This is a genomic window from Arthrobacter sp. Dra40 (assembly GCF_059091905.1).
This window is the reverse complement of the sequence record NZ_JBNHHB010000021.1, coordinates 1-57,671: the sequence shown is the minus strand read 5'-3', so window position 1 is coordinate 57,671 and position 57,671 is coordinate 1. Positions and strand designations below refer to the sequence as shown.

At 66.6% G+C, this 57,671-nt stretch carries 48 protein-coding genes and 1 riboswitch (1 of these 49 running past the window's edge); of the genes, 10 read left to right on the top strand and 38 right to left on the bottom strand.

Annotated elements, in window-relative coordinates:
- Positions 1 to 1,163, bottom strand: the 5' portion of a protein-coding gene (gene leuA / locus AC5RWT_RS12050; protein WP_494043743.1) for a 2-isopropylmalate synthase. 592 nt of this gene lie to the left of the window's left edge; 1,163 of the gene's 1,755 nt are visible here — the first part of the coding sequence; it begins with the start codon at positions 1,161 to 1,163; its stop codon lies beyond the left edge, outside the window.
- 210 nt (positions 1,164 to 1,373) lie between these two features.
- On the opposite strand from leuA, the gene AC5RWT_RS12045 reads away from it, so the two are divergent.
- Positions 1,374 to 3,314 carry a M13 family metallopeptidase gene (locus tag AC5RWT_RS12045; RefSeq protein WP_494080416.1) on the top strand — a complete coding sequence of 647 codons (1,941 nt, stop codon included), beginning with the start codon at positions 1,374 to 1,376 and terminating at the stop codon, positions 3,312 to 3,314.
- A 4-nt stretch (positions 3,315 to 3,318) separates the two neighbouring features.
- Here the strand turns inward: AC5RWT_RS12045 and AC5RWT_RS12040 are convergent, their stop codons facing one another.
- The 5 genes from AC5RWT_RS12040 to AC5RWT_RS12020 form a co-directional block, all read right to left on the bottom strand.
- Positions 3,319 to 4,860 (bottom strand): LCP family protein, encoded by a 1,542-nt coding sequence (locus AC5RWT_RS12040; RefSeq protein ID WP_494080415.1) that lies wholly within the window; start codon positions 4,858 to 4,860, stop codon positions 3,319 to 3,321.
- Positions 4,861 to 5,073: 213 nt separating this feature from the next.
- The gene (era, locus tag AC5RWT_RS12035) at positions 5,074 to 6,021 is read right to left on the bottom strand and encodes a GTPase Era (RefSeq protein WP_494044183.1); all 948 of its coding nucleotides are present in this window, start codon (positions 6,019 to 6,021) and stop codon (positions 5,074 to 5,076) included.
- Positions 6,022 to 6,059: 38 nt separating this feature from the next.
- Complete coding sequence (locus AC5RWT_RS12030; protein ID WP_494080414.1) at positions 6,060 to 7,397, bottom strand: hemolysin family protein; 1,338 nt, start codon at positions 7,395 to 7,397, stop codon at positions 6,060 to 6,062.
- Positions 7,398 to 7,407: 10 nt separating this feature from the next.
- Positions 7,408 to 7,881 (bottom strand): rRNA maturation RNase YbeY, encoded by a 474-nt coding sequence (ybeY, locus tag AC5RWT_RS12025; protein ID WP_127512625.1) that lies wholly within the window; start codon positions 7,879 to 7,881, stop codon positions 7,408 to 7,410.
- A complete protein-coding gene (locus AC5RWT_RS12020; protein ID WP_494080423.1) occupies positions 7,878 to 8,954 on the bottom strand; it encodes a PhoH family protein in 1,077 nt (358 codons plus the stop codon). Before AC5RWT_RS12020 ends, ybeY begins: the two co-directional genes overlap by 4 nt.
- Before the next feature lie 379 nt (positions 8,955 to 9,333).
- On the opposite strand from AC5RWT_RS12020, the gene AC5RWT_RS12015 reads away from it, so the two are divergent.
- Positions 9,334 to 10,242: a GerMN domain-containing protein gene (locus AC5RWT_RS12015; protein WP_494043739.1), complete on the top strand. Its 909-nt coding sequence runs from the start codon at positions 9,334 to 9,336 to the stop codon at positions 10,240 to 10,242.
- Positions 10,243 to 10,297: 55 nt separating this feature from the next.
- On the opposite strand, the gene AC5RWT_RS12010 is transcribed toward AC5RWT_RS12015, so the two are convergent.
- From AC5RWT_RS12010 to hrcA, 3 genes are all read right to left on the bottom strand, one after another.
- Complete coding sequence (locus AC5RWT_RS12010) at positions 10,298 to 11,146, bottom strand: 16S rRNA (uracil(1498)-N(3))-methyltransferase (RefSeq protein WP_494080413.1); 849 nt, start codon at positions 11,144 to 11,146, stop codon at positions 10,298 to 10,300.
- 2 nt (positions 11,147 to 11,148) lie between these two features.
- Positions 11,149 to 12,279 carry a molecular chaperone DnaJ gene (dnaJ, locus tag AC5RWT_RS12005; protein WP_494044181.1) on the bottom strand — a complete coding sequence of 377 codons (1,131 nt, stop codon included), beginning with the start codon at positions 12,277 to 12,279 and terminating at the stop codon, positions 11,149 to 11,151.
- A 68-nt stretch (positions 12,280 to 12,347) separates the two neighbouring features.
- Positions 12,348 to 13,367, bottom strand: coding sequence for a heat-inducible transcriptional repressor HrcA (gene hrcA, locus AC5RWT_RS12000; protein WP_494043737.1), 1,020 nt, complete (start codon positions 13,365 to 13,367; stop codon positions 12,348 to 12,350).
- A gap of 148 nt (positions 13,368 to 13,515) precedes the next feature.
- Here hrcA and AC5RWT_RS11995 point away from each other — a divergent pair, with 148 nt between their 5' ends.
- Both AC5RWT_RS11995 and AC5RWT_RS11990 read left to right on the top strand, forming a co-directional pair.
- The gene (locus AC5RWT_RS11995) at positions 13,516 to 14,358 is read left to right on the top strand and encodes a DUF3097 domain-containing protein (RefSeq protein ID WP_494043736.1); all 843 of its coding nucleotides are present in this window, start codon (positions 13,516 to 13,518) and stop codon (positions 14,356 to 14,358) included.
- Between the two features lie 107 nt (positions 14,359 to 14,465).
- Positions 14,466 to 14,888, top strand: coding sequence for a DUF4870 domain-containing protein (locus tag AC5RWT_RS11990; protein WP_494043735.1), 423 nt, complete (start codon positions 14,466 to 14,468; stop codon positions 14,886 to 14,888).
- A gap of 53 nt (positions 14,889 to 14,941) precedes the next feature.
- On the opposite strand, the gene AC5RWT_RS11985 is transcribed toward AC5RWT_RS11990, so the two are convergent.
- Both AC5RWT_RS11985 and AC5RWT_RS11980 read right to left on the bottom strand, forming a co-directional pair.
- Positions 14,942 to 15,319 (bottom strand): DUF1622 domain-containing protein, encoded by a 378-nt coding sequence (locus AC5RWT_RS11985; protein WP_494043734.1) that lies wholly within the window; start codon positions 15,317 to 15,319, stop codon positions 14,942 to 14,944.
- Between the two features lie 213 nt (positions 15,320 to 15,532).
- Entirely contained in the window at positions 15,533 to 16,033 is a 501-nt protein-coding gene (locus AC5RWT_RS11980; RefSeq protein WP_494043733.1) for a DUF4188 domain-containing protein, read from the bottom strand.
- Positions 16,034 to 16,100: 67 nt separating this feature from the next.
- Here AC5RWT_RS11980 and AC5RWT_RS11975 point away from each other — a divergent pair, with 67 nt between their 5' ends.
- Positions 16,101 to 16,670 (top strand): TetR/AcrR family transcriptional regulator, encoded by a 570-nt coding sequence (locus AC5RWT_RS11975; protein WP_494043732.1) that lies wholly within the window; start codon positions 16,101 to 16,103, stop codon positions 16,668 to 16,670.
- Between the two features lie 6 nt (positions 16,671 to 16,676).
- Here the strand turns inward: AC5RWT_RS11975 and hemW are convergent, their stop codons facing one another.
- Positions 16,677 to 17,906 carry a radical SAM family heme chaperone HemW gene (gene hemW / locus AC5RWT_RS11970; RefSeq protein ID WP_494043731.1) on the bottom strand — a complete coding sequence of 410 codons (1,230 nt, stop codon included), beginning with the start codon at positions 17,904 to 17,906 and terminating at the stop codon, positions 16,677 to 16,679.
- 41 nt (positions 17,907 to 17,947) lie between these two features.
- Entirely contained in the window at positions 17,948 to 19,801 is a 1,854-nt protein-coding gene (gene lepA, locus AC5RWT_RS11965; RefSeq protein WP_494043730.1) for a translation elongation factor 4, read from the bottom strand.
- A 167-nt stretch (positions 19,802 to 19,968) separates the two neighbouring features.
- Here lepA and AC5RWT_RS11960 point away from each other — a divergent pair, with 167 nt between their 5' ends.
- Both AC5RWT_RS11960 and rpsT read left to right on the top strand, forming a co-directional pair.
- The gene (locus AC5RWT_RS11960) at positions 19,969 to 20,559 is read left to right on the top strand and encodes a type II toxin-antitoxin system PemK/MazF family toxin (protein ID WP_494080412.1); all 591 of its coding nucleotides are present in this window, start codon (positions 19,969 to 19,971) and stop codon (positions 20,557 to 20,559) included.
- A 186-nt stretch (positions 20,560 to 20,745) separates the two neighbouring features.
- On the top strand, positions 20,746 to 21,006 hold the full coding sequence (gene rpsT / locus AC5RWT_RS11955; RefSeq protein WP_127512637.1) for a 30S ribosomal protein S20: 261 nt from the start codon (positions 20,746 to 20,748) through the stop codon (positions 21,004 to 21,006).
- Between the two features lie 748 nt (positions 21,007 to 21,754).
- Here the strand turns inward: rpsT and holA are convergent.
- The 5 genes from holA to AC5RWT_RS11930 all read right to left on the bottom strand — a co-directional run bounded on the left by holA (position 21,755) and on the right by AC5RWT_RS11930 (position 28,299).
- Entirely contained in the window at positions 21,755 to 22,762 is a 1,008-nt protein-coding gene (holA, locus tag AC5RWT_RS11950; RefSeq protein ID WP_494080411.1) for a DNA polymerase III subunit delta, read from the bottom strand.
- A gap of 68 nt (positions 22,763 to 22,830) precedes the next feature.
- Positions 22,831 to 25,074, bottom strand: a complete 2,244-nt coding sequence (locus AC5RWT_RS11945; RefSeq protein ID WP_494080410.1) for a ComEC/Rec2 family competence protein — start codon at positions 25,072 to 25,074, stop codon at positions 22,831 to 22,833.
- A 608-nt stretch (positions 25,075 to 25,682) separates the two neighbouring features.
- Positions 25,683 to 26,549: a ComEA family DNA-binding protein gene (locus tag AC5RWT_RS11940; RefSeq protein ID WP_494080409.1), complete on the bottom strand. Its 867-nt coding sequence runs from the start codon at positions 26,547 to 26,549 to the stop codon at positions 25,683 to 25,685.
- A gap of 301 nt (positions 26,550 to 26,850) precedes the next feature.
- Entirely contained in the window at positions 26,851 to 27,354 is a 504-nt protein-coding gene (locus AC5RWT_RS11935) for a hypothetical protein (protein ID WP_494080408.1), read from the bottom strand.
- Between the two features lie 354 nt (positions 27,355 to 27,708).
- Entirely contained in the window at positions 27,709 to 28,299 is a 591-nt protein-coding gene (locus AC5RWT_RS11930) for a hypothetical protein (protein ID WP_494080407.1), read from the bottom strand.
- A gap of 792 nt (positions 28,300 to 29,091) precedes the next feature.
- Here AC5RWT_RS11930 and AC5RWT_RS11925 point away from each other — a divergent pair.
- A complete protein-coding gene (locus AC5RWT_RS11925) occupies positions 29,092 to 29,508 on the top strand; it encodes a hypothetical protein (protein ID WP_494080406.1) in 417 nt (138 codons plus the stop codon).
- Between the two features lie 69 nt (positions 29,509 to 29,577).
- Here AC5RWT_RS11925 and AC5RWT_RS11920 read toward each other — a convergent pair whose 3' ends face one another.
- The 10 genes from AC5RWT_RS11920 to glpK all read right to left on the bottom strand — a co-directional run bounded on the left by AC5RWT_RS11920 (position 29,578) and on the right by glpK (position 41,968).
- Complete coding sequence (locus AC5RWT_RS11920; protein WP_494080405.1) at positions 29,578 to 31,266, bottom strand: alpha-amylase family protein; 1,689 nt, start codon at positions 31,264 to 31,266, stop codon at positions 29,578 to 29,580.
- 43 nt (positions 31,267 to 31,309) lie between these two features.
- The gene (locus AC5RWT_RS11915) at positions 31,310 to 32,266 is read right to left on the bottom strand and encodes a TIGR03885 family FMN-dependent LLM class oxidoreductase (protein WP_494080404.1); all 957 of its coding nucleotides are present in this window, start codon (positions 32,264 to 32,266) and stop codon (positions 31,310 to 31,312) included.
- A 332-nt stretch (positions 32,267 to 32,598) separates the two neighbouring features.
- Positions 32,599 to 33,651, bottom strand: coding sequence for a CU044_5270 family protein (locus AC5RWT_RS11910; protein WP_494080403.1), 1,053 nt, complete (start codon positions 33,649 to 33,651; stop codon positions 32,599 to 32,601).
- On the bottom strand, positions 33,617 to 34,213 hold the full coding sequence (locus AC5RWT_RS11905; RefSeq protein WP_494080402.1) for an RNA polymerase sigma factor: 597 nt from the start codon (positions 34,211 to 34,213) through the stop codon (positions 33,617 to 33,619). Before AC5RWT_RS11905 ends, AC5RWT_RS11910 begins: the two co-directional genes overlap by 35 nt.
- Positions 34,214 to 34,769: 556 nt before the next feature.
- Complete coding sequence (locus AC5RWT_RS11900; protein ID WP_494080401.1) at positions 34,770 to 35,123, bottom strand: hypothetical protein; 354 nt, start codon at positions 35,121 to 35,123, stop codon at positions 34,770 to 34,772.
- A gap of 449 nt (positions 35,124 to 35,572) precedes the next feature.
- Positions 35,573 to 36,298: a universal stress protein gene (locus AC5RWT_RS11895; RefSeq protein WP_494080400.1), complete on the bottom strand. Its 726-nt coding sequence runs from the start codon at positions 36,296 to 36,298 to the stop codon at positions 35,573 to 35,575.
- 17 nt (positions 36,299 to 36,315) lie between these two features.
- Positions 36,316 to 36,388: riboswitch (Fluoride riboswitch) on the bottom strand.
- A 116-nt stretch (positions 36,389 to 36,504) separates the two neighbouring features.
- The gene (locus AC5RWT_RS11890; protein WP_494080399.1) at positions 36,505 to 36,729 is read right to left on the bottom strand and encodes a hypothetical protein; all 225 of its coding nucleotides are present in this window, start codon (positions 36,727 to 36,729) and stop codon (positions 36,505 to 36,507) included.
- Positions 36,730 to 36,832: 103 nt separating this feature from the next.
- Positions 36,833 to 37,783, bottom strand: a complete 951-nt coding sequence (locus AC5RWT_RS11885) for a DegV family protein (RefSeq protein WP_494080398.1) — start codon at positions 37,781 to 37,783, stop codon at positions 36,833 to 36,835.
- A gap of 15 nt (positions 37,784 to 37,798) precedes the next feature.
- A complete protein-coding gene (gene leuS, locus AC5RWT_RS11880) occupies positions 37,799 to 40,288 on the bottom strand; it encodes a leucine--tRNA ligase (RefSeq protein ID WP_494080397.1) in 2,490 nt (829 codons plus the stop codon).
- A 165-nt stretch (positions 40,289 to 40,453) separates the two neighbouring features.
- On the bottom strand, positions 40,454 to 41,968 hold the full coding sequence (glpK, locus tag AC5RWT_RS11875; protein ID WP_494080396.1) for a glycerol kinase GlpK: 1,515 nt from the start codon (positions 41,966 to 41,968) through the stop codon (positions 40,454 to 40,456).
- Between the two features lie 191 nt (positions 41,969 to 42,159).
- On the opposite strand from glpK, the gene AC5RWT_RS11870 reads away from it, so the two are divergent.
- Entirely contained in the window at positions 42,160 to 43,038 is an 879-nt protein-coding gene (locus AC5RWT_RS11870) for an alpha/beta fold hydrolase (RefSeq protein ID WP_494080395.1), read from the top strand.
- The gene (locus AC5RWT_RS11865) at positions 43,035 to 44,117 is read left to right on the top strand and encodes a glycosyltransferase family 4 protein (protein WP_494080394.1); all 1,083 of its coding nucleotides are present in this window, start codon (positions 43,035 to 43,037) and stop codon (positions 44,115 to 44,117) included. Before AC5RWT_RS11870 ends, AC5RWT_RS11865 begins: the two co-directional genes overlap by 4 nt.
- Before the next feature lie 86 nt (positions 44,118 to 44,203).
- Here the strand turns inward: AC5RWT_RS11865 and AC5RWT_RS11860 are convergent, their stop codons facing one another.
- The 10 genes from AC5RWT_RS11860 to AC5RWT_RS11815 all read right to left on the bottom strand — a co-directional run.
- Positions 44,204 to 46,138 carry an HNH endonuclease signature motif containing protein gene (locus tag AC5RWT_RS11860; protein ID WP_494080393.1) on the bottom strand — a complete coding sequence of 645 codons (1,935 nt, stop codon included), beginning with the start codon at positions 46,136 to 46,138 and terminating at the stop codon, positions 44,204 to 44,206.
- A gap of 106 nt (positions 46,139 to 46,244) precedes the next feature.
- Positions 46,245 to 48,335, bottom strand: coding sequence for a primosomal protein N' (locus tag AC5RWT_RS11855; RefSeq protein WP_494080392.1), 2,091 nt, complete (start codon positions 48,333 to 48,335; stop codon positions 46,245 to 46,247).
- Between the two features lie 5 nt (positions 48,336 to 48,340).
- Positions 48,341 to 49,546, bottom strand: coding sequence for a methionine adenosyltransferase (gene metK / locus AC5RWT_RS11850; RefSeq protein ID WP_494080391.1), 1,206 nt, complete (start codon positions 49,544 to 49,546; stop codon positions 48,341 to 48,343).
- Between the two features lie 209 nt (positions 49,547 to 49,755).
- Positions 49,756 to 51,069: a bifunctional phosphopantothenoylcysteine decarboxylase/phosphopantothenate synthase gene (locus AC5RWT_RS11845; RefSeq protein WP_494080390.1), complete on the bottom strand. Its 1,314-nt coding sequence runs from the start codon at positions 51,067 to 51,069 to the stop codon at positions 49,756 to 49,758.
- A 30-nt stretch (positions 51,070 to 51,099) separates the two neighbouring features.
- Positions 51,100 to 51,363: a DNA-directed RNA polymerase subunit omega gene (gene rpoZ / locus AC5RWT_RS11840; protein ID WP_127512652.1), complete on the bottom strand. Its 264-nt coding sequence runs from the start codon at positions 51,361 to 51,363 to the stop codon at positions 51,100 to 51,102.
- 42 nt (positions 51,364 to 51,405) lie between these two features.
- Positions 51,406 to 51,978, bottom strand: coding sequence for a guanylate kinase (gene gmk / locus AC5RWT_RS11835; protein WP_494080389.1), 573 nt, complete (start codon positions 51,976 to 51,978; stop codon positions 51,406 to 51,408).
- A 12-nt stretch (positions 51,979 to 51,990) separates the two neighbouring features.
- Positions 51,991 to 52,308 (bottom strand): integration host factor, actinobacterial type, encoded by a 318-nt coding sequence (gene mihF / locus AC5RWT_RS11830; protein WP_494043710.1) that lies wholly within the window; start codon positions 52,306 to 52,308, stop codon positions 51,991 to 51,993.
- 234 nt (positions 52,309 to 52,542) lie between these two features.
- Positions 52,543 to 53,418 (bottom strand): orotidine-5'-phosphate decarboxylase, encoded by an 876-nt coding sequence (gene pyrF / locus AC5RWT_RS11825; RefSeq protein ID WP_494080388.1) that lies wholly within the window; start codon positions 53,416 to 53,418, stop codon positions 52,543 to 52,545.
- Positions 53,411 to 56,710, bottom strand: coding sequence for a carbamoyl-phosphate synthase large subunit (gene carB / locus AC5RWT_RS11820; protein ID WP_494080387.1), 3,300 nt, complete (start codon positions 56,708 to 56,710; stop codon positions 53,411 to 53,413). The genes pyrF and carB overlap by 8 nt, the downstream gene beginning before the upstream one ends.
- On the bottom strand, positions 56,710 to 57,671 hold a 962-nt coding region (locus AC5RWT_RS11815), incomplete at its 5' end, for a carbamoyl phosphate synthase small subunit (protein WP_494080386.1). The genes AC5RWT_RS11815 and carB, both read right to left, overlap by 1 nt.

The following is a 57,671-nucleotide window of genomic DNA, read 5'->3' as shown; positions in this document are numbered from 1 at the left end:
CGGCCCAGGTCCTTGGGATCGACCGGCAGGTAAGGAACGGCCCAGACCAGCTCGTCCACCGTCTTGCCCTGGGCTGCTGCGTCCGCTTCCATCGCCTCGAAGCCCTTCTTGATGGCATCTTGGTGGGAGCCGGAGAAGGCGGTGAAAACCAGATCCCCGCCGTACGGGGAGCGCTCGGGCACCGGCAACTGGTTGCAGTATTCAACCGTGCGGCGGACGTCGTCGATGTTGGAGAAGTCGATCATCGGGTCAATGCCCTGGCTGAACATGTTCAGCCCCAGCGTCACCAAGTCCACGTTGCCGGTCCGCTCGCCGTTGCCGAACAGGCAGCCCTCGATCCGGTCGGCGCCGGCCAGGTAACCCAGTTCCGCCGCTGCCACACCGGTCCCGCGGTCGTTGTGCGGGTGCAGCGAGAGGATCACGTGCTCACGGTTGGACAGGTTCCGCGACATCCACTCGATGGAATCGGCGTAGACATTCGGCGTGGCCATCTCCACCGTGGCCGGCAGGTTCAGGATCACGTTGCGGTCCGCCGAGATTTCGAAGACGTCGGTGACGGCGTTGCAGATGCGGGCGGCGAACTCCAGTTCGGTTCCGGTGTAGGACTCGGGCGAGTACTCGTAAGTGATCTCGGTGCCCTTCAGGCCCTCTTCGTACTTGCGGCAGAGCCGGGCACCCTGCAGCGCGATGTCAACGATGCCGTCCTGGTCTTCGCGGAACACCACGCGGCGCTGCAGCACGGAGGTGGAGTTGTACAAGTGAACGATGGCGCGGCCGGCGCCGGCAATCGACTCGTAGGTGCGCTCGATCAAGTGTTCGCGGGACTGCGTGAGCACCTGGATGGTCACGTCGTCGGGGATCCGGTCGCCTTCGATCAGCTGGCGGACAAAGTCGAAGTCGGTCTGCGACGCAGACGGGAAGCCGACCTCGATCTCCTTGAAGCCCATGCCCACCAGCAGGTCGAACATCTTGTGCTTGCGTTCGGGGCTCATCGGGTCGATCAGCGCCTGGTTGCCGTCGCGCAGGTCCACGGCGCACCAGCGCGGGGCCTTGGTCATCACTTTGTCCGGCCAGGTGCGGTCGGGCAGTTCTACGGTGATCTGGTCCTGGAACGGAATGTACTTATGGATGGGCATTCCGGAGGGCTTTTGTGCGTTTCGCATTTTGTGGGTGGCCTTTTCTCATGAGAGCTAATTGAAGAATCTTGGCCGGGCAACACAAACTCCGCAGCGAGGGTTCGGCCTGTCAAACAGAAGTTCGCGTGGCCTCGCCGCGGCAGCTAAGAAGGAGCATTCCTGCGCGCACAATTTCACACTAGCACGGTGCGTAGGATGTGAGGGAAACCCTGACGCAACTATGAAATGAGGCGCCGCATGAGCCGCTCCGGAATCGTATTGTCCAACGTCGACCCGGCCGTCCGCCCGCAGGACGACCTCTTCCGGCACGTCAACGGCACGTGGCTCGCGGAGACCGCCATCCCGGACGACCGGGCGTTGGAAGGCTCCTTCACCGCCCTGCGCGACGCCTCCGAAGAGGCCGTGCACGCCATCATCGAGGACGCTGCCCGGCACCCCGACCCGGCCAGTCCGGCAGGCAAGATCGGCGTGCTCTATGCCGGGTTCATGGACACCCAAACGGTCGAAGCCAAGGGCTTCTCCCCGCTCGCCGAGCAATTTTCCGCCATCGCGAAAATCTCCGACCGGGACGGCCTGCGCGAGGTCATCGGCGCGTTCAGCCGCAGCGGCGCGGCCTATCCGCTGGCCTTCTTCGTCAACAACGACGCCGGCGACCCCACCCGCTACGTGATCTACCTGTACCAGGCGGGGCTGGGCCTGCCGGACGAGGCGTACTACCGGGAAGACGAATTCGGCCCCATCCGGGAGGCCTACCGTGGCTACGCCCGAAAGATGCTGGAACTGGCCGGCTTTGATCCGGCACAGGCTGACGCGGCACTGGACCTGGAGCACAAGCTGGCGGCCGGCCATCTGGACAAGGTCTCCTGCCGCGACCCGCAGCAGACCTACAATCTGCGGACCGATGAGCAGGTGGCGGCTATGGCCGGCTGGATGCCGGAATGGCTGGCGGCTCTGGGGCCGGAGGCGGCCGGCGCCGCCGACATGGTGGTGTGCCAGCCGGACTTCCTGCGCACGCTGGACGGACTGCTGGAGAACGAGCCGCTGGAGGCCTGGCAGGCGTGGCTGCGGCTCCAACTGCTGACGACGGCGGCGCCTTACCTCCACGACGAAGCGGTCCAGACCCACTTCGGCTTCTACGGCCGCACCCTGAGCGGCACCCCGGAGCTGAAGGAGCGGTGGAAGCGCGGGGTGGCCCTGGTTGAAGGCGCCCTCGGTGAAGCCATCGGCGAAGAATACGTGGCCCGGCATTTCCCGCCGACGCACAAGGCACGGATGGAGGAACTGGTCGCCAATCTGCTGGCTGCGTACCGGGAAAGCATCTCCGACCTGCAGTGGATGACCCAGGCCACGATCGGGAAGGCCCTGGAGAAGCTGGCAGGCTTCCGGACCAAGATCGGCTATCCGGAGAAGTGGATCGACTATTCCAGCTTCGTGCCGGCGGACGACGTCTGGGCCAATGTGCAGGCCTCCAATGAGTTTGAGGTCCGCCGGAACCTGGCCAAACTGGGCGGTCCCATCGACGAGGCGGAGTGGCACATGACTCCGCAGACGGTCAACGCCTACTACATGCCGACCATGAACGAAATCGTCTTCCCGGCCGCCATCCTGCAGCCGCCCTTCTTCGACGCCGAAGCCGATGCCGCGGCCAACTACGGTGCCATCGGCGCGGTCATCGGTCACGAAATCGGCCACGGCTTCGACGACAAGGGCTCACAGTATGACGGTACCGGCGCGCTGCGGAACTGGTGGTCGGACGAGGACCGGGCCGCCTTCGAGGGGCTGACCGGCCGATTGGTGGCCCAGTACGCCGCGCTGAGCCCGGCCGAGGCTCCCGGCAACACGGTCAACGGAGAACTCACGCTCGGCGAAAACATCGGCGACCTCGGCGGGCTGGCCATCGCCTACCGCGCCTACCAGTTGAGCCTGCAGGGCGAGGAGGCTCCGGTGGTCGACGGGCTGACCGGCAGCGAGCGGTTTTTCTACTCCTGGGCCGAATGCTGGCGCCAGAAGATCCGCTCGGAGGAGGCGGTGCGCCGGCTGGCGATCGACCCGCATTCGCCGAACGAATTCCGCTGCAACCAGGTGGTGCGCAACCTGGATGCCTTCCACGAAACCTTCGGCACGGCAGAGGGAGACGGGCTCTGGCTCACCCCGGAGGAACGGGTCCGGATCTGGTAGCCGGTTAGAAGGCGCCGGACTGCTGGCAGGTCACCTGATCAGCAGTCTGGCCCTTGAAGCCGCCGGCAACGCCACCGGTCTTCGCCAGCTGTTTACCGCTGGCGAAGTCCTGTCCCACCGAGAGCGAGACGCCGTAGTAGTCGCCGGAGACCAGCACATTGGCTTGGGGAACGTTCAGTTCCTTGGCCAAGGACTGGGCAACCTGTTCGAAGCCGGCGGAGTAATAAAGCTGGGTTGTTGTCCGTTCCGCCTCGCCGGCCACCGGGGTGGCCAACAGGTAGCCCAGTGCGTGCAGCTGCTTGGTCAGTTCCTGGCCGCGGTCCGCCGCGCCGGAGGCATTGACTACCTGGACGGGCTGCACGGCCGGATCGAAGGCGGGCACGTCCTGGCCTGGGGTGGGATCGCTCCCCGGCGTAGTCGCGCCGGCGTCAGCACCGCCGTCGTCGGCCTTCGGCATGGACGTCACGGCACCCGCATCAGAGCTGGAACCGGCCTTGTCGGTGGACTTGGCGTCGGACGAACCGGCGGTGTTGACCTCGGGGGCGGTGACGTCGCCGTCCTCGCGCAGGATCCGGAACAGCTCCTGTGCGGGCTCCTCGTCCAGCACCAGGCGGTTGCCGTCCACCGGGGAAGCCTGGGTGGGCAACGACACGAAGGCGACCTTGCTCAGGTCCACGGCCTTGACCCGGTCCGCCAGGGCCAGCAGCCGGGGAATCTCCGCCAGGCCCTCGTCCACAGTCAGGTTGCTGACCACGGCCTCGGCGATGGAATACAAGCGGGGCACGTTGGTCAGGGTTCCCTCGGACTGGATCTTGCGGGCCATGGAGGCCAGGAAACTCTGCTGCGCCCTGATCCGGCCGCGGTCTCCGCCGTCGCCGAAGGAGTGCCGGGTGCGCAGGAAAGCCAGCGCCTGCTCGCCCTGCACCGAGCTCACGCCCGCCGGCAGCTTCAGCTTCGAGTAGCTGTCGTTGATCGGTTCGTTGACGCACACGTCCACGCCGCCGATGACCGTGGAGAGTTCCTTGACCGCGTTGAAGTCGGCCATCATGAAGTGGTCGATCTCCAGGCCGGTCATCTCGTTCACCGCCGCGACGGTGCAGCCCGGTCCGCCATAGCTGAGGGCGGCGTTGAGCTGGGCGGACTGCTGTTCCGGATAGACCTGCCCGGTCTCCGGATCGGTGCAGCTGGGGATGGTGGTGAGCAGGTCGCGGGGCAGGCTGACCACGGTGACACGTTTGCGGTCCGCCGACAGGTTGGCCAGCATCATCACGTCCGATTTGCCCCAGCCCGCGGACGAGTCGTTCGAGCCGTATTTGCCGTCGGTGCCCTCCCGCGTGTCCGTACCCAGGATGAGGATCTGCACGGGATCCCGGCTCAGGTCCACCGGAAGCCCCGGGCCACCGGTGCCCAGGTTCAACGGCGTCGTGGTGATGCTGTCGCGCAGGCCGACGATTTTGAAGACGACGACGCCGACCCCGGCTGCCAGAGCCAAGGCCAGCACACCGGCCACGATCTTCAGCCATAGCAAGCGGGGTCCGCGACCCATGTGGCGCGGGGTGGAACGCCGCGCTGGTCCGCGCCGCTGCGGGGTTGACCCGGTCGGGCCCTGCGGTTCATCACTGGAGCTGCCGCGATGAGCCACTGGCTTTCCCCTTATATACGGTTGAAACGATTAATGCACGGTTGGCCTGCCCCAAACACAAGCCGCTAAGTATTGTACGGCCTGGAGCCGGGGAAAGTTCCCGGTTTGTACCGCTGCCTAGAAGCCCAGGCGCACCAATTGCTTGGGGTCGCGCTGCCAGTCCTTGGCGATTTTCACATGCAGGTCCAGGTAGACCCTGGTGCCGAGCAGGCCCTCGATCCCCTGGCGTGCCCGGGTGCCGACGTCGCGCAGCCTGGCACCGCCCTTGCCGATGATGATGGCCTTCTGCGACGGACGTTCCACGAACAGGTTGACCCGGACGTCCAGCAGCGGATTGTCGGCGCTGCGCCCTTCGCGCGGAACGATCTCCTCGACCACCACGGCCAGCGAGTGCGGCAACTCGTCGCGCACGCCCTCCAGCGCTGCCTCCCGGATGAGCTCGGCCACCATCACGGCCTCCGGCTCATCCGTGAGTTCGCCGTCCGGGTACAGCGGCGGCGACAGCGGCATCTGCTGGACCAGGACGTCGGCGACGGTCTGCACCTGGTCGCCCTTGGCGGCGGAAACCGGCACGATGGCAGCGAAACCGTCCGCGCCGAAGACCTCGGTACCGAGCCCGGCCACCGACAACAGCTGTTCGGCCAGCGTCTGCTTGTCCACCAGATCGGTCTTGGTCACCAGCGCCACCACGGGCTTGCGGGCCAAGCCCGCCAACTGGTTGGCAATGAACCGGTCGCCGGGGCCTATCTTCTCATTCGCCGGCAGGCAGAAACCGATGGCATCCACTTCCGAGAGCGTGTCGGCCACCAGGTCGTTCAGCCGCTGCCCCAGCAGGGTCCGCGGCCGGTGCAGTCCGGGTGTGTCCACCAGCACCAGCTGGGCGTCCGGCCGGTGCACGATGCCGCGGATCGTATGCCGGGTGGTCTGCGGCTTGGCGGAGGTGATGGCCACTTTCTGGCCGACCAGGGCGTTCGTCAGCGTGGACTTGCCCGCGTTGGGACGGCCTACCAGCGAAACGAACCCCGCGCGATAGTCCTCCGGCCAGCCGCTGGACGGCATGGCCATCGCCTTGTCGGTGCTGTTTTCGGCGTTTTCGGGGTTGGTCATCGTTCCCTCTCCGTCCCGGGCATGCGAGCGGGGTCATCGGCGGCGGCAGCGCCGTCGTCGTCGTTGGCGTATTGGTCTCGGGCCGGCGCGTCATACCAAGCCAGGACGTGGCTGACCCGATTGCGCCGCCCCTCCAGCCGTTCGGCGCGCAGATGCAGGCCCCCCAGCAGCACTTCGCTGCCCACGATCGGCACCCGGCCCAGGCTCTTGGCCAGCAGTCCGCCGACGGTGTCCACCTCTTCATCGTCCAGTTCCAGGCCGAACAGTTCACCGACGTCGTCGATGCTGGTGCGGGCGCTGACGCGGTACCGACCCTCCGGGAGCGCCTCAATCTCGGGGCGCTCCGTGTCGTACTCGTCGACGATCTCGCCGACGATCTCTTCAATCAGGTCTTCCAGCGTGACCAGTCCGGCGGTGCCGCCGTACTCGTCGATCACAATGGCCACGTGCGTGGACTCGCGCTGCATTTCCTGCAGCAGTTCCCCCACCGCCTTGGACTCCGGCACGTAGCGGACTTCGCGGCAGATCTGGTCCACCAGCATGCCGGCACCGTGGTCGGCACGGCCGTGGATCCTGGCCGCGACGTCCTTCAGGTAGAGGATGCCGCGGACCTGGTCTGCGGTGTCCATGATCACCGGGATGCGCGAGTAGCCGGACTGCAGGAACAGCGTCATGGCTTCCTGCAGCGTGGAGCCGGAGTCGATGCTGAGCATGTCCGTGCGCGGCACCATCACCGCCCTGACCTTGGTGTCGCCCAATTCGAAGACCGAATGGATCAGTTCCGCTTCCGTGTCCTCGATCATGTCCGATTCGTTGGCCCGGTCCACCAGTTCGCGGAATTCCTCTTCGGTGAAGAAGGCAGCATCGGCACGGGGCGCATTCGGCGCCACCGCGCTGCCCACACGGACCAGCCACTGCGGCACCGGGCCCAACACCGCGCACAGCAGCCGGACCAGCAAGGCGGTGGAGAGGACCACTGCACTGGCGTGCATCCGGCCCAGTTGCCGCGGCGACACCCCGACCAGCACGAACCCCACCCCGGCCATGGTGGCGGTGGCGAGCAGCCCGGCCAGCCAGATGTTGCCCAGCAGATCATGGAACAGCAGCGCGATGGCCACCGCGGCGGCCATCTCGAACCAGACGCGCCAGAAACGCAACGCGTGCATGTGCGCCGCCGGCGAGGCCAGGATGACGCGCAGACTGCGGCTGCGTCCGGAACGCAGCAAATGTTCGGCGTCGTGGCGCGGCAGGTAGGTGAACGCTGCCTCGGCGGCGGTGAGCGCGCCAGCGAACAACGTGAAAGCCAGCGTCATGCCGGCAAGAATCCAGAGCATCGTCGCGTCTCTACAGCGTGGTTTCGGTGGGGGCGGCCTTGCCCGTGAAGGAGGAAAGCAGCTGGCGCTGGAGGCCGAACATTTCTTCCTTTTCGGCCGGCTCCGCGTGGTCGAAACCGAGCAAATGCAGGATGCCGTGCGTGGTCAGCAGCAGCATTTCATCCAGCAGCCCGTGGCCGGCCTTCTGCGCCTGCTCCTGCGCCACCTGCGGACAGATCACGATGTCGCCGAGCACGCCGGCCGCGCCGGGCTTCATGGCGGTGCCGGGGCGGAGCTCATCCATCGGGAAGGACAGCACGTCGGTGGCGCCGGGTTCGTCCATCCATTCGATGTGCAGCCGTTCCATCGCCTCGGTGTCCACCATGATGATGGACAGCTCGGCTTCCGGATGCACATAGAGCGAATCCAGCACGAACCGAGCCAGCCGGACCAGCTCTTCTTCGTCGGCCGCGACCGTTGATTCGTTATTGACCTCGATGCTCATGCTCCACCCTCCGGGCCGGCCTCCGCTTCCATCTTCCGCCGGGCGGCCGATGCGCGGTGCGGCGTGCGGCCACCCGTGCTGCGTCGGTTCTCGTCCCAGCGGCTGTACGCAGTCACAATGTCGCTGACCAGCCGGTGCCGGACCACGTCCCTGGCATCGAGCTGGGAGAAGCTGACGTCCTCGACACCGACCAGGATTTCGCTGACGATCTTCAGGCCGGAGCTGGTGCCGCCGGGCAGGTCGATCTGCGTGACGTCGCCCGTCACCACCATCTTGGAACCAAAGCCCAGCCGGGTGAGGAACATCTTCATCTGTTCCGGCGTGGTGTTCTGTGCCTCGTCCAGGATGATGAAGGCGTCGTTAAGCGTGCGGCCGCGCATGTAGGCCAGCGGGGCCACCTCGATGGTGCCGGCGGCCATCAGGCGCGGAATCGACTCCGGGTCCATCATGTCGTGCAGTGCGTCGTAGAGCGGGCGCAGATACGGGTCGATCTTGTCGCTAAGCGTGCCCGGGAGGAAGCCCAGCCGCTCCCCTGCCTCGACGGCGGGACGAGTCAGGATGATTCGGTTGACCTCTTTATGCTGCAGGGCCTGGACCGCCTTGGCCATCGCCAGGTAGGTCTTGCCCGTGCCGGCCGGGCCGATACCGAACACCACCGTGTGGTTGTCGATGGCCTCGACGTAGTTCTTCTGGTTGAGCGTCTTGGGCCTGATGTTGCGGCCGCGCGAGGAAAGGATGTTCAGCGTCAGCACTTCGGCCGGCCGCTGCGCCGTCTGTTCGCCGAGCATGCGCAGCAGCTGGGCAACCACCTGCGGCGTGATCCGGGTGTCCTTGGCGGCCAGCGCGCGGATCTCCTCCACCAGGTTCAGCGTGAGTTGGACCGCGTCGGCGGGACCGGAAATGGAGAGCTCGTTACCGCGGACATGGAGGTTCACATCGCTGAACTCGGCCTCGATGACCTGCAGCACCTCATCGTGGGCACCGAGCGCCCTGACCATGTGTTCCGGCGAATCGAAATGGACGGAACGGCTGCTTGATCCCAGCGGATCGACATCCAGGCGTGATTGGGACATAGTCCGGCCGATGTGGCCTTTCATCGCTCCTTCGGTGGGCGCTGCTTGCGGTGCTGCTAACGGTGAGCCGGAAGTATTCCAGCCCTGACGGTACAAGGTACATGCTACGGCACGGGGCACCGCGGAGTCCTCTGCGGGGGTGAAAACGCCCAGATATCGATACTGCATCAATCGTGCATCAGTCCGGTTGAGGGCTGGTTAAAGCAGCCATCAGCCCCCCTGCCATATGCCAAGCTAGTGGGGCAGGAAAGCCGGACGCACCGGATCCTGACCCGCTTTTACCCCGTCGTTCCGGCCCGCCAGAAGGGATCCAGGCATTACCAGCAACCAGCTCCGGCAGCCTTCGGGCCCCGTCCCGGCACGCCGCTTCGGCGCGTGGTTGGCGCTGGTAACCGCGTCCTCGCTGGTGCTGCTCGGCTGCACACCGCATGGCAGTGTTAGCGGCGGGCAGACCTCCATGCCCGTCCCCACGGCTCCCACCGCGGCCAGCAGTCCGCTGGTCTCCAGCGCACCGGTGGAGACCCTGCGCTCCTCCGAACTCTCTCCCGTCTATTGGTTGGGCACCAACGCGGACAACGTGTTCCTGTACCGCGAATACCGCCAAGCGGAGAACCTCGGAGACCCCATTACGACGGCGGTGGCGGCCTTAACCCGCCTCAAGCCCCTGGATCCGGACTACTTCAATGCGCTCAGCCCCGCCAGCAAGGTGGGCGCTTCCATCACCAACGGCTCGGTCATCACACTGGACATCTCCTCCGATGCCTTCGACCGCCGCGTGGATGCCGGCATCGCCGAACGCGCCGTGCAGCAGCTGGTCTACACGGCCACCGCCGCCGCGGCCAACGCCGGACTCAGCAGCTCCGACAACCCGCTCGAAGTGGTGATCCTGGTGGACGGCCACCACGGCTACAAGGCCTTCGGCCATGTGCCGCTGGGCGAGCCGATGGCCCGGGACAGCAGCCTGGCGGCGCCGGTCTGGATCATCGACCCGGCCCAGGGGGCCTCGTCCGAGGGGCGCGTGGAGGTCTTCGGCCGCGGCGTCGCCTTCGAATCACAGTTGCGCTGGCAGGTCTACCGGATTCCGGACGCTGAAGAGGAGGCCGCCGAGGGCAAGCTGGTCAAGGCCGGAACGGTCTCCGTTGACGCGCCGGCCGGAGAAATCGGCGAGTTCAAGTTCAGCCAGAAACTGGACCCGGGCACCTACAAGCTCTACGTCTTCCATGAGGACGTGAGCGGGCAGACCGAAGAACGGCAGAATCCGGACAGCAAGGTCTTCACGATTAAGTAGGCCGCGGCGATCACGTGAGGCGATCACGTAGACCCTTGCCGGACTGCGTGTCGGTCTACCGCCAGCGGCCCAACATTTCGCTCAGCAAGGTCAAGGCGGCCGGTCCTGCCGTGGAGGAGCGCAGGACGTGCGGCCCCAGCCGCACCGCCAGCGCCCCGGCGTCCAGCATGGCGTCCACTTCCGCCTGGCTGATCCCGCCTTCCGGGCCCACGATCATCAGCACCCGCGCCGCGCTGCCGGGGCCGCCGTCGCGGGAGGCACCGACGTCAGGCGAGGCACCGCCGTCGTTGTTTGCCCGGGGTTCCGCACTGTTGGCGGCGCCGGCGCCCAATCCGGCACGTTGCACGGCATCGGCCACGCTGCCCTCGGCGTCTTCGTGCAGCAGCAGCGACAGCTTGCTGGAGCGGATCAAGGCACACAGCCCGGCGCGTTCGACCAGCGGTTCCACGTCCGGCACGCGCGCCCGCCGCGACTGCTTGGCGGCCGCCCGGACCGCCATTTGCCACTTGGCCGCGCCCTTGGCCGCCTTGTCGGCTTTCCAGCGCACGATGCTGCGTTCGGCCTGCCATGGGACCACCGTGTCGACGCCGAGCTCGGTGGCTGCCTCGATGGCCAGTTCGTCGCGGTTGCCCTTGGCCAGCGCCTGCACCAGCACCAGCTCCGGGTTCGGCTCCGGCTCCTGCAGGATCCGCAGGGCGCGGACGGTGAGCACGCCGGATCCGCCGGACACGGCCTCGCCGACCAGCCGGCGGCCGCGGCCGTCGGCAAGATCGACGGGTTCGCCGGGCTCGATCCGCTTGACCGTGACGGCATGGCGCGCCTCGTCCCCCGCCAGCGTGAAGTCATCGCCGGCGGCTACCGCGTCGAGTTCGCCCGGGGCGGTGAAGAACAGGTGGCTGGTCACGCCTAGAGGTTACCGAGCCGGTCGCGCAGCCGGGCGAAGACGCCGGTGCCGGAGGACGCCAGCTTCCCCTCGGTGTATTCCTCGCCGCGGGCCTGCGCCAGCCGGCGGAGCAGGTCTTCCTGTTCCGAGTCCAACTTGGTGGGCGTCTCCACATGCACATGCACCTGCAGGTCGCCGCGGCCGTAGCCGCGCAGATGCGTGACGCCCAGGCCGCGCAGCGTGAGGGTCTCCCCCGCCTGCGTGCCGGGCTTGATGCTCAGTTCGCGTTCGCCGTCGAAGGTATCCAGGGTGACGTCGGTGCCCAGCGCGGCCGCGGTCATCGGCACCGCCAGGCTGACGTGCAGGTCGTCGCCCTCGCGGATGAAGTTCTTGTCCGGGTTCACGCGGATCTCCACGTAGAGGTCGCCCTGGGGACCACCCGCCGGGCCCGCCTCGCCCTGGCCGGCCAGCTGGATCCGCGTTCCGGTTCCCACGCCGGCCGGCAGCTTGATGGTCAGCGAACGGCGGCTGCGGATGCGGCCCTCGCCGTTGCACTCGTTGCAGGGGTCCGGGATGATCGTGCCGAAGCCCTGGCAGCTGCCGCAGGCGGCCGTGGTCATGACTTGGCCCAGGATGGACCGCACGGCGCGCTGGACCTGGCCCGAGCCGCCGCAGATGTCGCAGGTGCGCGGGCTGGTGCCGGGGCGGCAGCAGCTGCCGTCGCAGGTGGGGCAGACCACGGCGGTATCCACCTCGATCTTCTTGTTCACCCCGAAGACTGCGTCCTTGAGATCGATCCGCACGTTGATCAGGGCGTCTTGGCCGCGCCGGGTGCGCGAGGCCGGACCGCCGCCCGCTCCGGCGCCGCCGAAGAAGCTCTCGAAGATGTCCTGGAAGGCGAAGCCGGAACCGGAGAAACCGCCGCCGAACCCGGTGTCATTGCCGTTTTCGTTGCCCGTGGTGTCGTAGACGCGCCGCTTCTGCGGGTCCGAGAGCACCTCGTAGGCGTGGCTGACCTGCTTGAACTCCTCGGCTGCTTCCGGGCCGGGGTTCACGTCCGGGTGCAGCTTGCGGGCCAGCTTGCGGTAGGCCTTCTTGATTTCCTCGGTCGAGGCGTCCTGGCTGACACCGAGGGCGTCGTAGTGGTTGCTCACCTTGTAATACTTCACTTCCTGGAGATCGGGTTCACCGGCGACGACGGCCGGTGCGGACATCGCGCGGCCTAGGGCTGGCCGGCGAGTATCCGTGACAAATAGCGTGCGACGGCGCGCACTGCCGCCATCGTGGTGGGATAGTCCATCCGGGTGGGGCCGAGAATGCCGACCTTGGCGGTGGCACCCGGACCATAGCCGGTGGCAACGACAGAGGTTTCCGCCAATGAGCCGTACGGATTTTCCCGGCCAATGCTCACCGACATGCCGTGCGCGTCCTGGTGCATTTCGGAGAGCAACTGCAGCAGGACCACCTGTTCTTCGAGTGCCTCGAGGATGGGGCCGATGCTCAGTGGGAAGTCCACCGTGGAACGGGCCAGGTTGGCCGTTCCGGCCATCAGGATTCGTTCCTCGCTGGTGGCCGCCGCCAGCTGGGCAAGCGATGCGGACAGTTCGTCGACGATCCCCGCATGCGCGGGCTCCGCCGGCACCGGGGAGGTCTTCAGCCGGTGCGGAACTCCGGCCAGCGGTTTCCCGGACAGCGCGGCCAGGAAGGCATTGCGCAGAGTGGCCAGAGCATCTTCCGCCACGTCCACCGGCAACAAGGCAACATGCTGGTCCACCTTGCCGTTGTCAGCGATCAGCACCACCAGCACCCGACGGGGGGCCAGCAAGACGAACTCGATATGCCGCACCTTGGCAGCGCCCAACTGCGGGTACTGGATCACCGCTACCTGGTTGGTCAGCTGGGACAGCAGTCGGACGGTGCGTTCCATCACGTCGTCCAGGTCGTCGGCGCCGTCCAGCAGTTTCTGGATGGCCCGACGCTCGGGGGCAGAGAGCGGCTTGACGTCCGAGATCCGGTCCACGAACAGTCGGTAGCCCTTGTCCGTGGGAATGCGGCCGGCACTGGTGTGCGGGGCAACGATCAGCCCGTCTTCCTCCAGCGCCGCCATGTCGTTGCGGATCGTGGCCGACGACACGCCCAGGCTGTGCCGGTCGACCAGTGCTTTGGAGCCAACCGGCTCCCGTGAATGCACATAGTCCTCGACAATGGCGCGGAGCACTTCCAGCCTCCGGACCTCGCTCACTGCACTCCTCCTGTCTTCGGCTCACGTTGATGACGGGTTGTTAGCACTCAACACGTCCAAGTGCTAAGTCTAATACGTCGCCCCCGTTGTTAGCATTGTCTTCGCGGCGGTGCCGCGGACGTACTACATGTGTAAGGACTTGAAGCATATGAGCAGCTACGGCTGGGGCCCCCAGGATCTCACCGCCCCCAAGGCCCGGGCCCTGCGCGAAGTGGCCGCCGAGCCGGGACTGGTGCTGGAGGATGCACAGAGCGGCTGGGTCGGCGCCGTGGTCCGGGTGGAAAAGTCCGGCGGCGTGCATCTGGTCTCGCTGGAGGACCGCCGGGGCAAGCTGCGCTCCTTCCCCCTGGGGTTCGGCTTCCTGTTGGAAGGCGAGCCGGTGAACGTGGTGCCGCCGGCGCCCACTGCGAAGGCTCCGGTCCGCCAGCGGACGGCCTCCGGCTCGGTGAAGGTGGAGGGCCAACGAGCCAGGGTGGCGCGTGCCAGCCGGATCTGGGTTGAAGGCAAGCACGATGCCGAACTGGTGGAAAAGGTGTGGGGAGACGACCTGCGGGTGGAGGGCATCGTCGTCGAGCCCCTGCATGGTGTGGACGACCTGGCCGCGGCCGTGGCGGACTTCTCCCCCGGCCCGCAGCGCAGGCTGGGCATCCTGGTGGACCATTTGGTGCCCCATTCCAAGGAGTGGCGGATTGCCGAGGCCGCCATGGCCGTCCCCGCGGCCGCCGGCAACGTGCTGATTGTGGGCCACCCCTACGTTGACGTCTGGCAGGCCATCAAGCCGTCGGTGATCGGCCGGGCGCAGTGGCCGGTGGTTCCGCGCGGCACCGACTGGAAGACCGGCATCCTCGCCGGTCTCGGCTGGCCGCACCGGACCCAGATCGACGTGGCCGACGGCTGGAAACGGCTGCTGGGCAGCGTGAACAGCTATGCGGATCTGGAGCCCAGCCTGCTGGGCCGGGTGGAGGAAGTCATCGATTTCCTCACCGTCTGAGCCGTTTCCCGCGCCCACTGCAGCCGCGGTCTGCACCGGGTCAAAGGTGGAACCGCTAGGCTAGGAACAGCAGTGAGCCATCAGCTGATTTTCCGAAGGTAGGTCCAGTGTCCGAGAACTCTGCTCGCAATCAGCAGCCGGAACGCAAGTCCGCTCCGCGCCCGCAGTACCAGAGCGCGTCGGCTTCCGCCTTGCCGCTGACACCTTCCGAGGACCGGCAGTGGGCAACCATGGCGCACTTCGGCGGGATCCTGGGCTGCTTCCCGTCGCTGGTGATCTACCTGATCTTCAAAGACCGGGGACCGTTTACCGCCCAGGAGTCCAAAGAGGCGCTGAACTTCACCGTCCCGCCCACCGCGGTGGCCATTGTGGCGAACCTGCTGATCCTCATTCCGGCCGTCAGCGGCATCTTTGCCGTCGTCGCCGCCGCCATTTGGGTCTTCCTCACGGTCTATTCCGTGATCGCCGGCATCAGATGCAACCGCGGTCTCCCGTACCGCTACGCCTACAACCTGCGCTTGTTCCGCTAAGCCTGCTGCCGCCCGGGCTGCCGCGGCAGCGGCAGGCTCTCCGCCATCCGCCTTCACTCCTCCTTCGCCACGGCAGACATGCCAGGCGCCGGGGCCGCTCTGCCCTGCCAGGGCCATTTACCAGTGATTTCCAGCTCCAGCGACCAACTGAGGAACGTTCGAATCAGCACGATCGCGGCAAGCACCGCCACGCTTTCCAGCGTCGGACTGACGGCGACGGTACGGATGATGTCGGCGGCCACCAGCAGTTCCAGGCCGAGCAGGATCGACCGCCCCAGAAAGCGGCGGAAGCTCTCGTATACGCCGGGCTCTCTCCGTACCAGCCTCGGGACGGCGATCAGCGCAGCCACTATTGCGCCGGTCACGATGGCGGCGACCCCCGCTGCGTCGATGAGGCGGCCGACTGCCTCTATTACTTCCCCGAACTCCATGGCATCCCCCGACCTTCACGGTCCGTCGCGGCACCGGCCCTACGCGGGTCGCCTTTCAGCTGACCTCCGGCCAAAGCCGATGCCTATGGCCGGTTGCTGAGCGCCGCACCGCTTCGGCGGCATTGCTTCACGGCGTGTTCGGCCTCATTCTCCGCCCCGCGGGGGAATCGGCGCAATGGAGAATGGCCAGGCTGCCGGGGTCAGTATGTACCGCTAGCCCCTCGGCCGCCCTACCGCGTCTGCCTGCAGCCGCTGACGGGCCGTGTTCAGCCCGGCTCCCACCGGTACGTGTCCGGTGGCCGCCGCCAGCCCGAAGACCGGCATGTCGCTATACACGCTTTCCCTGCCGCCAGGCAACGTCTCGTAGGTTTCGTGCCAGACTCCGACGTCGCCGGTGCCGGCGGATTCGCGCATGAACTCTCGCCAGGGCTCAAGGTGCGGCGACGACTGGTCGGCCGCGAACCGCTGCAGATGCTCCGGACTCCTCCAGTAGCTGACCATGATGGTGGTGCGGCCGAACCACTGCTGGTAGCCCAGCAACCCGGCCTCCGGTGTCTTGGCCAGGTGGGCCAGCATCTTGGGCATGGCCGCCCCTACCCGCGCTACCTTCCCGAACTTCCACCACCGGTTGGCGCGCATCCCGATCAGGAAGACCGTTACCGGCCCGCCCCCGGGATCGGCAGTGAAACGTCCCGTATGCACGTGCTCCGACATGAGCTTCTCCATTCGTAACGATGTTATACAACATTGTTACGTAACAGTGTCATGCAATAATGGAGCTATGGCAAGACCCGTACTCCACGATGAGACACTCCGCCGCAAGCTGCTCGACACCGCAGCCTCGCGGATAGCCCGCGACGGCGCCGCCTCCGTATCGCTGCGCAGCATCGCCGCTGCGGCAGGGACGTCGACGACGGCGGTGTATTCGCTCTTCGGGGGCAAGGCGGAACTCTTAACCGCCGTGCTCGACGACGGTTTCGCCTCCTTTGCTGCCTCACAGCAACAGGCCGCCGCCGGCGGCCTCGAAGCCTTGGGCCGGGCCTACCGAACGTGGGCATTGGAGCATCCGGTCCTCTACGGCCTCATGTTCGGCGGGCCGCTGGCCGGCCAGGTGCCATGCCAGCCGACGCCGGGAGCGGCCGAGCCGTCGATCGCGCCGCTGTTTGGCGCAGTAGCCGCCGCGCTGACCGCGGCATCGGATGACGAGATCGCGTCGATGGTCGCCGTCGTCTGGGGCCAAGTCCACGGGCTGGTGTCACTGGAGCTGGCCGGCGTGCCGGCGGCAGGCTGGAGCTGGGATGCGGCCTACGATGCGGCCCTCGGCCAGATCGGCCGCTTGCTGCGACGCTAGGGACGTTCAGTCCTCGAGCAGTCGTCGGACCACGGCATCGGCCAGCAGCCGTCCTTTGAGCGTGAGCCGAATGGTTCCGGCGAAGGCCGCGGCCGGGTCGACGAGGGCATCGGCGATCAGTCCCGCCACGGCTTTCCTGCCGTTGGGTCCCAGATCCTGGGTGCGCAGCCCGTCGATAATGCGGGTCTGCAGCATGACGTGCTCCAGCTGACGGGTGCCCGCGTCGAGCGTTTCACGCCCGGCCGCCGGGGAGACTCCGGTGGCCAGACGCTGGGCATAGGCCGCCGGATGCTTGACGTTCCACCAGCGCACGCCGCCCATATGCGAGTGGGCGCCGGGGCCGGCGCCCCACCAGTCATCGCCGCGCCAGTAGGCGAGGTTGTGCCGGCAGCGGTCGTCCGGCGTGCGGGCCCAATTGCTGACCTCGTACCAGCCGAATCCGGCTGCCGCCAGCCGCGCGTCGGCGATCTCATACTTGGTGGCGTGGTCGTCGTCGTCGATGCCGGGCACCTCGCCGCGGCGGATCTGCGCCGCGAGTTTGGTCCCGTCCTCGACGATCAGGGCGTACGCCGAGATGTGGTCGGGCGCACAGGCGATCGCGGAGTCCAGGCTGGCCTCCCAGTCCGCAATGGTCTCCCCCGGTGTGCCGTAGATCAGGTCCAGGCTGACCTTGAGCCCGGCCTCGCGGGCCCACTGCACGGCCTGCGGCACCCGTTCCGGATCATGCGTGCGGTCCAGCACCTTCAGCACGTGCGGGACGGCCGACTGCATGCCGAAGGAGACGCGGGTGAAACCTGCGTCGGCCAGGATCTTCAGCGATTCCGGCGTGACGGAGTCCGGGTTGGCTTCCGTGGTGATCTCGGCGCCCGGCTCCAGCCCCCACAAGCTTTCGGCCTGGGCCAGCATGGCGGCCAGGTCCGTCGCGGGCAGCAGGGTCGGCGTGCCGCCGCCGAAAAAGACCGTGGCCAGCGGCCGGTCGGGCAGGTTGGAACCGCGCAGTACGCGCGCCGCCAGATCCAATTCGGTGTTGAGGGTGCCCGAGTACTCATCCTGCGATGCCCCGGAACCGAGTTCCTTGGCCGTGTAGGTGTTGAAATCGCAGTAGCCGCAGCGCACCCGGCAGAACGGAATGTGCACATACAGGCAGAAGGCCCGGCCTGCCGCCCCGTCTGCTGCCTGTGCGGGCAGCAGACCGTCGGCCGGGGCCGGGTCCCCTACGGGCAGGACGCTAGGCACTGAGGCGAGCCTCCGCCGTCGTTGTTTTCAGCACTGCAGAACTACTTCTTTGCCTTGTCCTTGGAATCATCCGACGACAGCGCGGCGATGAAGGCCTCCTGCGGGACCTCCACGCGGCCGACCATCTTCATCCGCTTCTTGCCTTCCTTCTGCTTCTCCAGCAGCTTGCGCTTCCGGGAGATGTCGCCGCCGTAGCACTTGGCGAGCACGTCCTTGCGGATGGCGCGGATGTTTTCGCGGGCGATGATCCGGGAGCCGATGGCGGCCTGGATGGGCACCTCGAACTGCTGCCGCGGGATGAGCTCGCGCAGCTTGGAGGTCATCATGACGCCGTAGCTGTAGGCCTTGTCGCGGTGCGTGATGGCGCTGAACGCGTCCACCTGTTCACCCTGCAGCAGGATGTCCACCTTGACTAGATCGGCCACCTGTTCGCCGTCGGCTTTCCAGTCCAGCGAGGCATAGCCGCGGGTGCGCGACTTCAGATTGTCGAAGAAGTCGAAGACAATCTCGGCCAGCGGCAGCCGGTAGCGCAGCTCCACGCGGTCCTCGGAGAGGTAGTCCATGCCCTTCATGTCCCCGCGGCGGGCCTGGCAGAGCTCCATGATGGTGCCGACGAACTCGTTGGGCGCAAGGACGGTGGCGGAGACCATCGGCTCGCGGACCTCGGAAACCTTCCCGTCCGGATATTCGCTCGGGTTGGTGACGGTCAGGGTCTTTTTGTCCTCCAGCGTGACTTCGTAGACCACGTTGGGGGCGGTGGAGATCAGGTCCAGGTTGAATTCGGCCTCGAGCCGCTCACGGGTGATTTCCAGATGCAGCAGTCCCAGGAAGCCGACCCGGAATCCGAACCCGAGGGCCGCGGAGGTTTCCGGTTCGTAGATCAGGGCGGCATCGTTGAGCTTGAGCTTGTCCAGTGCGTCGCGCAGTACCGGATAGTCCGTGCCGTCGATCGGGTAGAGCCCGGAGAAGACCATCGGCTTGGGGTCTGCGTAGCCGCCGAGGGATTCCGCCGCCGGCTTGAGCAGATTGGTGACCGTGTCACCCACCTTGGACTGCCGGACGTCTTTCACGCCGGTGATCAGGTAGCCGACCTCGCCGACGCCGAGACCGTTGGACGGCGTCGGCTCGGGCGAGCTGACGCCGATCTCGAGCAGTTCGTGGCTGGCCCTGGTCGACATCATCTGGATGCGTTCACGCGGCGAGAGCTTGCCGTCGACCACGCGGACGTACGTGACCACGCCGCGGTAGGTGTCGTACACCGAGTCGAAGATCATGGCGCGGGCCGGCGCTTCGGGGTCGCCGACCGGGGCGGGCAGATCGCGCACGATCTTGTCCAGCAGCGCTTCGACGCCGACGCCGGTCTTGCCCGAGACCTTGAGCACGTCCTCGGGGTCGCCACCGATCAAATTGGCCAACTCGGCCGCATACTTTTCCGGCTGCGCCGCCGGCAGGTCGATCTTGTTCAGCACCGGGATGATGGTCAGGTCGTTTTCCATCGCTAGGTAGAGGTTCGCCAGTGTCTGGGCCTCGATACCCTGCGCGGCATCCACCAGCAGGACCGCACCTTCACAGGCGGCCAGCGATCGCGACACTTCATAGGTGAAGTCAACGTGGCCCGGGGTGTCAATCATGTTCAGGGCGTAGCTGGCGCCATCCAGTTCCCAGGGCATGCGGACGGCCTGGGACTTGATGGTGATGCCGCGTTCGCGTTCGATGTCCATCCGGTCCAGATACTGGGCCTTCATGTCGCGCGGCTGCACTACGCCGGTGAGCTGGAGCATCCGGTCGGCAAGAGTGGATTTACCGTGGTCGATGTGGGCGATGATGCAGAAGTTCCTGATGATCGCCGGATCGGTGGCGGCGGGCACCGGTGCGGTGCGGGCCATCGGTGACACAGATGGTTCCTTACTCTCGGACAAGCGGGCTGAGATTGCGGCCGGTACCACCAGCACGCAGTTTTGCTCAACTATAAGTGTCCCACGCCGGTCAGGTATCCGCGCACCTTTACGGCAGTGATGGCAGTCAGTGATCTGCGGCAACCGCGCTTCAGTAGCCTAGAGTCATGGCATTTTCCCCACGGGGTCTCAACCGACTCCTTAGCACCGCCGTCCGGGCCATCCGGTCCTTGTCCGGTTCGGGCAGTTCAGCGCGGCCGCGGGTCACAGCGCCTGGCAGCCGGCCGCAGCCCCGCGGTAGCCGCGGCGGCTTCCGCGGCGGCGCGGCCGGCACTGGCGCAGCGGGCACCGGCACGGGCTCGCGGTATGCCGGCGACTACCTTGGCGCAGGGACCATCAGCTACTCCCCCGAAGCCGATGGCTCCCCCGATCCGGGCGAAATCGTCTGGACGTGGGTGCCCTATCAGGAAGACTATTCGCAGGGGAAGGACCGCCCCGTCCTGGTGATCGGCAACCACCGCGGCCGCCTGCTGGCACTCATGATGACCTCCCGGGACCGGAACAACGACCGCCGCCGTGACGAGGACTACGTGGACATCGGCTCCGGCGCCTGGGACGTCCGCGGCCGTCCTAGCGAGATCAAGCTGGACCGCGTTCTCCAACTTGATCCTGATGCGGTGCGGCGCGAAGGAGCAGTGCTCCCGCGTGCGACATTCGAGAAGGTCGCCCAGAGCATGCGCCGCCGCGGCTGGAAGTGACCGCGTGTCGCAGAAGCGCTGATCGCCCGTCCGGAGTGCGGATCTGCTAACATTTATAGCTGTGTGTCCGCGCAGGTCGACGGGCACCTCGGGCCGGTTGCCATTACGGTGCCCCACGCCGCTCAGTCAATGACCGGACCGAATGCCCTCAAAGACCAAAGTTCCTCAACAACAGAGAGTTATTTCGTGGCCAATATCAAGTCCCAGAAGAAGCGCATTCTCACCAACGAGAAGGCACGCCAGCGCAACAACTCGGTCAAGTCCGAGCTCAAGACCGCCATCCGCGCCGTGACCGGTGCCGTCCAGTCCGCCGATCAGGACGCCGCCAACACCGCTCTGGTGACCGCGAGCCGCAAGCTGGACAAGGCCGTCAGCAAGGGTGTGCTGCACAAGAACAACGCCGCCAACCACAAGTCGGCACTGGCCAAGCAGGTCAACGCGCTCTAAGGCGCATCCGGCCGACAGGCCGAACCAAACCAAGGCCGGAGGCCGTCACCCGCTCAGGGTGGCGGCCTCCGGCCTTTCCAGTTCTTCATCCCGATCGGGTGATCTCTCCCCCGTGGGCAAGCCCTTACTCTGGCCACATGAAACGGACCGCAACCCTCACCGGATTGGCAACAGTTGCCCTCCTGTTGGCAGGTTGCTCAGGCCCGTCGGGAGAAGAAACCCCCACCAGCCCCACGACGATGGCTACCCCGTCAACGACGACGACGCCGAGTGCGCTGAGCGGGTTCCTGTGCTCTCCGGACGAGAACGGCGTCTGGCGGGGAAAAGCCCGTCTCACGAACATCGGTACGGCCACCAATACGTATACAGTCCGCTTCTCTGTTATCCGTACGGGAAGTCAGGAGGTCCTCGGCGTGAAGGAGGAGTCCTTCACCATCGGCCCTGGTGACTCCACCGACGTAGCATTCGCGAGTATCCACACGAGCAATTCCCAGGGCCTCGAATGCGTTGCGCGGGTCACGGCGGAGCCGGCGGAGCCTTCGGCCCCGGCAGGGTCCCCGGAAATGTCCCCAGACAGCAGTTGACCCCGCGTCATGCGAGGCTGGTTGGGCCACATGTCACCCATTGCGGGTGATGCCGGCCAAGGGATGCCGCATCTATATGGGCCAGCGTGAGGCTGGGAGGACCTCCGCTGTCCGGAACCCGAACCGGACCCGGGCAAGGGCCCGTACCGCCGCGGCCGGCCCGCTTAGCGCCGGGCGCTGGTGGCAATCATCGTGACGGCCCGTTCCACCGCGTATTCCGGATCGCGGCCTTCGCCCTTGACCTGGGCGTCGGTCTCGGCCAGCACCTGGATGCAGCGCGCCAAGGCCTCCGATTCCCACAGCCGCGCGTCCCTGCGGGCCTGATCGAACTGCCAGGGGGCCATGCCTAGGTCGCGGGCGTTGGCCGAAGCGCTTTTGACCTTGGCAATCTGGCGCAGCTTCATGGCCAGCACGGCAACGATCGGCACTGGATCCACCCCGGTGGCCAGCGCGTGCCGGAGGGACGCCAGCGCGGCGGCGCCGCGGCCGGAAATGGCCGCATCGGCAACCTTGAACCCGGTTGCCTCCACCCGGCCCCCGTAATACTTTTCCACCGTCTCTTCGGTGACGGCGCTATCGGCGTCGGAAATCAATTGGGAGCAGGCGGCTGCCAGATCGGGCAGCGACGAGCCGACCGCGGACACCAGCGCCTGTGCCGCGGCAGGTTCGATGGCCCGGCGCGCGGTCTTGAACTCCTGCCTGACGAAGTCCAGCTTGTCTGCGTCCTTTTTCATCGCCTGGCAGTCAACCACCGGGGCGCCCGAGGCCTTGACCGCATCCAGAAGTTTCTTGCCGCGGGTCCCGCCGCCGTGGTGCAGGACCAGCCAGACCTCCTCGGCCGGTGACGCCAGATAGGCGAGCGTGTCTGCGAGGAACTCGTCGTTCATCTGGGCCAGCGACGAGGCTTCAATAAGCTTCGCTTCGCCGAACAGGCTGGGGCTGGCCAGCATGGTGAGCCCGCCGGTGGTGTAGGAGGAGGCATCCAACTGGGTCAGCTCAAGCTCCGGATGCTTGCCGCGCAGCAGATTGCGGACACGTTCCTTGGCCCGGTGAGCCAGGTACTCTTCCGGACCGCTGACCAGCACGACGGGGGCAGGCTCGACGTCGCGCCAAGAGACAGTCGCGGCGCTTTTCTTGGCGGCCGAAGCGCGGGATCCGGGGGGCGGGTTCACGTCAGGTTCCTCCTTGTTCAGGTCAAGAGTTTCACGATCCGGGGCGTTTGCCCAAAGCTGTCCGCAGCCTACCGGCCGCGGAGCACGGAGAGCTTCCCGTGGTCAGCATCCAGCAGGACCGTCCCGAGCTGGTCGGTCCGCAATACCTGCACCCCGGCGGCCCGCAGCGCGGACAGTATTTCCGCCGCCGGATGGCCGTAGTCGTTCTCGGCGCCCGCGGAAATCAGGGCTGCGGCAGGCCGCAGGCCGGTAATGAGTGCGGTCCCACCATTGCGGGCACCATGGTGGCTGATTTTCAGGACGTCCACGGTGAAGCCCGTTCCCAGACGCCGCGTCAGCTTGGGTAGTTGCTCCTGCTCAAGATCGCCGGTCAGGAGCATCCTCACCTCTCCCCCGGTGTCCACTCGCAGCTTGATTTCGACGACGAGGCTGGAATCGTTCTCGGAGAGGCCGGCACTATCTTCCGCGGGCCAGTGCACGGTCCAGCCGACCGCTCCGGACGAACCGGTCAGTCCGGCCGCCGCACGTTCCGCGGTCAGCCCGTGGGCTTGGAGCGAGGCGTGGACCGCCTCCGGCAGGGCCTCCTTGGCGCTTGAATACAGGACGCGCTCCGTCCGGCGGCCGGCCAAGACGCCGTCGAGCCCGCCGTAATGGTCCAGATGCATGTGCGTGAGCACCAGGACATCGATCCGCTCCACGCCCAGGCCGTCCAGGCACCGGCCCATCATGTCCGTTTCCGGCCCGGCGTCCACCACGATGGCGCTTCGCTCGCCGGTCCGGACCACCACGCCATCGCCCTGCCCCACGTCGCAGGCCGCAACGTCCCACGACTGCTGCTGTCCATCCGGGACCAGAAGACTGGCCAGCAGACCGGCCGCAGCTCCTGCCAGCAGAGCCGGTACGGCCGTCCAACAGGTCAGCCGTAGAATCAGTCCGCGCGCGCCGGACCCGCCGCGCCCGCGGGGCGGCGCGGTCTCGGGCGGCCCATCCACCCGGCCCTGTTCCCTTCCGGATCTGCTGACTCCCGCTATCCGCCGCACACCCCAGAGGAGTCCCAGACCCGCTGCAGCCGCTCCGGCAGCCCCGACCGGGCCGCCCGCCCACGGCAGGGCCGCCAATGGGAGTTCCGAAAACCACCGCGCCACGCCGGCAACCCACAGGGTCATCCATCCGGCCGCGTGCAGCGCCAACTCACCGACGCCCGGCAGCCACGGCAGCAGGGCGGTCCCAAGCATCCCGGCAATCGTGATGAAGGGAACCACCGGACCGGCCGCCACATTCGCCGGTATCGAGTAGAGCGCCAGTTCCGGCTGCAACTGCACGATCACCGGTGCACAAAACACCTGCGCCGCCATCGGCATCGCCACGGCATGGGCCAGCGGCACCGGCAGGAACCGCTGCAGCCAGCGCGAACAGGCGGGGCCCAGCAGCACCAGCGACAACGTTGCCAGCACCGAGAGCAGGAAGCTGTAGTTGGCGGCCAACCAAGGATCCATGACCAGCAGCACCGACACCGCCAAGGCCAGGAAGGACAGCGACGCCCTCCGTCGACCGCTCAGCACGGCGGCCACCCCGATGGAGCCCATCACCGCTGCACGCAGGACGCTGGGCTCGGGCCGGACGAGCAGCACGAATCCGGCGAGGCTCGCCAGCCCGACAACAGCCTTGGCCCAGCGAGGCAGCCGCACGGCCGAACCGAGCAAGTACACGAACCCCAACACGTACGACACATTTGCGCCGCTCACGGTCAACAGGTGGGTCAGCCCGGTGCGCCGCATGGCGTCTTCCAGGTCGTCGGGCTGGTGTTCCTTGTCGCCCAGCACCATGCCGGGCAGCAGCCCGCGGGCGTCCGGCGGCAGTGGCGCCAGCGCCTGGACGAAGTGCCCGCGGAGACCGGAGACCCAGGCGTCCAGCGGCGGTGCCGTGCGATCCGCGGGCACCGTCGACGCAATCAACAGCGCCTCCACCGCCTGACCTGAGTCGGCCCCGACCACTGTGCCGGACGCCCGGAGCCGCTCGCCGTAGCGGACACCGGACCATTCCGGGCCGCCCAGCACCAGCACAGGAGTATCGGCCTCGAAGCGCGTGCCTGCAGCCGTGGCCTCGACGATGGTCGCCTTCACTTGGAAGCGCGGACCGCCGCCGAATTGCCCCGGGGCCTTCATCTCGGACGCGTCCCCCGTGACCACGAGGCGCGCGGTGATGGTCTCCTCGGCGGCAATGGCCTCTTCGATCGGTCCGGCCAGCCGCTGCGACTGTTGCACGCCCACCACCAGCGCCAGCAGTCCGGTACAGCTGCACAACACCAGCACGACGGCGGTGGCTCCCGTCCCGCCGCCGCCTCGCCTACGCCGGCGGCGTAGCCCGCGTCCGGGCCGATAAGGGAGTGCTCGAGCATGCGGGCGCCGTGACAGTGGACCATGCGCAGGCGACGGCCGGATTGTCGGCAGCGACCTCCCCGCGCTCAGGAGCCTGGTCGGCAGGAGCCTCGCCGGAAGCAGCAGGCGGGCCGACGCGCCGCAGGCTCCACCCAGGAGCAGGGCCGCCGTCGTCAACGCCACGCCGACCGGAGCATGCGGCAACACCAGGGCCGCTGCCCAGCAGCCCACCGCGGTGAGTCCGAGGCGGAGGTCCAACCGCCGCGTTTCTCCCTGCGAAGCCGCAGCCGGGTCCGGCTTGATGTGCTTCAGCAGCAGCTGCTGCAATTCCGAGCGGCGTCTGCCCGCTAGCCGGCTGCGGCCGCGTCCGTCGTTCGCGGCTCCGTGCCCGTCCGGGCCAGCACGGTGCCCATCGCGGGCAGCGCTGTGCCCCGAACCAGAGACACCGCTGTGCCCCGGTCCACCGGTGACAGCGCCGTCCTCCGGTTCTGCAGTGACTGGCCGGCGGGCCGCATCCGCGTACCGCTGCCATCGCGCGCCGCTCACACCGTCACCAGCTCCACCAGCGCCTCAAGCATGACCGGTCCGATGCCCGGCACCGCGTCCAGGTCAGACGGATGCCCATAGGGGCCGTGCTGCTCGCGGAACTCGACGATCCGCCCGGCCAGCACCGGCCCCACGCGCGGCAACTCCGCGAGTTCCTCGGCAGTGGCCGTGTTGATGTTGATCTTGCCAGCGGGACCATCTGCGGCTCCGCCGCCCGTTCCGGGTCCGCCTGCGCCACCGCCGGAGCCACCGCCCGAACTTCCGGTACCCGGCGCCGGCGGCGGCCCGGCGTCGTCGGGTGTGGGCACATAGACCTGCTGCCCATCGGTCAAAGGAGCGGCAAGGTTCAGTGCCTCGAGCTGCGCCTCCTTCCTGGCACCTCCTGCTGCTTCGATCGCCTCGAACACCCTGGCGCCCTCCACCAACCGGACGATTCCCGGCGAAGCGACGGCACCCGCCACGTGGACGATGATGCGTGCCCCGGCGTCGTTACCGTTATCCGCACCGCCGTCGGCGCCGGGGACGGCGCCGTCGCCGCCGCCTGTCCCCGCATCACCTTTGCCGCTGCCAGCGCCGCCCACAAACTCCCCTGCTCCTTCACCGATGGCACCGGCGGGCTCATCTCCGCCGCCGTCGCCGGCGGTTGGCCCCGAGGAAGGGCCGGACTTCAAGGGGATGCCCTCCAAGACCGGAGCTGCCGAACGGTTCAGGTCTGCGGTCGCCACCGAGACGATCCCGTAGCCCAGGCATAACCCGGCCACCACGAAGGCAGCCCCAAGGGCTATGCGGAAGCGCGGTGTTCGCCCCAGCCGCGAGGCAGTGCCATCGCGGGCAGCTGCGGGAAGCCAGCGGTGTCGGCCCATGCGGCAACACTAGGTGCGCGCCGCGGACACCCTCATCCGTCCGTCACGCGTTAGTGGACGGACCGTCCCGCGGCGCGGGCTGTGGAGGAAAAGAACGATCAGCCAGGTGCGGCGTCGGCGGCGCGTGACCGATTCTCGTGCCCGAAGGGTACTGCACGCTGTTACTTCCCGTAGGCGTCGCCTACGGGAGGGGCTTGGATGGGATAATCAACGCATCCGAGTCCCTATGCCGAGGCCCATTACGGCGCCCTTTGATATCCCTGAATCGGTGCCCCTTGCGGAGAACCGTCTTTCGGGTCCTTCAGGAGGAGGCCGCCACGATCTCCAACGTCTTCTGCATGTTCTCCGGGTGTCCGGCAAATTCCACCGAGCCGGTGGACGTTCGCAGTTCCAGGACCTCGGCCGTGGGATAGATTCTGAAGACTGCCTCGGTCAATGTAGGCGTGCGGTTGCTTCCCGTTTCCTTGACGGACAAGACGCGGACGTCTCCTTTGTCCTGCCGGCTGTTTTTCCAGCGGGGCTGAAATGCCAGATTTCCCTGTGATGGGGTCACGAGCCCGAACTGCCACTTTGTTTCGGTCGAAAAGCGCAGAAACCCTTCGAACTGGTAGCGCGCGGCGTACTGCTTGTTGGGCCGTCTTCGCTTCCAAAAGTTGCGCAATCCGACGCCGGTGGCCGTAACAGCCACCGGCACCACTAGCCAAGAATTCCCACTCCGGTAACCCAACCAACCAAAGAAGACCACAACCAGCACGATGGGTATTCCCCGAATCATCAGGGCAATTGGAGCATTACGATTGGCCACCGCTCCAGCTAAGCCCCACGCCCTTGGAAAAAGCCGAATCGGTTGCTTTTCGCCCGGGACGGGCTCGTCTTAGTACCTGTAGACGTGCGGTAGTCTCCGAATCTCTCTTACAGCGAGCGGGATGGCGATAAGGCCCAGTCCGACAACCCCTGCGGCTAGCAGCACATGGTCCCGAGTCGGGTTTTGTAGCGCAACGACGGGCGCAACAACCATTGCAACAGCACCGGCAAAGATCTGGATGGACCACCAGATCCTGCCACGTCGTACCTGCTCTCTGGAGGCTACAAGGAGAGCACGGCATAGTCCGTGAGCCTTCGGCGGGCCGGTCTGGCCGCACGACTACTCGAGGTTCGTCTATGGCAAGTCGCTAGAGCCTGTCCCGTAGACGAGCCGGTCCAAGGACTTGAGGCTCATCTGATCCGCTGCCAGTTCCACTTCACCTCCGCTGATCTGGATACTCACCACCCGCTGGTTCCTTCGGAGCTCCCTTCGCCTCTGCGCAGGCAGCACCCGTTGCTCGGGGGATGACTGGACTTCGAGGATTCGGGGAACTCCGATGGGTTGGTTCGATCCAAAGGGTTCAGATGTTGAAACCTCTCTGAAAACGATGGTTCTTGGTTTGAGCTGCGCTGACCCTGGTGCCCACCGGTCGCGCAGTGACCCGGGCACAGCATTGGGATAGCGGACGAGGCAATCAATGATCCCGTGTTCTTCGATGTCTGTCGTCAGTCGCTTGTGTTTGTCGCGCCTCACGCCCACGAGCAGCAGGGACTCGACGAGGACTACTACCACCAGACTGGAAAGGATCCGGGCACCAAGATCGGCATTCGGCAGCAGGATATTTGCAGGCAGCAAAGCCACTATGGGTACCCACCAAATGGCGTGGTCGGAGATGCGCTCCAATTTGCTCTTCGGAGTGCGTGCCGGTGCTTCTGGCGTGACCATGCTTCATTGTTGTCCCGCCGCCTTTGAATTTACTCGGACAAGAGCCAATCGATGCACGGACAAAAGCCTCTTGGTGGAATCAATCACGCTTCTCGTCCATTGGCTCTCCTTCACTTTCCCCTGGGAATGCCGGTTGCGCGGCCGGGGCCCAAACGTGCGTGGGGAAGACAAGCTCGCCGCCGCCCTCGACCGACTGCCCGACAATTCCGGGGCGCTCCGACCCATTGAGTTACAAGGCGCTTGGCCAGGCGATCTGGCTGGGAACGGGAGAGAGTCGGGCACATCGAAGCGAACCACCAGCGGATCGGGAATATCGTTCCGCTCCAAGATGAGCTCGAGCCGGCCGCCGGCCAGTTCCAGGGATCGGATGCGCAGCTTGTCCGGTTCCACCGGAATGTTCATGGAACGGCGAGCGGCCGCGAGCAACTCGTTCGGATCAAGCTGCTGATCGACCATGCTGTATCGTCACATCCGAACATGGAGCGTCGGGGCGGCCGCCGTCCCGGCGCCACACAATGCACTCAGTTGTGGTTAGCCGCGTTCTTCACCCAGTTTGGGCCCGAATTCCCCTTTCCCGTCGTTCACCGTACGTCGTAATGATGCGCACTCCTGAAGCGAGACGCGAAGGGCGGCTTAGCTCCAGCGGAGCGGCCATGGCAAAGCAGCTGTCCGGCTATTCCCGATATGGAAGGTTATTACTTCGCAACGTCAGGTTCCTCCCCGCCGTCCACACCTGCGGTTAACGTGAGAGAAACGCTTTTGCACAACACTGACAGGGACATGATGCGCACTTTGCTCCAACTAACAGCTGGTGCTGTCATACTGCTGGCGCTGGCTGGCTGCAGCAGCGATCCAAAGTCTGGGATAGCTGCCCTCGAAGCTCCGGCAGGTTCGGCTGACACTCTCACCGGAGGTGCCGACGCCCTCGGCATCGCCCCAGACAGCACACGGCTATTGGTGGAAGAGAGCGACTACGCGTTCTATGTCGCAGCGCCGGACAAGCCCGAGAAGGGGAGCGTGTGCCTGGTCATCCAGACCCCGGAACAAACCGCAGCTACTGGATGTGGCAACATTCCCAACTTGCACCCGTTGGAGCTAGGCACCGGTGGCGTAAGCGCGAAGCTCATTGCGGATAAATACGACGCGAGCAAGGAACTGGGCGAAGGCTGGCGACAACTCCACAAGAACCTGCTGGTACGCGGACTGTAGCAATCCCACACCCTTGCCCGGTCAGGACGTCCGCCGTCGTCCTTCGCCGACGTCGTCCTTGGCTGCAGCTTATGGCAGTCGCCGGTCCTCGGGATGCTGCAGGCGAAGCCACTTGTAGCCGAACCCATCGAGGGGCAGGGTGCACGTGCCGTCCTCGGCGATTTTCACGTCCGCGTCGCCCAGCAGGTCCAGCAGCAGAACGTCCCGGAGCTTTTCCGCGGGCCGGTCCTCAGCGGCCAGGTCCAGAGCGACGGTGACCGGATCGGGCGAGAGGTTGTGCAGCAGGACCATGCTGGACTCCTCCCACGTGCAGCGGTGGGCCAGCACGGATTTCTCCGGTTGCTTGAGGATCTCGAAGTGCCCCCAGCCCAGCTCCGGGCACTCGCGGTAGCGCTTGATCAGGGTGGCCATGAAGTTCCACAGTGAATCCGGATCCCGCTTGGCCTGGGCGGCATTGACGAACTGCGGGCCGAAACCCTCGTCGACTATCGGCGAGATCAGCTGTCCCGGCTCCGCGGTGGAGAAGCCCGCGTTCGGGCCGTCCGTCCACTGCATGGGCGTGCGGACGGCCAGGCGGCCTTCCGCATCCAGGTCCTCCCCCATCCCGATCTCCTCACCGTAATACAGCACCGGGGTGCCCGGAAGGGAAAACAGGAGCGAGTACACCATCCTGATTTGGCGAGGATCCCCACCCAGCATCGGGGGCAGCCGGCGCTTGAGGCCGCGGCCGTAAAGCTGCATCTGTTCCTCGGGCCCGAAGGCCGCGAAGACCTCCTGGCGCTCCTCGTCGGTGAGTTTGTCCAGCGTCAGCTCGTCGTGGTTGCGCACGAAGGTAGCCCACTGGTTGTCCGGGTTGATGGCGGGCCTGCCCTTGAGAGCCTTTGCCAACAGGCCCGCGTCGTGCCGGGCGAGCGAGAGGTACATGTTCTGCATGGCAATGAAGTCGAACATCACATTCAGTTCGTCGCCTTCGCTGCCGCCGAAGAAGGTCAGCTGGTCCTGGTACGGCAGGTTGACCTCGCCCAGCAGGATTCCGTCGCCGCGGCGGCGGCTCAGGTAGCGGCGCAGGTCCCGCAGGAACTCGTGCGGATCCGGCAGCCCGGCCCCGTCCTGCCCCATGGTTTCAAGGAAGAACGGCACCGCGTCCACGCGGAAACCGTCAAGGCCCAGCTCCAGCCAGAATCCCATGGCCTTGGCGATGTGGTTCCTGACTTCGGGGTTGGTCACATTTAGGTCCGGCTGATGCTTGTAGAAGCGGTGCAGATACCACTCCCCCGTCGGCTTGTCCTTGGTCCAGATGGACTGCTCCTGGTCCGGGAACACAACCTCCTTGGAGGTGTCCGGCGGCGGATCGGACCGCCACACGTAGTAGTCCCGGTAGGGACTGTCCTTGGACTGGCGCGCGGACTGGAACCATGGATGCTGGTCCGAGGTGTGGTTGACCACCAGGTCCGCGATGACCCGCATGCCGCGGTCCCGGGCCGTGCGGAGGAACTCCACCAGGTCCCCGTGGTCCCCCAGCCGCCGGTCCACGCCGTAGAAGTCCGTGACGTCGTAGCCGTCGTCGCGCTCGGGGGTGGGATAGAAGGGCATCAGCCAGATGCAGGTGACGCCCAGTTCGGCCAGGTAGTCCACGCGCTGGGCCAAACCGGCGAAGTCTCCGACGCCGTCGCCTTCGGAATCGAAGTACGTCTCCACGTCAAGGCAGTAGACGACGGCCGTCTTCCACCACAGGTCGGAAGTGTCGGTAATCCTCACTGGCTTTTCCTCGCTTTCCGTCCGGACGGTCCAGGGCAGTCTGTCAGCGCAGCTTTGGCAGGACCTCGCCGGCGAACGTCTCGATGAAGGGCCGCTGCTCCTGCCCCACGAAATGCAGGTACAGCTCATCGAAGCCCAGGTTTAGGTACTCCTGCAGCCACTCCACATGCTGGCCCGTGCTGGCCGACACGTTGACCGCCTTCCGCAGCTGGTCCTCGCCGACGTGCTCGCTGACGGCGTCGAAGTGGCCGGCCGTGGCCAAGTCCGCGGCCACGTGCGGGGCGAACGTATTGGAGCGCCACTGGTCCAAGCCGATTTCGACGGCGGCGTCCTCCGACGGCGCCCAGGATAGGTGCACCTGCAGCGCGGCTTTCCCGCGGCCGCCATTGTCCCGGTAGGCGGCGAGGACCTTCCTGAGCTGCTCCGGCACCTGATTGACCGTGATCAGCCCGTCTGCCCAGCGCGCGGCGCGGCGGGCGGTCTCCACGCTGATGGCGGGGGCGATCAGTTCAGGCTTGGGCTCCGGGACCTCCCAAATCCGGGCGTGCTCCACGGTGACCAGTCCGCGGTGGGTGACCTCCTCGCCGTCGTGCAGCCGACGGATCACCTCCACGGACTCCTCCAGCCGCTGCTGGCGCACGTCCTTGGAGGGCCAGGCATCGCCCGTGATGTGCTCGTTGGAGTTCTCGCCACTGCCCGGCGCCATCCAGAACCGCCCCGGAAACATGACGGCCAGGGTGGCGGCGGCGTGCGCGATGATGGCCGGATGGTAGCGCTGGCCGGGAGCGGTGACGACGCCGAAGCGCAGCTTTGTGGTGGCCAGCGCCGCACCGAGCCAGGACCAGGCGAAGCCGGAATGTCCCTGACGCGCGGACCACGGCTCGATGTGGTCCGAGCACATGGCGGCGTCGAAACCGGCTTCCTCCGCAAGCTTGACGTCCTGCAGCAGCTGGGCGGGCGAGATCTGTTCGTGGGATGCATGGAATCCGATGACAGGCACCCCTCAATCCTTACCGTGCCCTCATGAGTTGTCGAGGCACGGGGCGGGCTCCGCACTTGGTTCTGCCCACTTCCGCGAGGCGAAGAGCGGGCAGGATTCATGTCCTCCACCGGGCATGCATTCAGACAGACCTTTCAAACCCAAACCATATTGTCGATTAAGTTGTGGGAAGTGCAGCCACCAGACCGCTCCCCGCAACACCGGCAAAGTCGCCTAGGCAAGACCTTCAGACCTTCAGGAGGGTTTCCGCTATCGACCACCGCTTCCGGGACGGGCAACACGGACTCGGCCGACCACTCTCAGAGGGCCAGGCCGCGCAGTTACTCGAATAGTTACGGCGCTGAACTAACCACCGAGGTTCGGACCGAGGTCCAACCGATCGCTGTTCCGGCTGGGAAGGTATCGCGGGGTGTCAGCGTGACCTCCCGTACTCCGATCAGCAGCCCGGTAGCGGGATCGACAATGATGTCCGTCCGGGTTTCATGGACGGAATCCGCGATCCCGATTGCTATGCCTGCCCTGCCGTCAAGGTTCGCTTGCCTGTCTACGACGGTGACTCCGGGAATAAGCGCGGCCGCTTTGTAGAGTGCTGCGCGAAGGTCCGCCGGCACGACCCCAGTTCTCAGAACCGATGCGATGGACCCTAGCGTCTCCGCTTCGGCCCTGTCTGGATTGTCCAGCCGACGAATTGTGTTCAGGAGGGCCTGGGGATCCCGGGGCAGATTCTTCACGCCTTCGTCCAAGGGCATGCCGGCGAGCAGCCGCTGTGCTTCTCCGTAGAAGCTCCCGCCCGGTGCCCGCAGTAGTTCTCCCGTCCTGATGGGGTCATCGGCTTGAGACATCATATATTTGGTCGCCTCTGCCTTGGCATCCTCGCTGAAGAACGTCGTTGGGATACGGGCTTTGCGGTCCCAGATCCATTCGTCCGTGTGGTCAGCGGGAATGTAGAGATGATCAGAGGTCTTATCCAGCCACTCCACCGTACGGCGGTCTCCTCTCGGCTCCCCCAAAACGATTCCCGAGGCGTATACGGCCGTCGTGTCGATTCTCAGGTATTGGCCAGGCCCGACAATAGGGTCGGCCGTGGTGATGGTTGTGGCTGCGGCGGCGTTCAACACTTCGGCTGCCTCGGCGGTTGCCCCGCCGTGTTTGCCAGGAACGATGACGTCGGCAGCCACGAACGCCCCAACGAGCAGGGCGGCAGCTGCAGAGGCGAGGGCAACCCGGCGCGAGATGTTGCGGGGTCTCCGGGCAATGGCCCGGACGGATGACCCGCTTTCGGTGGCGATGTTTTTCATCAGTTTGTTCCGGCCCCGCGCCAGTGTTGCTGGAGTCGCTGAGCCGACTTCGCTACGCATTTCGCGCAGCAGTTGCAATTCGTCCATGATGGTTCCCCGTTTCTTGAAGTTGGTCTAAGCGCAGAGCATCGCGCAGGACATTGCGTGCACGGTTCAAGCGGGAGCGGACGGTCCCTACCGGAACGTCCATCGCATCGGCAATGCCTTCGTACGTCAGGTCAGCCCAGGCATAAAGCAACAGGGTTTCCCGGTCTATCGCCGGCATACGATTCAGGACGAGGGCAATGCGGCCTGTTGCGGCCATAGCGTCGACTTGAGCGGCGATGCGATCGGAGTTGTCTTCCGCCGCTTCGCGAGAGGCGGATTTGGCCAGGACTCTCAGCGTTCGGGCCTCGGCCCGGTGGTGCCGGCGCAGGAGGTTGGTTGCGATGCCAAAAAGCCAGGGCCGCGCATCTTCCCTGCTGTGGTCGAAGGTTTGCATCTGCTCGAACGCGACCAGGAATGTCTCCGACGTGACGTCGTCTGCCACGAAGTCCCCGGCGCGTCTGGCCGCATAGCGGTAAATGACTGAGGCGTGTTTGTCGTACAACTCCCCGAAAGCTGCGGGGCTGTCCCTGGACCGCCTGATGATGTCGCTGTCTGTGCTCACACTATGTATTGCCCGCTGGCCGCTAAAGGGTTCACGGGAGCTTCCTCTTCTTACCGTTATGGGTGAGTTGCGTTATCCACCCGCTGACCATCCGGGAAACGATCAACTTCGGGCCTTCACGTAGCTATGCACGATGAACGTCCATGAGATCGCGTTCAGAGGAGCTACCGTCGCTGACCATAAAAGATCACAGACCCCCCAACCCTAGTTCCCGCAGTCCGGACACTAAGACGCAAAGACTCGTTCCCAGCGCAATAAGGCAAACCAAGCCAAGTTTCAGGGCGATCATCTTCGCTAGATGCATGACGGCCAGAATCTGGCTCCCTGCGCTAGCGAGACCGGGGAGCCAGAGGACAAAACTCAGAGCCAAATAAAAGATAACAAGGGCGATCGGACCGAAATCGTTACTTGTAGCGTCCGGCGACAGGGATACAAGTGTCGCAGTGACCACCGCGAATACTGCAGAGCTCAGGCCTACACCAAAAGATAGGGCAGCAGCCTTTCGATTCCAACGCATCTCCTATCGAGCACGTCGAAGAGCCTGCCGATCCTGAGACTACTGATCAACAGAGTTCTGTTGCGCTGCACGGCACAACTGCTCTTCACGTTCTTCCGGAGAAAGCTCGTTCCATTTCGCTGACTGGGCCTGAATCTGCGCCTCAGGGAAGCCCATCGCCTTCATTTCTTCGGGGGAAATGATCACACTGTTCTCCGCACCGATCATGTTATTCCGGTCCAGTTCCGCGCCGGGACCGTCAGCATAGTCGGCTGAACATTCGATAAAGGGCTCATAGGCACCGGGCTGTGCGTCATCTGCCCAGGTCCGGCCGGGGAGGGTGCTGATGCCAAGGACCAAACCGGCTGCAAGGAATAGGCCCGTAGTCAACAGGACGGAATATTTCTTGACCATTTTGTTCCCCCATGCATCAATTCCGCTTATTCGAGCGGGACGAATCGATTTGCTTCCAGCCTATCCGGTGCCGGATGTGTTGCCTGACATAACCTGCGGGCGGTGTTCAACGACGGGAAACGGAATGAGATGCAGGCCCACCCGAAATGCGTGGAGCTGACGTCAAGCTCCCGCTTTCGATAAACGGCATCCAATGTTGTGCGCCTTGGGAATGCCAACGAAAATCGGAAAGCACTCCGGTGCCCGGCCCTACTTCCTCTGCAAAGCTGCCGTCCTTTTCTCCGTAGTGCAGCCTGGGGAGCCATACGACTTATGGCTGGACGGCGAGTCCACCGGCCCCGGCCCAGTCTCATATCCTTCGGTCGTGATGCTGGACCGGGCCCGTTCGTAGCGGCCTCCGAATGCGTACTGGTCATGGCTATTGGGGACGCCCTAGCTGGGTACCTGCCCTACTCGAAGGGGCGGGGATCGAGCGGGACTATCAGCACCGGCCGGTGCTGATGATGGGCCAGATGAACGGCCACGGAGCCGACGAGAACTTCCTCGAGGGCGTGGATGACGCCCGGTTCGCGCGTTCCCACCACGATCATGGATGCGCCGATCGATTCTGCAGCATCAGACAAGGCGCGCGCGGGTTCGCCAGCCAAGGTCCGGAATGACCAATCCACCCGGCAGTCTGTCAGAGCCTCGGACAGATAAGCCTGCATCTCTTCGGCGGTCTGTTCCACGTAGCTGAAGTCACCGTCGGAGTCGATAGGCAACAGAACCCGGGACCCATCCGGCAAGGTCTCCTCATAGGTGGAGACGTCTACGTGCACGCATACCAAATCCACTCCAAGGCCGGCCGCCAGGACGGCTGCCCGCTGCACCACGGCCGCTAGTTGCCCCGGTATCACTCCTACTAAGACGGGGCCAGTAACAGGCTGGGGCGCGTCTGACCTATCCACCACAGTCCTCCCCGTCTCCGGCGCACGCACGGCTTGAACCTTCCCGCCGACTGCCGGTGCCCCTGAGTGCACCTCGTTAGAACGCCGAAAATCGACGTATTGGGCCGAGGCGCTGAGTCGCTGCGGGAACAGGAAGCGGAGACAGGCCAAGGCCACCCTACGGTATGTGGGCAGCAAACGGTATGCGGAAGGAGAGATGAAACTCGGGAATCTTGGAGCCTCTGACATGGTTCACCTACCTTTCTCGAAAGGTAGGAACCATCAGCCACACGGCGGTTCGAGCTACGAGCTCCGGCGGGATCCATCACCGTGCTTAAATTCTATCGCCGTTCTGCATGTGGTGGTCCTGAGACGGAAGGAGTATTTCCTCGTGCGGGCGTGAGCCGGAGCTGTGGTCTTGGAACTTCCCCCGGTGCATCTGAGGGGCAAGGCAGTCACATGCCCTTGTCCGAAGTGACCACCAGTAAGCCGATGCCGACCGAGACATAGAGAGTGAACAGGGCGCTCAGGGTCAAGGGCAGCCAGTACCATTTGGAGCGTGGGAGACTGACGATTGACCAGATCAGGACGGCGAGGGTGGCCGGTATCGACCAGAAGTTCTGGTGGAAGAACAGCCACAGGGATACCGCGACTACTGCAGTCGCCGCCAGCGGCCACAAGCTGACCTGCCTGCGCCGTACGTCCGGGTCTGCGACGGGTTCTCCTTCGCTTTCCCCTCGGAATGCCGGCAGCGAGGCCGCGGGCCGTAGAGGATTAGGCCGTTCAGCCCAGGTGCGGCGTCGGCGGCCCGACCACCACGGCGATGACGCCCAGTCCGGTGTGCGCCGCCAGGACCGACGGCACCGGGGTGACCAGGACGTCGTCGCTGAGGTGCTGCTGCAGGGTTTCTGCCATCGCCCGGCTCTCCGATTCGTTGCCGAAGTAGTGCACCGAGACCCGTGGTTCGTAGTCCAGTTCCTCGATCCGGCGCACCACCAGCTGCTGCAACCTGGCCTGAGCGCGCGCGGCGGTCCGCACTTTTTCCAGCGGGATGACCGCGCCGTCGCGGATGCCGAGCAGCGGCTTGATGGACAGCAGCGACCCCAGCACGCCGGAGGCAGCGGAAATCCGACCGCCGCGGCGCAACTGATCCAGGCTGGGCACGTAGAAGTAGACGTCGGAGCAGACCGCGGCGGCCTTGGCTCGCTCGGCCACGGTTTGCCGGTCGAAGCCGCTCTGCGCCGCGATCACCGCGTCGATGACGGCGAAGCCCTGGCCCAGCGCGGCGCTACGCGTGTCCACCACTTCCACGGGAACGCCGACGCCGTCGGCGGCCAGGCCTGCGGCCTCGATGGTGCCGGAGAGCTCGGCCGAGAGGTGGATGGAGACGATCGCTTCGAAGCCCAGCTCCTCGAGCTCACGGTATGTCCGTTCCAAAAGCCCCGGCGACGGGCGCGAGGTCTTGATGTCACGCCCCTCGGCGAGGCCGACCGCGAGGGCGGAAGCGACGTCGTCGACCCCTTCCCCGTAGATCTGGCCGGAGATCATGACCGGCATCGGCACCACCCGCAACCAGTCTGCGGTATCCGGCTGGTTGACCCAGTCCGCGGGCAGTGACGCCGCCGAATCAGTCACGACGGCGACGCGATGGCGCGGCGGCTGGCCCGGCCGGGCAGGCGGCTGCTGGTGCAGCAGTCGCTTGGACCGCTGCACCAGTTGCTCGAGCCAGTTCATGGGCTGCCTGCCTGATCAGGCCGGAACGATGTTGACCAGCTTCGGTGCGCGCACAATCACCTTGCGCACCTCGCGGCCTTCGAGCGTGCGGATGACCTGCGGTGAGGCCAGCGCGAGCTTCTCCAGCTCGTCCTCGCTGACGTCCGCCGCCACCTCCAGCCGGTCGCGCACCTTGCCGGCAACCTGTACCACGGCGGTAACCGTGTCCTGCACCAGCAGCGACTCGTCCACGGCCGGCCAGGCGGCCTTCACCACCGACGGTTCGTGGCCCAGCTGGGCCCACAGGTCTTCCGCCGTGTAGGGGGCGAACAGGCTCAGGATGATGGCCACCGCCTCGGTGGCTTCGCGCACCGCCGGATCGGCGGCGCCGGGTCCGGCGTCGATGGCCTTGCGGGTCGCATTGACCAGTTCCATCAGCTTGGCGATGACCACGTTGAACTTGCCGGCGTCCAGCAGGTCCGCCGCGTCGGCGACGGTGCGGTGGATGACCGAGCGCAGGGCGCGGTCGCCGCCGTCGTACTCCGTGCCCGGCGCCGAGGCGACGTCCTGGCCCAGCCGCCAGGCACGGGCCAGGAACTTGGCCGAGCCGGACGGAGATACGTCGGCCCAGTCCACGTCGTCCTCGGGCGGCGAGGCAAAGATCATGGTCAGCCGGACCGCGTCCACACCGTACTTGTCCAGCTGCTCGCTCAGGTCCACGCCGTTGCCCAGCGACTTGCTCATCGCCTTGCCGCCGTTGAGCACCTGGCCCTGGTTCAGCAGCGCACGGAACGGCTCGTCGAAATCGATCAGGTCCATGTCCTTGAGCACCTTGGTGAAGAACCGGCTGTAGAGCAGGTGCAGGATCGCGTGCTCCACGCCGCCCACGTACTGGTCCACCGGCAGCCAGCGCGCCGCGGCTTCCTTCTCGAACGGGCCCTCGGTGTAGTCGGGAGAGGCAAAGCGCAGGTAGTACCAGGACGAATCCACGAAGGTATCCATGGTGTCCGTATCGCGCCGCGCGGCCTTGCCGCAGTTAGGGCAGTCCGTGTTGACCCAGTCCGCGGCTGCGGCCAGCGGGGAGGTGCCCTTCGGCGACAGCGCCTCGCCGCGCAGGTCGTCGGGCAGCCGCACCGGCAGCTGGTCGTCGGGAACGGGCACTTCGCCGCACTCCTCGCAATGGACGATCGGGATCGGCGCGCCCCAGAACCGCTGGCGGGAGAGCAGCCAGTCGCGCAGCCGGAAGTTCACGGTCTTCTCGCCGGTGCCGGCGGCCTCCACCAGTTCGATGGCGCGGGCGATGGCCTCTGTCTTGGGCAGGCCGTCCAGCTCGCCGGAGTTGATCAGCGTGCCTTCACCGCTGGTGGCAACGCCGGTCACGGCCGGGTCTTCTTCACCGGTATCGACGACGGCGCGCACCGGCAGGTCGAAGGCCTGGGCGAAGTCCAAATCTCGCTGGTCGTGCGCCGGGACGGCCATGATCGCGCCGGTGCCGTAGTCGGCCAGCACGTAGTCCGCGGCCCAGACCGGCAGCTTTTCGCCGTTCAGCGGGTTGACCGCGTAACGGCCCAGGAAAACGCCGGTTTTCTCGCGTTCGGTGGACTGGCGTTCAATGTCCGAGAGCGCCTTGATCTTTTCGCGGTAGTCCATCAGCGCATCGTGCTGCTCCGGCGTGACCAGATCCAGGGCCAGGTGGGCGTCGGCGGCCACCACAAAGAAGGTGGCGCCGTGCAGGGTGTCCGGCCGGGTGGTGAAGACGGTGACGTCCTGCGCCGGGCGTCCGGCGGCTTCCTCGACGGTGAAGCGGACGTGTGCGCCTTCGGACCGGCCGATCCAGTTGCGCTGCATGGCCAGCACGCGCTCCGGCCAATGGCCTTTGAGCTCGTCCATGTCGTCCAGCAGTCGGTCGGCGTACTCGGTGATCTTGAAGTACCACTGGTTCAGGCTCTTCTTGGTCACCGGGGTGCCGCAACGCTCACACGCCCCGTTGACCACCTGTTCGTTGGCCAACACGGTCAGGTCCTTCGGGCACCAGTTGACCGGGGAATTCTTCCGGTAGGCCAGGCCGCGCTCGTAGAACCGCAGGAACAGCCATTGGGTCCAGCGGTAGTACCCGGGATCCGAGGTGTGCAGCCGGCGGGACCAGTCGGCGCTGATGGCGTAGCGTTTGAAGGAGGCCGCCTGGGTATCGATATTGGCGTAGGTCCACTCGCTGGGGTGGGCGTTGCGCTTGATCGCGGCGTTCTCGGCCGGCAGGCCGAAGGAGTCCCAGCCGATCGGGTGCAGGACGTCGTAGCCCTTCAGCCGCCAGTAGCGGGCCACCACATCGCCCATGGCGAAGGCCTCGGCATGGCCCATGTGCAGGTCGCCCGAGGGGTAGGGGAACATGTCCAGCACGTAGCGGCGCTCGCGCGACCCGTCGTCGGCGGGTGCGAAGACATCAAGTTCCTCCCACACGGCCGGCCATTTGGCCTCCATGGCGGAGAAACTGTACTCGTGCTGTTCCGTACCCGGCTGCGTACTCACTGTGCTTGCCTCGTCCTCTTGTCTGTACTGCGCACTGGCCTGACTCCCCTAGACACACAAAAGCCCCTCAACATCGGAGGGGCGGGCCGCTGAAGCAGGGCTTGGGACCCCGCGGCAGCGGCTAGCTAAGGAGCAGTGCGAACATGGCACCACTTTACCGTACGTTCACAGCACATCGTCGTCGATCCAGTCAAAGGTCCGGGTGACCGCCTTCTTCCACAAACGCAGCTTGCGCTCCCGCTCCTCCGCGGGCATCTGCGGCTCGAACACCTTGTCCTGCGCCCAGTTCCCAGCCAGCTGCCCCGTTCCTTCCCAGAACCCGACGGCGAGGCCCGCGGCGTAGGCCGCGCCCAAGGCGGTGGTCTCGGTGACCCGCGGCCGCATCACCGGCACGCCGAGGATGTCCGCCTGGAACTGCATCAGGGCGTCGTTGGCGACCATCCCGCCGTCGACCTTGAGGCTTGTCAGCGGCACCGCGGCATCGGCGTTGATGGCATCCAGCACCTCCCGGGTCTGGAATGCCGTGGCTTCCAGCGCTGCGCGGGCGATATGCGCCTTGGTGACAAACCGGGTCAGGCCCACCAGCGCGCCGCGGGCATCCTGCCGCCAGTAGGGCGCGAAAAGTCCGGAGAACGCGGGCACAAAGTAGCAGCCGCCGGTATCTTTCACGGTGCCGGCCAGCTGCTCGGCCTCCTGCGCGGACGCGACTATGCCGAGGTTGTCCCGCAGCCACTGGATCAGGGAGCCGGCGACGGCGATGGAACCCTCAAGCACATACTGCGGTGCCGACGTTCCCAGCTGGTACCCGACGCTGGTCAGCAGTCCGTGCGAGGACCGGGCGATCTCCCCGCCGGTGTTGACCAGCACGAAGCACCCGGTGCCGTACGTGTTCTTCGCCTCGCCGGGCTTGAACGCGGCCTGCCCGAACGTGGCCGCCTGCTGATCGCCGAGGATCCCCGCCACCGGAACATGGCGGAGCAGCTGGGATCCGTGGACCTCCGCATAGACCTCCGAGGAGGATCGGATCTGCGGCAGCATCGCCTTCGGGATGCCGAAGACCTTGAGGATCTCTTCGTCCCACTGCAGCGTGCGCAGGTCCATGAACAAGGTGCGGGAGGCGTTGGTGACGTCGGTCGCGTGCGTGCCGCCGTCCGGCCCGCCGGTCAGGTTCCAGAGCACCCAGCTGTCGGTGGTGCCGAACAGCAGTTCGCCCGCCTCGGCCCGTTCGCGGGCGCCGTCGACGTTGCGCAGGATCCAGGCCAGCTTGGTGCCGGCGAAGTAGGGCGAGAGCGGCAGGCCGGTCTGCTCGCGGAAGCGGTCGGCACCGCCGTCGGCGGCCAATTCATCGCAAATCTGCTGCGTGCGCACGTCCTGCCAGACAATGGCGTTGTACACCGGCTTGCCCGTGCTCTTCTCCCACACCACCGTGGTTTCGCGCTGGTTGGTGATGCCGACGGCGGCGATGTCGTGCCGGGTCAGACTGGCCCGGGAGAGCGCCGTGCCCACTACTTCGCGGGTGTTGCCCCAGATCTCCAGCGGGTCGTGTTCCACCCAGCCCGGCTGCGGGAAAATCTGCCGGTGCTCCCGCTGGCCGGTGGAGACCGGGGTACCGCTGTGGTCGAAAATGATCGCGCGCGTGGAGGTGGTGCCCTGGTCGATCGCCAGCACGTACTCCGCCATCTAAGCCCCTCCACGGTTTGTCCGGGCAACTGTGCCCGGCTGGTGTTGAACCTAACCGGCGGCACACGGCAGCGTCAATTGCGCATCGCCGCGGGCGCGGGCCGTTCCTACGCGCCGACAAGGCCGGGCTGCGCCTTGCCGCGCCGTCGTATCGGTAAAGTCGAAGGCATGGAATCTGCGGGAAGCCGGACGTGACCACCGTGGCTGGACGCGCTCTCCGGCGCGAGATGCTGCTAGACGGCGCCCGGGTGCGTTATTGGGAGTATCCCGGGCACGACGACGGCGCGCCCACCCTCCTGATGATCCACGGCTTCCGCGGTGATCACCATGGGCTGGAACTGGTGGTTGACCAACTGCCCGGCTACCGCGTGATCGCCCCGGACCTGCCCGGCTTCGGCGAATCCGAACCGCTGGCGTCCGGCAGCCACGACATCGCTGGCTACACCCGGTTCCTGCACAGCCTGGCCGGCGGGCTGGAACTGGGCCCGCAGACCTACATCCTGGGGCACTCATTCGGGTCCATCGTGGTCAGCCACTATCTGGCGGCGCATCCGGGCAGCTTCCGGGCCGCCATCCTGGTCAACCCGATCAGTGAACCCGCGCTGCAGGGACCGAAGGCCATCGCCTCCCGGCTTGCCGGGTTCTACTACTTGGCCGGCGCCAAGCTGCCCGAGCGGCTGGGCCTGGGACTGCTGCGCAACCGGGTCATCGTCCGGGCGATGAGCATCATGATGGCCAAGACCCGGGATCCGCGGTTGCGCTCCTACATCCATGCCCAGCACGACGCCTACTTCAGCGCCTTCGCAAACCGGCGCGTGGTCTTGGAAGCGTTCCGCGCCTCCATCTCCGCCGACGTCGCCCAGGTGGCCGGCCGGCTGGATCTGCCGGTGCTCCTGATCGCCGGGGAACGCGACGACATCGGTTCCGTGCCCAGCCAGCGCAAGCTTGCCGCGGCCATCCCGGGCGCCCGGCTGGAAGTGATCCCCGCCGTCGGGCATTTGATCCACTACGAAACCCCGGCCCCGGCCGCCGCGTACATCCGGGACTTCATCGACGGAATGAGTGCATGAAACTCCTGATTGACGCCCGGTTCACCCGCACCGATCAACTGGACGGCATCAGCCGCTACGGCGCGAGCCTGATCGAAGCCACCGCCCGGCTGGCCGACGTGGGCATGCTCATCAACGACGAGCGCCAGCTGCAGTTTTTGCCGGACGTGCCGTGGACCAAGATCAACAGTCCGCTCTCCCCCGCCGAGCTCTTTGTGGCACGCCGCGTCAACAAGCTGGGCGCCGACGTCGTGGTCTGTCCCATGCAGACCATGGGCAGTTTTGGCCGCAACTACGGCCTCATCCTGACCCTGCACGACCTGATCTACTACTCGCACCCCAAGCCTCCCGGATTCCTGCCCAAGCCGGTGCAGTTGCTCTGGCGGCTCTACCACAAGGCCTACTGGCCGCAGCGCCTGCTGCTGAACCGCGCCGACACCGTGGCCACCATCAGCCACACCACGCAGTCACTGATGGAGCGGCACCGGCTCACCCGCAAGCCCATCCGGATCGTCTCCAACGCCGCCCAGCCGCACGGGGCGCCGCGCGATCCCGCCGGCGGCCGCGACAAGACCCTGCTCTACATGGGCTCGTTCATGCCGTACAAGAACGTGGAAACCATCATCGACGGCATGGCTTTGCTGCCGGACTACCAGCTCCACCTGCTCAGCCCCATCCGCCCGGAACGGCAGGCAGAGCTGGAAGCCCGTGCCGCGGATGCGCGCCGCTTGGTCTTCCACAACGGAATTTCGGACGCCGGCTATCAGCAACTGCTCCAGCGCACCACCGCCCTGGTCACGCTCTCCCGCGACGAAGGCTTCGGCCTGCCGCTGATCGAGGCAATGGCCGCCGGGACCCCGGTGATCGCCAGCGACATCCCCATCTTCCGCGAGGTAGGCGGCGCCGCGGTCACGCTGGTGGATCCGGACCAACCGGCCGACTTCGCCGCCGCGGTGGCAGCATTGGACCAGCCTGGCGCCTTCCGCGCTGCCTCCGAAGCCAGCATCGCGCGGGCTGCCGCGTACGACTGGGACGAATCGGCCAAGCAGTTGGTGGCCGCCGCCGAGGAAGTCATGGAGCGCCGGCGCCGGATGCGGTAGCCGCCCTGAATCGATAGCCGGAACCTGGCCGCCGAGCCTACCGCGAGCTAACGGCTCGCCTCCCCTTCGAACACAGCGTTGCACGCTCAGAACGGTGGCGGTGTGAGGTCCGTGGCGCTTCCGTTGTGGGTGGCATGCGGCGTGGGCGGATAGGCGGCTTGGTGCCTGCGCCACGCGACCTTGAGCTGTTCGTTAACCTCGGTGATTTCACGGCGTTCGAGGATGTCGGCGAGCTCCCCCGGCGGTGTGACCGCTAACGGTTCCGCCGTGGTGGAGTAGGTGATCCCCGCCGCGGTGGTCCAGTCGATGGTGCCAGGGATCGGCTGGCCGACCTTCGCGTAGCCAGCGGTCTTCAGTGCATGGTGAACCTTGCAGAAGCAACACATGCAGTCGACATCAGTCTTCCCGCCCTTCGAATACGCGTGGACATGATCGATTTCGCAGTGTTCGGCCGGCCGGTTGCAGCCGCCCCTGCACGTCCGGTCCCGGGTGCGCAGGAACCGTCGCTGCGCCTTGGTGGGCCGGTACTGTTTGCGGTCGAGTGCGAGCACGGCACCGTTGATCGGATCGGTCAGAATTCGTGTCAAGGACGTCGCATCACCGACCAGCCGGCGGGCTACATCCGGGGCAATGGGACCGTACCCCTCGAGTTCGGCTGGCTCCTCACCGATCCCCAGCAGCGTCAGCGCCGGTACGGTGATGCTGGCATGCGAGCCGATCCTCGGTCCCGGCCTGCCCATCCGCGGCCCCGGTGAAATGCCGGTCAGCAGCAGGTCGGCGAGAACGTCCGCGCGCAACTGGGTGAGCGTGCGTGACTCCTCAGCGCACTGCAACGCAATGGCGGTGGATTGGATCCGGTTGAACGCCGCGACCGCTTCCTCGGCCGGCAGGTACGCATTAAGCCAGGCCATGCCGTCCTCGTCCGGATGCAGTTCAATCCGCCGGTCCCGGCGCGCCTTGGCGTGGCGGACGGAGATCGATTCGGGGTGTTCACGTTCGCGCCGGGTCCGGGCCCGCGCGGCGAACTTGGACCGGGTCATCGCGTCCTCGGTAGCGGCCGGCAGCATCACTGCTTCGAAGCCGGCGCGGGCGTCTTCGGGCAGCGATCCGGCCTGGTCGACCAGGGCTTCGGCGATCCCGGCGCTGGTGTCCCCGGCGGACAGGGCGGCCAGCGTGTTCCGGAAGGTGCCGTGCAGCTTCAGGGCCATCGCGATCTTTTCCTGCGCCGTCCTTCGCGCCAGCCGCAGCGCGCGGGCGGCTTCGTCCACCACCGAGGACTCCGCGTCATGGCCGTTTGGACGGCGCCCTTCCGGTTCGTACGGAGTGGCCCGAGCATCTTCCTGCCCATCCAGTGCCTGCTGATAGAGGGTGTTGAGCAGGCTGAACTTGTGCGCTTCCAGCCACGCCAGCACCCGTCCGGTCTGGACCAGCGCGCACGCAGCTTCCTCGTAAACCATCAAGGCAGGCTCCTGCCGGCCCACGACGTCCAGCAGTTCCCGGCCGGACAACCGCAACCCGGCACCCGTTCCGCCCGTGCCGGCGACTGTCGCGGCATCGGAGGGAAGACCGGCACCGCCGGCCGAACCGAGCGAGTTAGCCGAATCGCGGGAGCCGATCACTCCGTGTAAGTCCGCCTCGGCGGGCCGGCCGCAGGACTCGTCGTCGAAGAACTCCCTCGGCAACAACCCGTTCAGCGGGTCCACGCACGGCTCGTCCAGCCAGGCTGCCAATGACGCCTCCAGCTCCGCCCAGTACGCATCCGCTTCGGGAGAATCATCCCATCGGCCTGAGACCCAGTCAGGATCCGGATCAACCGGGATCCCGTCGTCATCAACCTCTTGCACCGCGGCATAACGGCGTCCCCGCTGAATCACTTGCGCCCCCGCAACCCCACCGGCAGGTTCAGTCTGCGAGTGATCAGCCAGCGACTGACCGGAGGCCTCCGGCACCTGCGGCTCGAACGGCACACTGCCTCCGCCGGAGGTCTCCGGCTCGTCGGGCTCGAGTGGTGCGGGTGCCATGCTTCAATTTTACTAGTATGTGCTTTCGAACACAATAGGTATAAGATAGGTAGTACGTTCGAAAACGGCTAGAGGATGGCAACAAAGGGGGTGGAGCTCCACAGCCTCAGAGCAGATCGATACCGTCGCACCGGACCTGCACCGGGTCCGGGACGCGCTTCGCCGCCAGTGCCGCCTTGCGGTGTCGCAGCGCCGCAGTAACTGCAGGCCCGTCCTGATAGCTGAAGAACAGCAGGAGACGGTGCTCACCGCTCTCCCCCGGCCGTGCCTGAAATTCACGAGACTCAAGCTCAACCGGGCCGACACTGCGCAGGCTGCCGCCGAGTTCGAAGTCCGCCATAAAGGCTTCAATCCCGGACGCCTTGCCGGTCAGGGCCGCAATCCGTACCGCCGGCGGCAACTGGAGCTCGCGCCGCAGCTGCATTTCCCTGGCTGCCGCGCCCGCCGGGTCCCAGCGGACCAGCGGGGCAACCACTGCCTCTTGGTCGGCGGTGACCACCACCAGACCGCCTTCTGAAGAAGGTTTCACCATAGAGGCAGCACGAAACCATCGGCGCAGCACATCTTCCGGCGTGCGCAGGGACTCTCTGCTGAGCATGGCGTTTCCGTCCAGCAGCAGGGCCGCAGCATAGCCTTCGGGCGCCACCGGCTCGGCGCCCGGGGTAGCAACCACCAGGGCCTTCCTCGACTCCACCACGGACTTGATGTGGTCCCCTGAGGAGGACACGACCGTGGCACCGGGGAAAGCGCGCCCAAGTTCCTCGGCCGTCCGCAGTGCACCCGCCACCGAGGCGCGGAGCCGGTGCGACCCGCATTCGGGGCAGGCGTAGTTCGTGGCGAGCCGGCCGCACCAACGGCAGGCGGGGGTGGCGGTGCGGCCCGCTTGCGCCAATGGACCGTTGCAGTCAGTGCACCGTGCGGGTGTGCGGCAGTCTTGGCAGGACAGCGCCGGCGAGAAACCGGTCCGCGCCACCTGCACCAGCACGGGCCCGTGTTCCAGCCCTTCTTGAGCCGCCCGCCACGCGGCATGCGGCAACCGTGCATGCCGCAGCATCGGGTCGCGTTCCTGCTGGAACGAGTCAGCGGTATTGAGGATGCGTGGCGTCGCTTTCCGCAGGAACGGCCGCGAGGGCGTGAGCGCCAATGCCCAGCCGCTCTCGACCAGCCGCTCAGCCTCGCCGCTGCGCGAGACACCGGCGAACAGTGCCGCGCAGCCGCTTTGCGCCGACCGCAGCAGCAGCACTTCGCGGGCATGCTGGTAAGGCGAACGCTGCTCGAGGAGGAGGTCGTCGCCGTCGTCCCACAGGGCGACCAGGCCAAGATCCTGCACCGGCGCATAGGCGGCCGAGCGCGTCCCGACCGCCACGGACACTTCGCCGTGCAGCAGCCGCAGGTAGTTGCGGTAGCGCGGCGTGGGACCGTCCTCGGCGGTCAGCCGCACGTACTGGTCGGCGCCCAGCACCTGCTGCAGCTCTGCTTCCAGGCTGGCCAGGTCCTTCGCGTCGGGAACCACGACGACGGCGCCGCGCCCGCTCTGCCGAACGCTGGCGACGGCGTGGGCTACTTGGGCGGCCCAAGACGCACGGCCGTAGGATTTGTGGCTGGCCAAGACTGCACGCGGCGCGGCGCCTGCGGCCAACTGGGCCAGGAAAGCCCCGGCGCCCGCGTAGCCGGCATAGGCGTCGGCGGCACCCGGTGACGGCTCGGTCAGCCGCGTGCCATCGGCTGGAGACGTATCCGGTGCAATCTGCTCTGCTTCCCGGGCGGCGAATTCCTTGTCCACTTTTGCGACGCGGGCAGGGATGGCAGCGCGCAGCACGTCGCTGACGTTGCCGGCGTAGCGCTCCGCCACTGCGGTGGCCAACTGGAGCAACTCGTCAGTCAGGACCGGCTGCGCGGACACCACCTTGGCCAAGGGTGCCAGCTTGACGCCTTCCGGCGCCTCAGAGGTCCGGCGGGTAATGAAGCCGCTCATCTCCTGGCCGCCGAATCGGGCCTTGACCCGGGCGCCGGGAACTGCCTCGGCGTCGAGTGTCTCGGGCACCAGGTAATCGAAGATGCGGTCGAGATGCGGCAGCGAGGTTTCGATCAGCACCTGGGCCACCGGGTTGATGGCGGCCGCCGGCGAGGTGCCGGGAGCCTTCTTCGGAGCGCCGAAGCCCTGCAGCAGGCTCAGCTGGTGCGGATCAGAGCCCATCGGGCTCAGGCGTTGAAGTAGCTGCGCAGTGCGTCGGCGCGGTCGGTCCGCTCCCAGGTGAACTCGGGAATTTCGCGGCCGAAGTGGCCGTGCGCTGCCGTCTGCTTGTAGATGGGCCGCTTGAGCTGCAGGTCGCTGATGATGCCCAGCGGGCGCAGGTCGAACACCTCGTTGATGGCTTGGCCGATACGGGCCGGGTCCACCGTCTCGGTCCCGAAGGTCTCCACGTAGATGCCGACCGGGCGGGCCATGCCAATGGCGTATGCAATCTGGATCTCCGCGCGGCGTGCCAGGCCGGCGGCCACCACGTTCTTGGCTACCCAGCGCATGGCGTAGGCAGCCGAGCGGTCCACCTTAGACGGGTCCTTGCCGGAGAAGGCGCCGCCGCCGTGGCGGGCCATGCCGCCGTAGGTGTCCACGATGATCTTGCGTCCGGTCAGTCCGGCGTCGCCCACCGGTCCGCCGATCACGAAGTCGCCGCCCGGGTTGAGGATGTAGCGAACGTCGGTGGCGTCCAGCGAACTGGCCGCGAGCACGGGCTCGATCACGTGCGAGGCCAGGTCGGCACGCAGGTGGCCCAGGTCCACGCCGGCTTCGTGCTGGCTCGAGATGACCACGGAGTTCACGGAGATGGGCTTGTCGCCGTCGTAGCCCACCGTCACCTGCGTCTTGCCGTCCGGCCGCAGGTACGGCAGGGTCCCGTCCTTGCGGACCTCGGTCAACCGCTCGGATAGCCGGTGCGCCAGCCAGATAGGGGCGGGCATCAGCACGTCGGTCTCGTCGCTGGCATAGCCGAACATGATGCCCTGGTCGCCGGCGCCCTGGGCGTCCCGCTCGTCCAGTCCGGTGCCCTCGCGGACTTCCAAGGAGTTGAAGACACCGGACGCGATCTCCGGCGACTGCTGGCCGATGGAGACGGAGACGCCGCAGCGGGCGCCGTCGAACCCCTTGTCCGAGGAGTTGTAACCGATCTCAAGGATGGTATCCCGGACAATCTGCGGAATCTCCACGTAGCCCTGCGTGGTGACCTCGCCGGCCACATGAACCAGGCCGGTGGTCGTCAGCGTCTCCACGGCCACCCGGGAGTCCGGATCCACGCTCAGCAGGGCGTCGAGGATGGCGTCGGAAATCTGGTCGCAGATCTTATCCGGATGGCCTTCAGTCACGGACTCGGACGTGAAGAGCCGCAGATTGCTGTCAGAAGAAGTCACAGACATACCTTACTTGCTGGCGGGGACCGCCATGGAACCGTCGACACGACGCCGCGGCGCCGGTCATGAAGCGAAACAGGGGGACATATGGGGCACGGAGGCCGGAGATTCCGTGGGCAGCGTCGTTGCACAAGGCAGCGTTGCGAGGTCAATGACCGCTGCAGCGCCGGAGCAGCCCGCGCCTTGGCGCGGCCGCCGCCGGGAGGCGTTCAGCCGGAGAGTTCGGCGACGATGCGCGTGATCACCGTGGCGGCGGCGCTGTCCTTGCTGCCGCGGTGCGACTGCGGTTGAGCTCCGCTGCGTGCCAGCACCGTGATCTCGGTGTCGTCCTGGCCGAACACCAGGTCGCGGCCCACGCGGTTGAGCACCAGCAGGTCACAGCCCTTGCGTTCGAGCTTGCTGCGCGCGTAGTCCAGCACGTCCCCGCGGTCGTCGCCGGTCTCCGCCGCGAAGCCGACAATCAGCGGCATGCTGTCAGACCCGCGCTGCTGCACGACCTCCACCAGAATGTCAGGATTGCGCACCAGCGTGATGACCGGGTCAGCGGCATCGTCACGCTTCTTGATCTTGCTGTCGGTCACTTCGGCCGGGCGGAAATCAGCCACTGCCGCGGCCATGATCACGACGTCGGAGCGCGCCGCCGCTTCGAGCGTCGCCTCGCGGAGGTCAAGGGCGGTTTCCACCGAGCTGGATTTGATCCCGTCGGGGATGGCAACTTCGATGTGGGCGGCAATCAGCTCCACCTCGGCACCGGCGGCCGCGGCGGCACGGGCCAGGGCGATGCCCTGTTTGCCGGAGGACCGGTTGCCCAGAAAACGCACGGGGTCCAGCGGCTCGCGGGTGCCACCGGCGGTGATGAGCACGCGCTTGCCGGCCAGCGGGCCCGGTTCCGAAGCAACGGTTCCCGGCACCGATGTTTCAGCCGTAGAACTTCCCGGCACAGAGGTTCCCGGCGCCGCCGAGCCAGGCACCGTCGTCGGGCGCTGTTGTAGGCTTCCGTCGGCCAGTCCGCCGGTGATGAAATCGTAAATCTCCGCCGGTTCGGGCAACCGGCCGGGGCCGGTGTCCTTGCCGGTCAGCCGGCCAACAACCGGATCCATCACGGTGCTGCCGCGGCCGCGCAGGGTGGCCACATTCGCCACGGTGGCCGGGTGCTGCCACATTTCGGTGTGCATGGCCGGCACGAAGACCACCGGCGCGGTGGCCACCAGCAGCGTGTTGGTCAGCAGGTCGCCGGCCAAGCCGGCCGCGGCGCGGGCCAGCAGGTCCGCGGTCGCGGGGCAGACCACCACCAGGTCGGCCTCCTGGCCGAGCCGGACGTGGTTCACCGATTCCACGTCGTCGAAAACGCTGTTAGTCACCGGGTTGCCGGAGAGGGCCTCCCATGTGGCGCGGCCAACAAACTTCTCGGCGGCGTCAGTCGGGATGACGGTGACCTGGTGGCCGGCTTCCTTAAACAGCCGGAGCAGGGATGCCGATTTGTAGGCGGCGATACCGCCGCCTACGCCCAAAATGATCCGCATGCCTGCCCCGGTGTTAGACGCTGTAGGAAGTTACTCTGCGACCGTTTCGACGGGCTTGCTGACCAGCAGGCCCTCGTTAATTTCGCGCAGGGCGATGGACAGCGGCTTCTCGTTCAGCTTGGTGTCCACCAGCGGGCCAACGTACTCGAACAGGCCTTCGTGCAGCTGCGAGTAGTAGGCGTTGATCTGGCGGGCACGCTTGGCACCGTAAATCACCAGCGCGTACTTCGAATCCGCTGCTTCCAGCAGGGAGTCGATCGGCGGGTTGATGATGCCTTCGAGGTTGGTCGACACAAAATCTCCAATTTGTTCCGGGACAATTCTTCCAAGACCTGCTCAGCGCGGGTGCGGAAGAAGTCCCATCAGTGAAACGAGCTCGTCTGCCGCCCGCTGGACATCGTCGTTAACGACGGTGAAATCGAACTCGGGCTCGGCAGCAAGTTCTAGTTTAGCGGTTTCCAGCCGTTGCTGCTGTTCCTCGGCTGTTTCGGTGCCGCGGCCCACCAACCGGCGGACCATTTCGTCCCAGCTGGGCGGGGCCAGGAACACGAAGGTGGCCTCCGGCATGGACTCCTTGACCTGCCGGGCACCCTGCAGATCGATTTCCAGCAGCACAGACTTCCCGTCGGCCATGGCGCTCTCCACCGTGCGGCGCAGCGTGCCGTAGCGGTTCCGCCCGTGGACCACGGCCCACTCCAGCATGTCGCCGGTGGCTACCAGCCGGTCGAACTCTTCGGCGCCGACGAAATAGTAGTGGACACCGTCCTGTTCGCCGGGGCGCGGTTCACGGGTGGTGGCGGAGACGGAGAGCCAGACTTCCGGGTAGTTGTCGCGGATATAGGTGGAAACGGTGCCCTTGCCGACGGCGGTGGGGCCGGCGAGAACGGTCAGGCGGGATTTGTCGGACATATCTTCCATCTGTTACTGGGATTCCAAGTGGTCAATCAGGGCACGGCGCTGGTGGATGCCGAGGCCGCGCAGCCGGCGGCTGCGGGCGATGCCGACCGTCTCCATGATGGCGGCGGCGCGGACCTGTCCGATGCCCGGCAACGATTCGAGCAGCTCGGCAACCCGCAGGCGGCCGATCGATTCCGTCGACGCGGCGGCCTCGATCACCTCCGCGATGGTCATGGCACCGGATTTCACCTTGGCCTTGACTTCCGCGCGGTCAGCCCGGGCTGCCGTCGCCTTCAGGCGGGCGGCAGCGCGTTCGCTCTCCGTCAGCGGTCGAAGACCCACAGCTCCTCCAGACAATCCGGCCCGTCGGACAAGCCGGCCCGGCGGGCACTTTTGGGCATGAACTGAACTTACCAGAACCGCACCGCTCCGGCTCGGGGCCGGAGCGGCGACGGACCGGCGGCCGGAGCCGCTGGCGGGCGGCGGCCGGAGCGGCTGGCCAGCTGCTCAGCCGACTGCCCAGCAGGAGAAAACTGTAGCCGGGTCCGGCTCAGGACCGCAGCCGCGGCCGGCTGCTCAGCCGGAGAAGGCTGACAGGCCGGCCAGGGTGCGTTCTGTCGCCTCGCGCAGGGCGGCGGAGTCCGGACCGACTTTGAGGATGTCCCGGCTGGAGGTGGCCAGGACATTCCCGACGGCGGTGCCGAAGGCCGCCGCAATGTCGTCACCGGTGGCTCCCTGGGCGCCCAGACCAGGCGCCAGCAGCGGCCCGTTGACGGCCGCCAGGTCCAGCCCCAGCCGTTCCATGACGTCGGCCCGGACCGTCGCGCCGACCACCAGACCCACCGAGCCCAGTTCGCCGTCGCGCCCGGCTGCGGCGTTGTCCGCCGCGGCCGATTCCGCGATCCGGCGTGCCACCGACTCGGCGCCGCCCACGTTCTGCACGCTGGCGCCTTCCGGGTTGGAGGTCAGCGCCAGCACGAACACGCCGCGGCCGGTCGCCGCCGCCAGGTCCAGCGCCGGCCGCAGCGACCCGTAGCCCAGGTACGGGCTCAGGGTCACCGCGTCGGCCGCCAGCGGTGAACCGTCGCGCAGCCAGGCGTCGGCGTAGGCCGCCATGGTGGAGCCGATGTCGCCGCGCTTGGCGTCCGCGATGGTCAGCACGCCTGCCTCGGCCGAGGCCGCCAGCAGCTTCTCCAGCACCGCCATTCCGGCAGAGCCGTGCCGTTCGTACAGGGCCACCTGCGGCTTGAGCGCGGCAGCCTGCTGCCCCACCGCGTCCAGCACGGTGAGGGAGAAGCGTTCCAACCCCCCGGCGTCGTCGTTCAGGCCCCAGGCGGAGAGCAGCGACGGGTGCGGGTCGATCCCCACGCACAGCGGCCCGCGGTCCGCCATCGCCGCCCGCAGCCGCTGCCCGAACGTGGCGGGCAGCGGCCGGGCGTCGGTCTCAGGCATGGATCGCGGCCTTCAGCTTGGCGGCATGCTCCTGCAGGCTCGTCACGTCCCACTCGTACTGCCGCATCGCCTCGATGGCCTGGATGGCGGCACCGAATTCGGACACGGTGGTGATGATCGGCGTGCCCACCGAGGTCGCCGCGGCGCGGATCTCGTAGCCGTCGCCGCGTGCCTGACCGCCGGAGGGGGTATTGAGGACGAGCCCGACCTGGCCTTCGGTGATCAGGTCAACGATGGTGCCCTCGCCGTCCTCGGACCGCCCCTCGGCGATCTTCCGCACCGTGGTGGACTGGATGCCGTTGCGGCGCAGCACGTCGGCCGTGCCGCCGGTGGAGAGGATTTCGAAGCCCAGATCCACCAGCAGCTTCACCGGCATGATGATGGAGCGCTTGTCCCGGTTGGCCACCGAGACAAAGACCTTGCCGGAGGTCGGCAGTGCGCTGCCGGCCGCGGCCTGGCTCTTGGCGAAGGCGGTGTCGAAGTACTTGTCGATGCCCATCACCTCGCCGGTGGAGCGCATCTCCGGGCCGAGCAGCGAGTCCACCACGGTGCCTTCGGGGGTGCGGAACCGGCTGAACGGCAGCACTGCCTCCTTGACCGCCACCGGAGCCTCCAGCGGCAGCCGGGAACCGTCGCCGGTTTCCGGCAGCAGCTTGTAGACGCTGCGCAGCATGTCGATGTCCACGCCGGTGCCGATCAGCGCCGCGGCCTTGGCCAGCTGCACGCCGGTGGCCTTGGAGACGAACGGAACGGTGCGGGAGGCGCGCGGGTTGGCTTCAATCACGTAGAGCACGTCGGCGGCCAGCGCGAACTGGATGTTGATCAGGCCACGTACGCCGACGCCCTCGGCAATGGCGGCGGTGGCGTTGCGCACGCGCTCCAGCACCTCGGCGCCCAGGGTGATGGGCGGCAGCACGCAGGCGGAGTCGCCGGAGTGGATCCCGGCCTCCTCGATGTGCTCCATGATGCCGCCGACGTAGAGGTCCTTGCCGTCGTAGAGCGCGTCGACGTCGATCTCGATGGCGTCTTCCAGGAAGCGGTCCACCAGCACCGGGTGGTCCGGCGTGATCTCGGTGGCGTTGGCAATGTAGCGGGAGAGGTTGGCCTCGTCGTAGACGATCTCCATGCCGCGGCCGCCGAGCACGTACGACGGGCGGACCAGCACTGGGTAGCCGATCTCGTCGGCGATCTTCTTGGCCTCGTCGAAGGAGACGGCGGTGCCGTTCTTCGGTGCGATCAGGCCGGCCGAATCCAGCACGCGCTGGAACGCACCGCGGTGCTCGGCCAGGTCGATTGCCTCCGGCGAGGTGCCGAGGATCGGGATGCCGGCGTCGGCGAGGGCCTGCGCCAGCTTCAGCGGCGTCTGGCCGCCCAGCTGCACGAACACGCCCAGCACGCCGCCGGTGCGTTCTTCGGCCGCGATGACCTCCAGCACGTCTTCGAGCGTGAGCGGCTCGAAGTACAAACGGTTGGAGATGTCGTAGTCGGTGGAGACGGTCTCCGGGTTGCAGTTGATCATCACCGTCTCGTGCCCGGCCTTGCGCAGCGCCATGGTGGCGTGGACACAGGAGTAGTCGAACTCGATGCCCTGGCCGATCCGGTTGGGGCCGGAGCCGAGGATGATCACGGACGGCTTGGCGTGCAGCTCAACCTCGTCCTCCTCGTCGTAGGACGAGTAGTGGTACGGGGTGTAGGCGGCGAATTCCGCGGCGCAGGTGTCCACGGTCTTGAACACCGGGCGGATGCCCAGCGCGTGCCGGACGCCACGGACCACTGCCTCGCTGGTGTGGGACAGCTTGCCGATCTGCTGGTCGGAGAAGCCGTGCCGCTTGGCCAGCCGCAGGATGTCCTCGGTCAGCGCCGGGGCCTTGCGGATCTCGGTGGCCACTTCGTTGATCAGCTGCAGCTGGTCCAGGAACCACGGGTCGATCGCGGTGGCCTCGAAGACCTGCTCGATGGTCGCGCCGCCCAGCAGCGCCTGCTGGACCAGCGAGAGCCGTTCGGTGGAGCCGAACTTGGCCTTGGCCAGCAGCTCGGGGACGTCGTAGTCGTTGACCGGGGCGAACTCCAGCTGGGCGCCCTTCTGCTCCAGCGACCGCAGCGCCTTCTGCAGCGCTTCGGTGAAGTTGCGGCCGATGGCCATCGCCTCGCCCACGGACTTCATGGTGGTGGTCAGCGTCGGGTCGGCGGCCGGGAACTTCTCGAACGCGAAACGCGGCACCTTGACGACGACGTAGTCCAGCGTCGGTTCGAAGGCGGCAGGGGTCTGCTGGGTGATGTCGTTGGGGATCTCGTCCAGTGTGTAACCGAGCGACAGCTTGGTGGCGATCTTCGCGATGGCAAAGCCGGTGGCCTTGGACGCCAGCGCCGAGGAGCGGGAGACGCGCGGGTTCATTTCGATCACCACAACACGGCCGGTGTCCGGTTCGATGGCGAACTGGATGTTGCAGCCGCCGGTGTCGACGCCGACCTCGCGGATCACCGCGATCGAGATGTCGCGCAGCTTCTGGAACTCGCGGTCGGTCAGCGTCATGGCGGGCGCGACGGTGATGGAGTCGCCGGTGTGCACGCCCACCGGATCGAAGTTCTCGATCGAGCACACGACCACGACGTTGTCGTTCTTGTCGCGCATCATCTCGAGCTCGTATTCCTTCCAGCCGAGGATGCTCTCTTCGAGCAGCACCTCGCTGGTGGGGCTGTACTGGATGCCGGCACCGGCGATCCGGCGCAGGTCGTCCGGGTTGTAGGCCATGCCGGAGCCCAGGCCGCCCATGGTGAAGGACGGGCGCACCACCATCGGGTAGCCCAGTTCCTCGGCCGCGGCGAAGGCTTCGTCCATCGAGTGCACGATCACCGACTTGGCGGACTCGGCGCCGCAGCGTTCGACGACGCCCTTGAACTTCTCCCGGTCTTCACCGAGCTCGATGGCGGCGATGTTCGCGCCGATCAGCTCCACGTTGTACTTCTCCAGCACGCCGTTCTTGTCCAGCGCGATCGCGGTGTTCAAGGCGGTCTGGCCGCCCAGCGTGGGAAGCAGGGCGTCCGGACGCTCCTTGGCGATGATCTTTTCGACCACCTCGGGCGTGATCGGCTCCACGTAGGTGGCATCGGCGAACTCCGGGTCCGTCATGATGGTCGCCGGGTTGGAGTTGACCAGGATGACCCGCAGGCCTTCCTCCTTCAGCACGCGCAGCGCCTGAGTGCCGGAATAGTCGAATTCGGCCGCCTGGCCGATCACGATCGGACCGGAACCGATGACCAGGACGGATTTAAGATCTTCTCTCTTGGGCATTACTTGCTTTCCTTCGTGGTCTCGGAAGTCGTCGCGGAAGCGGGCTCAGCAGCTGTCTCAGCTGCGGGGTCAGCTGCGGTCCCGGTCTGGGTGCGGCGGGAATCCATCAGGTCGGAGAAACGGTCGAACAGGGTCGCCGCGTCGTGCGGGCCGGCGGCCGCTTCCGGGTGGAACTGGACGGAAAAAGCGGGGATGTCGAGGCAGGCCAGGCCCTCGACGACGTCGTCGTTCAGGCAGACGTGGCTGACTTCCACCCGGCCGAAGCGCTCCTCCGGGGCCAGCGTCGGCCCGTCCAGCGGGGCGTCGACGGCGAAGCCGTGGTTCTGCGAGGTGATCTCGACCTTGCCGGTGCGCCGGTCCATCACCGGCACGTTGATGCCGCGGTGGCCGTAGCGCAGCTTGTAGGTACCGAAGCCCAGCGCGCGGCCCAGGATCTGGTTGCCGAAGCAGATGCCGAAGAACGGCAGGCCGGCGTCGAGCACCTTGCGCAGCAGCAGCACCTGGCGGTCGGCGGTGGCGGGGTCGCCCGGGCCGTTGGACATGAACATCCCGTCGGGCGAGACAGCCTGGACGTCCTCGAAGGTTGCGGTGGCCGGCAGCACGTGCACCCGGATCCCGCGCTCGGCGAACCGGACCGGAGTCATCGTCTTGATGCCCAGGTCGAGGGCGGCGACGGTGAACCGCGGCTCGCCCTCCCAGCCATGGTCTGCCGGTTCGACGACGTAGGCTTCGGTGACGCTGACCTCTTCGGCCAGCCGGGCGCCTTCCATCGACGGCTGGGCGACGACCTCGGCCACCAGCACCGTGGCGGGGCGGCCGGCGGCCTCGCCGGAGAAGATGCCGGCCTTCATCGCGCCGCGCTCGCGCAGGTGGCGGGTCAGCGCGCGGGTGTCCACGCCCTGGATGCCCACGATGCCCTGGTTGACCAGTTCGTCGTCCAGGCTGCGCTCGGAGCGCCAGT

Bases quoted from the DNA above. Each gene is read 5' to 3' on its own strand.
- AC5RWT_RS12045 (WP_494080416.1), top strand. From the start codon at position 1,374: ATGAGCCGCTCCGGAATCGTATTGTCCAACGTCGACCCGGCCGTCCGC.
- AC5RWT_RS12040 (WP_494080415.1), bottom strand. From the start codon at position 4,860: ATGGGTCGCGGACCCCGCTTGCTATGGCTGAAGATCGTGGCCGGTGTG.
- era (WP_494044183.1), bottom strand. From the start codon at position 6,021: ATGGCCATGCCGTCCAGCGGCTGGCCGGAGGACTATCGCGCGGGGTTC.
- AC5RWT_RS12030 (WP_494080414.1), bottom strand. From the start codon at position 7,397: ATGCTCTGGATTCTTGCCGGCATGACGCTGGCTTTCACGTTGTTCGCT.
- ybeY (WP_127512625.1), bottom strand. From the start codon at position 7,881: ATGAGCATCGAGGTCAATAACGAATCAACGGTCGCGGCCGACGAAGAA.
- AC5RWT_RS12020 (WP_494080423.1), bottom strand. From the start codon at position 8,954: ATGTCCCAATCACGCCTGGATGTCGATCCGCTGGGATCAAGCAGCCGT.
- AC5RWT_RS11995 (WP_494043736.1), top strand. From the start codon at position 13,516: ATGAGCAGCTACGGCTGGGGCCCCCAGGATCTCACCGCCCCCAAGGCC.
- AC5RWT_RS11985 (WP_494043734.1), bottom strand. From the start codon at position 15,319: ATGGAGTTCGGGGAAGTAATAGAGGCAGTCGGCCGCCTCATCGACGCA.
- AC5RWT_RS11980 (WP_494043733.1), bottom strand. From the start codon at position 16,033: ATGTCGGAGCACGTGCATACGGGACGTTTCACTGCCGATCCCGGGGGC.
- AC5RWT_RS11975 (WP_494043732.1), top strand. From the start codon at position 16,101: ATGGCAAGACCCGTACTCCACGATGAGACACTCCGCCGCAAGCTGCTC.
- AC5RWT_RS11960 (WP_494080412.1), top strand. From the start codon at position 19,969: ATGGCATTTTCCCCACGGGGTCTCAACCGACTCCTTAGCACCGCCGTC.
- AC5RWT_RS11940 (WP_494080409.1), bottom strand. From the start codon at position 26,549: ATGGGCCGACACCGCTGGCTTCCCGCAGCTGCCCGCGATGGCACTGCC.
- AC5RWT_RS11930 (WP_494080407.1), bottom strand. From the start codon at position 28,299: ATGGTCACGCCAGAAGCACCGGCACGCACTCCGAAGAGCAAATTGGAG.
- AC5RWT_RS11910 (WP_494080403.1), bottom strand. From the start codon at position 33,651: ATGGACGAATTGCAACTGCTGCGCGAAATGCGTAGCGAAGTCGGCTCA.
- AC5RWT_RS11900 (WP_494080401.1), bottom strand. From the start codon at position 35,123: ATGGTCAAGAAATATTCCGTCCTGTTGACTACGGGCCTATTCCTTGCA.
- AC5RWT_RS11895 (WP_494080400.1), bottom strand. From the start codon at position 36,298: ATGTCAGAGGCTCCAAGATTCCCGAGTTTCATCTCTCCTTCCGCATAC.
- AC5RWT_RS11885 (WP_494080398.1), bottom strand. From the start codon at position 37,783: ATGAACTGGCTCGAGCAACTGGTGCAGCGGTCCAAGCGACTGCTGCAC.
- glpK (WP_494080396.1), bottom strand. From the start codon at position 41,968: ATGGCGGAGTACGTGCTGGCGATCGACCAGGGCACCACCTCCACGCGC.
- AC5RWT_RS11865 (WP_494080394.1), top strand. From the start codon at position 43,035: ATGAAACTCCTGATTGACGCCCGGTTCACCCGCACCGATCAACTGGAC.
- AC5RWT_RS11860 (WP_494080393.1), bottom strand. From the start codon at position 46,138: ATGGCACCCGCACCACTCGAGCCCGACGAGCCGGAGACCTCCGGCGGA.
- AC5RWT_RS11855 (WP_494080392.1), bottom strand. From the start codon at position 48,335: ATGGGCTCTGATCCGCACCAGCTGAGCCTGCTGCAGGGCTTCGGCGCT.
- AC5RWT_RS11845 (WP_494080390.1), bottom strand. From the start codon at position 51,069: ATGCGGATCATTTTGGGCGTAGGCGGCGGTATCGCCGCCTACAAATCG.
- gmk (WP_494080389.1), bottom strand. From the start codon at position 51,978: ATGTCCGACAAATCCCGCCTGACCGTTCTCGCCGGCCCCACCGCCGTC.
- pyrF (WP_494080388.1), bottom strand. From the start codon at position 53,418: ATGCCTGAGACCGACGCCCGGCCGCTGCCCGCCACGTTCGGGCAGCGG.
- carB (WP_494080387.1), bottom strand. From the start codon at position 56,710: ATGCCCAAGAGAGAAGATCTTAAATCCGTCCTGGTCATCGGTTCCGGT.